Source organism: Lentibacillus halophilus, from assembly GCF_039522485.1.
GTDB classification, from domain to species: domain Bacteria; phylum Bacillota; class Bacilli; order Bacillales; family Amphibacillaceae; genus Lentibacillus; species Lentibacillus halophilus.
Genome location: NZ_BAAADM010000055.1, coordinates 36,369 through 91,257, shown reverse-complemented (window position 1 = coordinate 91,257; position 54,889 = coordinate 36,369). Strand labels below are relative to the sequence as shown.

The following is a 54,889-nucleotide window of genomic DNA, read 5'->3' as shown; positions in this document are numbered from 1 at the left end:
AGAAGTCCGATAATATATAACAAATATTTATTGTCAGCAATTAATGGAATGAGTACTAATCCAGAAGGTCCAACGGTAATAGCACCAACACTGCTGAGCGATAAGAAAGCACCTCCGAAGCCTGAACCGAGACACGCTGTAATAAATGGTCGTCCCAAAGGCAAGCTGACACCATAAATAAGCGGTTCGCCAATACCTAGAATACCAACAGGCAACGCACTGGCTACGGTATTTTTCAAACGTTTATCTTTTGCCTTGAGATAAATGGCGAAAGCAGCTCCTACTTGACCACCGCCAGCCATAGCGAGAATAGGAAGCAATGTTGTTGATCCAAATTGGTCAATCAGTTCCAGGTGCACAGGGATGAGACCTTGATGCATGCCCACGGTAACGAGCGGAAGGAATGTTGCTGACAGGACATAGCCGCCTATTATACCGCCAGCCTCCAACATGACATCTACTAGGAACCATGTAATGCCGTCCATAAGAAGGCCGGCAACGGGTTGGATGATGATAATCGTGACAGCTGAACCGACCAGCACGGTGACGAGTGGTGTCAAGACGAGATCCAAACTGTCAGCTACATGATTGCGAACAAATTTTTCAATCTTTACAAATAGATAGGCTGCAACAATGACGCCGAGCAAACCACCGAGTCCTGAACTGATTTGCAAATTCAGACCAAACAAACCAAGCGACTCAATATCACCTAAAACCGGGGCATAAATTAACAACCCGGCAATGCCGCCAAGGACCATTGTCCCGCCGAATTCTCTGGCTGTGTTGATTCCGACAAATACGCCCAGTGACCCAAATAACAGATTGCCAATGGCTTTCAGTAGTTGGTACCAGTTTGAATCAAGAATCGCCGGATCGAGAAAACCAGCCGTGGCATCCGGATCAGCCAGGTTCATGATCAAGTTAGCGATCCCCAGCAATAGTCCAGAAGCGACCAATCCCGGTACAATCGGTACAAAAATATTGCCGATATGTCGGAATAACTTTTGGAAACGTGATGTCTGTTTGGCTTTATAAGCTGCCTTCGTATCCTCTGCAATATCAAATTCCTCATCGTCTTCTGAGTCATCCACACCAACATCAATGGTCGTATTCTCATGAATTTCGTTGGCAATTTTCGTAACTTTGCCGGGCCCTAATACAATTTGAATGGTTTCGTTGTCAATAACACTTAATACGCCATCTAATTGTTTAATGGGTTCCAGGTCCACATCATTGCGGGATTTAAGATTGATGCGCAGCCGGGTGATACAATTGGTCAAACCGGCAATGTTGTTCTCCCCGCCGAGGTGCTTGACAATCGATTGTGCTATCTCCTGATTAGTCATTTCATTCACCTTCCTTGTTTGTTAATGCAATAGCTTCGCGTACAAAGCCACCCGCTTGATCCAATGTTTGTTTGGCCTCGTCATAATCGCATTGCCGTTTAATCATAACAATCGCTAGTTTCGGGTTGTGGCAGGCTTTTTCCAAATAGGAAGAAGCGGTATGATGATCAACTTGTGCCGCGACGGAAATAATCGTTTTAGCACGTTTCATCAATTTTTGATTGGTCAATTGCACATCAACCATCAGATTTTCAAAAACTTTACCCATACGGATCATCGAACTGGTTGAAATCATATTTAGTACGAGTTTTTGTGCCGTTCCTGCTTTCAAGCGGGTCGATCCGGTCAAAATTTCCGGACCAACGTCGACTTCAATGGACTCATTTGCATGGCGGCTGCTTTCCGCGTTTTTATTACAACTGACCGCCACGGTGCTTGCTCCGATGGCTTGACTGTAATCCAATCCACCAATGACATAGGGGGTGCGTCCGCTGGCTGCGAGTCCAACCACCGTATCGTTTTCATTTAAATGATGAGCTTTCAAATCAGCTTTGGCTCGCTCCGGATCATCTTCTGCTCCTTCAACAGCTTTCATGATAGCGTTGTCTCCTCCGGCAATCAGACCCTGGACATTGTCCTGATCCGTTCCAAAGGTCGGAGGGCATTCAACAGCGTCCAAAATTCCGAGACGACCGCTAGTTCCGGCACCGATATAAATCAATCTCCCTCCTTTTTGAAAAGAGTCGATAACGGTTGTTGCGGCTTGTTCAATATCGTTTATTTCATTGTGAACAGCATCCGGAACGGTCTTATCCTCGTCATTCATAACGTGCAATATCTCACGGGTGCTCATTTCGTCCAAATGCATTGTCTTTTCATTACGCATTTCGGTTGTCAAGGTTTTTGCCACGTTTTGTTTCCTCCCTTTTGCTTTGTTGTACAATCTCATAGGTCTGATTTAAATGGGATAAGGCAGCGTCATAGTTCTCATATGCATAAGCCGTATAAAGCATATCAATCACATTTAATGAAGCAATTCTTGACGACATGGCGGCACTCCGGAATTCATCTTCTTGAGCAGCCACAAATAATACCGTATCTGCTATCGCGCTTAAACGCGTGTCCGCATATTTCGTGATGGCTATAACGTTGGCCCCTCTGGATTGTGCGATTTTGACACAGTCTATGATGTTCTGGGTTTCGCCTGAATAGGAGATAGCTACGGCTGCATCGTTTTTATTCAGATTGATAGCCGAAACCTTTTGCATATGAAAGTCGCTATAAGCCGTACACGTTTTGTTAATCCGCATAAATTTTTGCATACCGTCATAAGCAATCAGAAAACTGGAGCCGACGCCATAAAAATCAATTTTATTTGCCTGTATCAAATACTCATGGGCCGCTGTTAATTGATCCTGTTGAATTAATTGCAATGAACTATACAAGGACTGAATATTCGTATTGGTGATAACAGACATGATTTTGTCAATGGAATCTCCAGGTGATAATAGTTCCTGTTCCAAATCATGCAAATGGATGACTGTCAAATCGCCGGATAATTTTAATTTGAATTCCTTAAATCCGTGATAGCCAAGTGTCTGGCAATATCGCATGACGGCGGAGGAGCTGGCATAACTGGCACGTGCCAGTTGATTGACAGACATTGTGACCGTGTCTTCGGGATGTTTTAGAATATATTCCGCAACAGCCTTTTCTGACGGTTTAACATAGTCGAGCGATTCTCTGACTTTGTAAAGAATGCCTTCCAGTGATAACACCTCCATATGCGTTGGGATAGCGCTTTCAAAACCATCGTATTCTGATTGAAACAAAAAATCAATAGAATGATTAATATTGGTACAAAATTTCAAAATGTGGGATATGGTATAGATGCGTGTATTGTCATGTGACAATGGAATCTCTATACTAGTGGTAACACATTACAAAAAAGAGGTTTCGGACAATGAAGCATTCAATATTCGAAAGCAAAGGGATTGTATGGGGACTGATTCTGCTCATCACGATTATTTGGGGATTCGGATGGGTGTTTATGAAAGCGGTGCTTGACTTCATGGGACCGTTCACGTTTTCGGTATTCCGGTTTGGAACCGGTGCATTGACTCTGCTGCTGCTTATCTGGGTGTTGAAAGCGGGCAAACCGCCGAAACATATGTGGAAACATTTAATTGTCGTCGGTATATTGCAGACAGGCGTTGTTTTTTCGTTTGTTATGTACGGCATGCAATTTGTTGATGCGGGCAAATCATCCGTATTGTTGTACTCGATGCCGCTTTGGAGCAGTATTCTTGCGGTGAAGTTGCTCGGTGAGACCATGACCCGGGGGAAAATCACTGGATTGGTAATGGGAATGATTGGCCTAGTCCTGATTCTTGGCAGGGATATATTTTTTGTGAAAGACCCGGCTATTATTTTTGGTGAACTACTGATTGTGGCAGCAGCATTAGCGTGGGCTGCATCGAATATGTATTACCGGTTGAAGTTGGAAGGTATGACCCAGCTGCAGGTCTCCGCATATCAGATGCTCTTCGGAACGATTGGAATACTGGCGGCGACCGTGTTAATGGAATGGGGGGAACCGGTACGATTAACAGGTTCGAGCATTTTTTACATATTATTTACGGGCGTGCTTGCCTCAGCTTTATGCTTTACCGTCTGGTTTATACTTTTGAGCACCATTGATATGGTTACAGCAACGTTGTCGACGCTGCTCGTACCGGTGTTCGGTCTGTTCTTCAGCTGGTGGATATTAGGCGAAGCATTTACTGGCAGCATTATTGCTGGGTCGGCACTGGTGATTACAGGGATCGCCGTTGCACAGATTTTTGGAAGAGAAACATCAAAAGGAAGAGCTTGATAGGGTTTGGTTGCGTAAGTGACCGGATTATAGTTCAAAATGACCGGAATAGTTCCAAAAGCGACTGAATGAATGACTGAATCGACTGAATGATTCTTGAAAGCGGCCGAAACTCCGTGGAGCCGTCCTCATTTAGTATATTTTAATTCCCGGGACTAAAACCATAGACAAATACACACCACCGGACGTACAATAAAATAAAGTCGATTTTTGCGGGTGATCCCAATGCAGCAACCGTTTAAAAAAGTGCAGGAAGCGGCCTATTTGACAGCAGAGAAAGCGTGGAGCTACCGGGCGATTCTGCGCTATTTTTACGTCCAGCATGAACGGATGAGGGAATTTTTGTTTCCGGAAGAAATTTTCGAGTATTTAAGAGATTTGGAAGGGTTTCAGGATTATACGGAAGAGCAACTGCAACAGGATTTGGATCAGTTGGTGAAGTGGAACAATCTTGTTGCCCGCCAGGAAATGAACCGCGCAAGCACGATTGAAGAGTTTAAGAAAAAGCGTTATCGTTATCAATCGACGCCATACACCATTGAATTCGAGCGCATGCTGCAGGAGATGGAGCGGGGTGGCAACGTCTTTGGTGGTTCCCTCGAACGAAAAGAGTTTGAACGTCTGTATCAGGAATTGCTGAAAGTGGAAGCCATCATCCGCCATGGGGATCTGCCGCCCGCAGATGAGTGCTCCCAGTTGTGGAACGATATTTTCGCCTATTTTCGTTCGATTAACCAAAATACGTCTGACTACATTGCACACATCAATAGTGAGGAAGCGGAAGAACGGATGCAGACAGAAGCGTTTCTTGCCTACAAAGATACGTTCACGACGTATTTGCGTGATTTCATTATCGGTCTCCAGCAAACTGCGCTCAAAATTCAGGAACTTCTTGAGGCCATTTCGCTTGATGCGCTGGAACCGCTCATCAATCAAGTCATCGCTCATCAGCAACAGGTCCCACGTTTTGAGGATGTCGGGCTGAATGCGAATGATTTGTTCACGGATCAGACAGAAAAGTGGCGCAGTTTATGTGACTGGTTTCTCGGCACTATCCACGGCGAAAGCAACCTGGATATGTTGCAGACACGGACGAACGAACAAATTCGCCGCATCACACGGATTGTGCAGCGGCTCGGGGAACGGCACCATTCTTTCCGGAGCCGTAAAAAAGATTACTTACACTTGGCCGGTTGGTTCGCTTCATTGGAGGACATCAATGACGCTCATCAATTATCCTCGGTTATTTTCGGGGTTTTTCACACAAAACATCTATTCAGCAATCATGTACCAACCGATGATATCTATACGGATATTTGGGAAGAGGCACCGGTGGAACACGAAGTAAAGCCGCGCATCCGGACGTACCGGGAAAAAAGCAAGCCAGGAGCTATTATCAGCCAACAACAACGAAAAGAGCAAGCGCGCCGTGCCTATTTACAGAATAAACAGTTGGAACAGGAAACATTAGAGTCCTATATGACCGGTAGTGAAATACGTTTGGCCGAACTGCCGGTGGTGGAACCGCATGTTCGAAAAATGCTTCTGAGCTGGATTGGCAAGGCGATGGCCAGGGATGACCAGTCCTTTAAAACGGAGTTCGGACGTCGGATTAACGTAACGATAGCACAAGACGAGCGGGTAACACTGAATGCCGAGGACGGGGCTATCGAGATGCCAAATGTGACATTCCGCTTTCTTGACTGACGGGTCGTGAAAAGTCGCAGCAGCGGAAAGGGACATTGCTGCCGAATACGGAGGGACGATCATGGACAACACCCCATTTGATGATAAGGCGGAAAGAGCTCTGTCGCACTTGCTGGAGCATTTTTGGGTGCTCCGTCGGGAAGAGCCCGAATGGTATCAAACGATCCGTGAACGGGAAAAAATTTTAAAGCGATACGCCGATGACAAGTTGGGATTTGAATTAATCGTTCATCAGCATTTCATTAAGCTGGAAAAAATTCCAGTGGAACCAAAAACCTGGATGGGTCTGCGGAATTTTCAGGAACCGAGAGACTATGCGATGTTTTGTTGTGCGCTTGCGTTTACGGAAAGCCGTTCGATCGATGAACAGTTTCTGCTGTCAGATATTTGTGAGGAAATCAAGGACTTGTTTCCGGGTCCATTTCCGCTTGATTGGACGAACTACAATCATCGCCGTTCTCTTGTCCGGGTGATTAAAGAACTTGAAACATTATCCATCCTAAAATCTGTTGAAGGTGAAATCGATCGGTTCGCGATGGACAGTGAACAGGAAGTCCTGTACGAAACGACTGTCTATGCTCGTTACTTTATGCGCTCCTATCCAAGGGATCTGTTGGACTATGAAACGGCCGAATCAATTTTAGCAAGTGAGTGGGAGCGGCATGAAGCGGATGAGCGGCGCAAGCGGGTATACCGGAAATTGTTTCTCTCGCCGGTTGTACACCGGGAATCAGAGAACGATCCGGATTTTGCCTATATCCGAAATTTCCGCAATCGGCTGCGCGACGATATCGAGAAACACACACCATTTCGACTGGAAATATTTAAAAATGCTGCATTGCTGGTGGCGGAGGAACAAAAACAAGGGTGGACGTTATTCCCCGATCAAAAAGCCATCATGGATGTGGCGCTGCATATGGCCACCTACATGAGGTATTACGATACGTATACACCGGACGAATTCGGTACGATCCGTTTGTCACGCATGGCACTGGAAACCATTATGACAAATGTCCGGGACATCTATGGCAAAGGTTGGAGCAAACATTACCGAGAAGCAGGTATTGCAAGTATTACGAATGATGTCATCGAACTTTTGCAGAATTGGGAAATGCTTGATATTGAACCAGTGACCAACGCCTACATCATTAAACCACTGTTCGGACGGGCAACGGGACACTTTCCGAAAGACTTTTTAACAGGTGGAGATGAAGAACATGAGCAAAAATCATAAATGGAAAATGAACCGCGCCGGCCTTTTGAATTTTTGGTACTATGATGATGAAATATTTGATTTCGCGGATGGAAAGTTGTTGTTGCGGGGATCGAACGGATCGGGGAAATCGGTCACAATGCAAAGCATTCTTCCGGTGTTGCTGGATGGGAAAAAGTCACCCGACCGGCTCGATCCATTCGGGTCACGCGCACGTAAAATGGAAGACTATCTTTTAGGCGAAAAAGATATCGTGGACCGGGATGAACGGACCGGCTATCTGTTTCTGGAGTATAAGCGTGAAGATACGGATCAATACATCACCACCGGCATCGGACTCCAAGCCCGGCGGCATAAGACGATGAATTTCTGGGGATTTATTGTAACGGATAACCGTCGCATTGGCCATGACTTCGCCCTGTATGAATGGGAAAACAACGGTGGTGACAAACAGCGGATTCCTCTGTCACGCGTTCAGTTGGAAAATCGCATCGCAACGGGCGGACAAGTCGTACAGACCCAGAGTGAGTATAAGAAACTGGTCAACAAGTACATTTTCGGATTTGATGATCTGGAAGCGTATGATGATTTAATCAAGCTGCTCATTCAGCTGCGCAGTCCGAAATTATCCAAAGAATTCCGTCCGACGGCTATTTACGATATTTTGGAAGCCTCTCTGCCCCCGCTCACTGATGATGATTTGCGTCATTTGTCCGATACCATTGAACACATGGATCAAACGAAACAGCAGATCGAACAACTGGAACGAGAACAGACAGCCCTGGAAAATGTTTTGAAGCGGTATGATACCTATAATCAATACAAACTGGCGGATAAGGCCGATCAGTACGTCCGCGCGAGAAAACGTTACGATGACGAAGCCGGGGATGTCCGGGCCAAACAGGAACAAAAGCAAACCCTTGATACGGAAATCAACGATCTGGAAAAGCGAAAAGGTGAGCTCATCCGTACTCATGATGTTCTTGAACAGAAACGGACCCGGCTGCAGAGCCATAAAGTATGGCATTTGGAAAAAGAACGACAGGACGAGCGCACAGCATTAAATGATATTCAAAACGACTATACCAAAAAAGACCATGCGCTCACCGAGAAAAAACGGCAGGAACTTGCTGCAAAAGAAAAACTAACCACGCTTGAGGACGAACGGGATAACCAGGCGGAGACATTAGCGGATATCCTTACCGATTTGGATGCTGATGCTGCGGATGCATCGTTTCATCAGCATACGATCAATAAACACGACTTCCAGCGCCATCAGATATCTGATTATGATTTCACCATTTGGAAAAAAGAAACAGAGCAGCATTACCAGACGCTTGATTCCATTACTGAACAGATGCGGGAATGGGAGCAAAAGAAGGAAAAAATAACAGAACTCGATGCAGAGATGGCATCCGCAAAAATGGAACGGGATAGATTGCAACAGGAAGAGCAGGACTGGCTCGCTATTTTTGAAAACGATAAGCAGGATAAATTGACGGAGATTCATACGTGGAACGATAACCACGATTTTCTGCCGGTCAGTGACGACCTTTTACAGCAAACGTCTAGAGACATTCTCCGCTTGTATGAGCCGGTCGATTACGAAACCATTCGCGCTGGTTTTGTCGAATCGGGCAATGATTATCAAATGCAAATAAATGAATCCATAGCCACAAAAAATAGTCGGATTTCCCAATTGGAAACAGATATTGAAGAAAAACAGGACGAACTGAATGAATTGAAATCGAAACGTGATCCCGAGCCGCCGAATCGTCAGCAGACCACCCGTGACGCCCGGAAAAGACTGGAACAAGTCGGTCATCAGTTTATGCCGTTTTATGAAGCGGTCGAGTTCCAGGAGCATGTGCCGGAAACGGTGCGGACGCATCTGGAAGCGGCGCTGATCGATGCGGGTCTTTTGGATGCGTTGGTAGCCGATGAATCGGTTGCCATGAAACATGATCGCATATTGAAAGCCAAACCGATCATGATGGCCCATACACTGGCTGATTATTTGCAGACGGACTTGGATAATGATGAGGCGGTGAGTGCAAAAACGGTTGATGACGTACTGCGCAGCATTCTTGTTGATGCTGATGATACGGCAGACAACTCAGCGATCAACGCTGACGGGACGTATCACATTGGTCTTGTCAATGGACACGCAGCTCCCGTTGAACGGGTTCGGTTTATCGGCCGGAATGCCCGGCGGCGTTACCGCCAGGAACAGATTGATCAACTCTCGACAGAATTGGAACAGCTGCAGACGGAAAAACAAACAGCCGAACAAGATATTGAACAATTGCGAGCTGCTATTCAAGCGGCTAAAGATGCATTGGCGGCTTTTCCCACTGATGACGATTTGGCTGAGAGCTTTTCACATATAAAAGAAAAGCGTTTTGACATCAATCAGTATGATAAGCGATTGCAGGACTTGGATCGGCAGCTGACCGAACTTTATGACGTCTATCGAACGATCAAGAGCAAACTGGACACAGTGACGCGCGACTTGGATCTCACATTCAGCCATCATGCCTATCAGGAAGCCAAGAAGGCTATGCGCCAGTATGAAAAACGTCTGCATAACCTGATCAACGAACATACAGCCTATCGCTATACACTGCAGCAATTGGAGCAGTTGACCGAGCGGCTGGAGGAATTGGCCGGGGAAGTGGATGACCTACAGGGTGAATGCAACGTGCTCGCTGACCGCCAATCCCGCAAAGAACAAAATATTGCAGAAATTGAAAAGCAGCTTGAATCAGCCGGTGTCGAGGATATCCGTCAACAAATCAAGAATGTGCAAGCGGATATAACGGCAACGACGACCGAACTTGATCAGATTAAAACCGATTTACCGAAAAAAGAAGCGGATCAAGGAACACTCCATACTGACATTGAAACGAGCAAACAGAAATTGGCTTTTTGGGAAAATATGATCGGAGCTTGGAAGGACGCACTGGAAGCAGAAGTGAACCTTGGCTTTGTCAACCTACCCGAACAGGGAATGGAAATTGGGGAATTGGCTGCTGCCATCGTCAAACAGTACCGCACCTTTTTGAAGGAAAAGGATCCGTCTGCTATTGAAAGCCAGCTTACACATGTGTATTTTGAACAACAATCCAATTTAATGGAATACCGCATGACCGATGCCGACATGCCGGCTGTGGTATATGAATGGATGAACGATGAATGGACTGATGAACAGCGAATGCACGTTAATAACTGGAAACAGAAAACAGCCCGCCGTTTGATTCAGCTCGATTTTCAAGGAAAACGGGTCAGTCCATACTATATGAAGGATAAAGTGGAAAGCGACCGCATGCAACAACAGTCTATGCTCGATGACCAGGACCGTCAACTGTATGAAGAAATTTTGTTTGATTCCGTCGGTAAGAAACTCCGGAGCCGGATCGCCCGGGCACAGGATTGGACGGAAAAAATGAATCGGCTTATGGAGAACAGCCATTCATCATCAGGGTTGTCATTTTCTATTAAGTGGAAACCGCGCACAGCTGAAACCGAAGACGAAATGGACACGAAAGTGCTGGTCGATTTGTTGCAACGAGATGCCAGGTTACTCAAAGAAGACGACATTAACCAGGTCATGACACACTTCCGCTCCAAAATCGAACGGGCCAAAGAACTGGTGGACCTACAAGGCGAAGGAAACACGCTGTTGCAAGTGCTGAAAGATGTGCTTGACTACCGGAATTGGTTTTCATTTGTACTGTCTTACCAACGTGCCGGTGAACCGAAACGGGAATTGACGAATCATGCTTTTTATAAATTTAGCGGTGGTGAGAAGGCGATGGCGATGTATATTCCGTTGTTCACAGCCTGCTACTCCCGCTATATGGAAGCGGCCGACACAGCACCATACATCATATCTCTTGATGAAGCATTTGCCGGTGTGGATGAAAATAACATCCGGGAAATGTTTGAAATTGTTGAAGAGCTCGGATTCGATTACATTATGAATTCGCAAGTGCTCTGGGGCGATTATGACACGGTCACCTCACTGAGTATTTGTGAGCTCATCCGGCCGAAAAATGACGACTTTGTCAGCGTGATCCGTTATCAATGGGACGGAAACAAACGGCATCTCGTTATGGACAGGGATGACGAAGCAGTAGCCACTGATACGTAAAAGGGTGTTGGTTATGGATCAGGAATTACAGCAAGCTGTCACATTTTTTAAAAGAGAACCAGCGTATAAGAAGCTGTTCGAGCAGTTTAAAAAGAAATACGAATCGTTGGGCCGCATAGGCGGGACAATCCCCGTTCGTTTGTTTTCCGAGGCTGAGCTTGAGGTCATCGGCGCCTTTTTTGGGATAACGGGTCCGAAACTGCATGCCAAAGGATCGATCTCGATGGCGACGTTTGAGAAACAGCTTGCCGGCACTCGGTTCGCGGACGTCGGACTGAAACCATTGCTGGATACCTTTTTCGGTGAGACGATCGTGTCCAACAAACAGCACAAAGAGGAAAAGGACGCGGCTTTACGCCGATATGTCGTCCAACTGCAGAAGGCGCATACCGGTTTGATGTTCTGGTTTGACCACCTGCTGGCCAACCCAGCAGATAGTCGTTGGATATGGACGCTCATGGATAAGGACCCGGATTATTTCGCCCGCATGACTCCCAAACTGCACGATGCGTATCGACACCTGCCGGAACTGCCTGAGCGTCTGCCAATGTTCAGCCAGCGTGTGACCGGTGACCCGCACGCGTTCGACTTGCATACCGATTTAGGGAAATTGTGGCTGCACGTTTTGGCGGTCGGGTCGCACCAAACTGTTCCGTCAAGCACCGAGGCGATCAATGAATTGCTGCAACACTATCATATTTACCGGGACGACTTGCTGAACTACGTTACGTGCGCTGGGCTTCTTGCTGAAACCGATACCGGCGTCCACCCGGTATGGGAGGCAGCAGCCAATGCGAATACTGTCCAAATTGTCCCGATCCGTGAACTGATTCGTTTAACAGCTGTTTATACGGCATACGGGTCAGACGTATGGATCGTCGAAAATTCAGGCGTATGCGCCACCCTGCTTGATCACAAGCCGGACGCTCCGATTGTTTGCACGAACGGCCAATTTACATTGGCGGCGCTCGTGCTTTTGGACAAGCTGGCCGAATCAGGTGCTACGATGTATTATGCTGGTGATTTGGACCCGGAAGGCCTCGGAATGGCCCAGCGTCTGGTGGATAGGTATCCGGAAGGACGTGTCATGTTGTGGCACATGGACACAGAATCCTATATTGCCAGTAATCCGGTAAAAAAGCTTCCGGACGAGCGGTTGGACAAGCTGGCCCGGATCAACCATCCGGAGTTGGTAGATGTTGCCGCGGCCATGCGTCTAAAAGGCAAGGCAGGGTACCAGGAAGCGTTAGTGGATCGGATGGTGGAGGATATGACATTTGGAAAATAAACTGAAATCCAGGATGTGAAATGGTATTTTATCTCTGGTAGAGAACGGAATTTTAAGGGCGTCGACATGTTGAAACGTCATATTATGTTTGGTTGCTGGATATGGTTCCTGGTGCTATGATGTATATGTCAATCTGGGAGGTGAAACTGGTGAGCGACATAACCAATCAAGATCTGCTAGTGGCGACCCAAGAGTTATCAACAGGTTTTAGGGAGCTTAAGAAAGAAGTAGAAGACGTCAAGGGAAGTGTCAGTCGTTTAGAAGATAGAGTTGGTAATATAGAAAACAGAATGAAAAATATGGAAACAGAGATGGTCGACATTCGCGGCCACATGCGCCGAATCGATCACAAGCTAAATAATTACAATAATGAGCTTGGAGAGATGCCAAAGCCCATATTTCCATCTTGCAAAAAGAAACAGGTATAGATTTATAAAAGCTTGCTGCACGCAGGCTTATTTTTTTGTCTTTTTACACGCTTACTCAATTTCAAAAACTACTCAGAATTAAAAAATTCTCAAACCATGCCATTAAAAGAGAGCGGCGTATTGAGTTTCCTTTGATAAGAGAAAAACCAATGGCTGGCTGAAGCAAATGATTTCAGTATGCGTGTTGGACTGTGTCATGATATTATGTATCATCCTAAGAATGACGAAAGTTATCAAACCGATGAGTTCATGGTTATAACAAATATCTATGATTTTAATACCAAAGTGCGTTCCTATCAATTACTGGCTGAGACGTTTAATCTATACCAATAATCGCGGGCAGAACCAGATTACTTTGGCAGTCATGATCCATTTCCGGCAATGGTTGTTAAACGTTTATTTCCATTTCACAAAATAACGGAAACATCTTGACTCTTCCACACCCTATGATATAATTTCATCATTCATAGCAAATGTATAAAAAATCTGACATTATCATTGGGGGGGAGAACGTGATGAAAAAAGGCTTATTATTGATCGTTGCACTCATTAGCTTCATGATCATGACTGCATGCGGTGGCGGCAATGAAAATAGTGATGCAGACGATTCAGATGATGCAAAGGCGTGAGGTGAGGAGACAACATATTCCATTGGTGCGACACAAATAGTGGAGCATCCGTCGCTTGATGAGGCGTATCAAGGGTTTAAGGATGCGCTTGCCGATGCGGATATGAATGTGACCTATGATCTGCAGAGTGCGCAAGGGGATAAGAACAATGTCACACCCATCGCAGAAAATTTTGTGGCTGATCAGGTGGATTTGATTTTTGCCAATTCGACACCAAGTGCTCTTGGCGCGGTACAGACCACCGAAGACATTCCTATTGTCTTTACATCGGTGACGGATGCGGTGGATGCCGGGTTGGTTGACTCCATGGAACAACCGGGTGGAAACGCTACCGGTGTTGTGGATCTGCATCCGGATGCCATCAAAAATACGGTCACGTTTATTGCTGATCAATTTGATGATGCGAAAGTCGGTTTAATTTACAATGCAGGGGAGCAAAATTCTGTCAGACAAATTGAATCGGTGAAAAGCGCAGCTGAAGGAACCAATTTGTCTTTTGCGGAACGGACTGTTGCTAATTCCGCTGAGGTGCAGCAGGCAGCACAGACGCTTGTAGGCAAAGTGGACGTCTTTTATATCATTACCGATAATACGGTTGTTTCTGCTTTGGACAGTGTGGTAGGTGTGGCGAATGAACAGGATATCCCCATGATTGTAGGGGAACCGGATTCCCTGAAAAATGGCGGATTTGCCACTTATGGAATTGACTACGAAACAATCGGATACCGGACGGGAGAAATGGCTGTAGAAATTCTGAAAGGGAACAAAGAACCAAAGGACATATCCGTTGAATATCCAAAAGAAATGCAACTGATGATTAATAAGAAGGCAGCTGAGAAACAAGGCGTTGAATGGAACGATGATTGGGACGACAATGCAAAAATAATAAACGATGAATAAGGCGTTGATCTTTCATGGTCATGATGCAGGCAGGTTTGGAATCTGCCTGCTTGATTGTACTTAAAATGTTAGCAAATAGATTATGACTATCATACATATAAGGCAAAAAGGCACGGGGGTATGGACATCATGTTTATTTCATTATTTGGGGCAGTGGAATCAGGCATTATTTATGCGATTATGGCTTTAGGCGTATATTTAACCTTCCGTGTGCTGGATTTTCCGGATCTGACCGTTGATGGAAGTTTTGTAACAGGGGCAGCTGTTGCTTCCATATCTATTATGAATGGGGTGCCGCCCATTTTAGCGACATTGTTTGCGGCCATCGGAGGATTTTTGGCCGGGTGTATCACCGGATCCCTGCATGCCAAAGGGAATATTAATTCGTTGTTGTCCGGTATTTTAATGATGATTGCTCTTTATTCTATCAATTTACGTATCATGGGGCAGCCAACATTATCGTTATTACAGGAGTCAACTGTCTTTAAACAGCTGGAGTCGATTTGGGCTGCAACCGGGATAGATGGATTCCTGAATGGCATGTTGACCTCTGTCGGTTTGGAGCAATTGCCGTCAACATGGAGCATTTTGTTCGTTATGATTGTCATCACGATGTTGATCAAGTTGGTGACCGATTATTACTTGAAAACAGAGGTTGGGCTGGCCCTGCGTGCGACAGGTGATAATAAACGTATGATCCGCAGCCTGTCAGCTAATACCGATGCACTCATCATAACAGGGGTGGGTATCTCCAACGCCCTTGTTGCTTTGTCAGGCGGTCTAATTGCACAACATGGCGGTTTTGCCGATGTCGGAATGGGGATCGGTATGATCATTATTGGATTGGCCTCTGTCATTATCGGTGAAGCGTTATTTGGAACCAAAACGATTGTCTGGACAACGTTTGCTGTCATAGGTGGTGCCGTTGTTTACCGGATTGTCGTAACCATGGCCTTACGGGTGGAATTTCTGGAAACGGGCGATATGAAGCTGATCACGGCATTGTTGGTCATTGCCGCTCTGGTGGCACCAAAAGTTATGAAAGCACGCAAAGAGAATAAACGCCGCAGACGCAAACGCGCAGAACTGAAAGAAACAAAGGCAAAAGGGGTTGTGTAAATGCTTCAGCTAAACGACATATCCGTTACATTTCATGAAGGGACCCCGGATGAAAAAGAGGCATTAAAGCACATTAATCTCGTGTTGGAAAAAGGGGATTTTGTCACCGTTATTGGCAGTAATGGAGCAGGGAAATCGACGCTTATGAATGCCGTAGCCGGTCATATTATCCCGGATGTTGGCGATGTAGTGATTAATGAGCGACAAGTAGCCCACTTGCCGGAATACAAGCGGTCCAAATGGATTGGACGTGTGTTTCAGGATCCGATGGCCGGTACAGCACCGTCCATGACCATTGAAGAAAACCTGGCGATGGCGTATGCGCGCAACAAAACACGAAAACTCAAACCCGGTGTCAGCAAAAAAAGGAAAGCGATCTTCCGGGATTATTTGCAGACTCTGCATCTCGGATTGGAAGATCGTCTTAATGCCAAAGTGGGCTTGCTTTCCGGTGGGGAGCGTCAGGCATTATCGTTGCTGATGGCGACGTTTACCGAACCGGATATTTTGATGCTGGATGAACACACAGCCGCGTTGGATCCATCGCGGGCCCGGTTAATTACAGAGATTACGGAAGATATTGTGAAAAAATTTGATTTAACAACATTAATGGTGACCCACAACATGCAGCAGGCACTTGATTTGGGGAATCGATTGATCATGATGGACAAAGGGCAAATCATTTTGGATTTACCTCAACAAGAAAAGGAAAAATTAACCATTGAACAATTGCTGGAAGAATTTCAACGCATCCGCGGCGAGCAATTTGAAAATGACCGGGCGATATTGGGATAATTTCAGATTAAAAGACTCTATCGCAGTGAGACGACAACGGACTCATTTCCTGAAACTATCCAACCTTAATGGCCTGGCTATCCCCGGCCTAGTTTTGCGCGATTTCACACTTGGGCTTCATTGTGCTACATTATGGATATCACCCGTGAATAGGAGGTACATACATGCATTCGTTATTACAAGATAAAACTATTGTCGTGATGGGCGTTGCGAACAATCGGAGCATTGCATGGGGGATTACAAAATCGCTTCATAATGCCGGGGCGAATCTCATCTTTACATATAGGCAGGAGCGTTCCAAACAAAAGCTGGAAAAGTTGCTCGCTAAAGAGGGCATTGATCCAAAAATGGTCGTAGCCTGTGACGTGGAGGATGATGAGAGCATCCAACATGCGTTCCGGGAAATCGGTGATTATGCCGGCACCATTCATGGGCTTGTCCATTCCGTTGCATTTGCCAACACGGACGAGCTTCAGGGTGAGTATGCGGATACATCCCGTGATGGGTACTTAACTGCGCAAAATATTAGCGCGTATTCGCTTGTTGCGGTAACCCGTGAGGCAAGAAAGCTGATGACCGAGGGTGGTGGCATTGTTACGCAGACATACCTTGGTGCAGAGCGAGTTGTTCCGAACTACAATGTGATGGGAGTGGCTAAAGCCGCACTGGAGTCCAGTGTTCGTTATTTGGCGGAAGATGTCGGCAAGGATGGCGTCCGTGTTAACGCCGTATCGGCTGGTCCGATTCGTACCCTTTCCGCTAAAGGGGTTGCTGGCTTTAATGAAAAGGTGTCAGCGATCGAGGAGAAAGCACCACTTCGGCGTCCGGTTGATCAAGATCAGGTCGGGGATGCGACGGCGTTCTTATTAAGCGATTTGGCGCGAGGCGTGACTGGCGAAGTGCTGCACGTCGATTCGGGATTCCATATCATGGCTGGATCCTGATGAAAACATTCCATATACTGGGCGACGAAACCCGCATAAAGCAGACATCTGATAAAAGGTGTCTGCTTTTTTTATGAGCGAATACTGTACAACGGGTAACATGTTCTGATGAAATATTCACAAAAACGACATACTTTCAAATGAACTGTTACAAACACTTATCTTTTTGGATGACGTTCGTTATGCTATAGTGGATAAAGAATTTGGCCGAATTTCAGCAAGAGTGTTAAGCATTTAATTTTGTGTATATACGGTTGGTTTGCTATGAAATTGCGGCGTTGATGGGAAGGATTTTCAAACATGACAAATCATTATTCAACGCGACAACTCTATCAATGGTTACTTGTGGCTGGAATTATTATTGTGGCATTCAATTTGCGGCCTGCGATTACATCGGTTGGTCCGGTGATTGGTATTATCCGTGATGATGTTGGTCTGTCCAACTGGAGTGCCGGAATGCTGACGAGCTTGCCTTTGGTTGCTTTCGCTTTAGTGTCACCAATTGCGCCGAGACTTGGCAATCGTTTTACCAATGAACGCATGTTGATCGCGGGGTGTCTGCTACTAATATTTGGAATAAGTATACGCTCGGTATCCATTATGCTTGTTCTCTTCGCTGGAACATTATTTGTCGGCATGGGAATCGCGGTTCTGAATGTTCTTCTTCCTGGTGTGATTAAAGAAAAATTTCCACGAAAGGTTGGGCTGATGACGAGCGTGTATTCGACGTCAATGGGGACGTTTGCCGCTGCCGCTTCCGGTCTGAGCATTCCATTGGCGGAAGGGCTCGATATCGGCTGGCAATTAGCACTTCTTGTGTGGGGATTACCGGCCGTTTTGGGCATTTTCATCTGGGCCTATTTGTCAAAAAGTGATAATGATACCGATGATGGCGACATAACATACCCTGACGTGCATGACAATCGAATGTGGAAATCGCCGCTTGCCTGGCAGGTTGCCTGTTTTATGGGATTGCAGTCATTCATATTTTATGTCACGATTTCATGGCTCCCGGAAATTTTGCACGATAATGGCATGTCGATCGCCACGGCTGGTTGGATGCTTTCCATTGCCCAATTTGTTGGATTGCCTGCCAGTTTTATCGTTCCAGTTGTTGCCGACAAAATGAAATCACAGCGTATTCTTGTTCTAATATTGGGAGTGTTTGCACTCAGTGGGTACAGTGGCTTATTGCTCGGGCATTCATTTATAGCGATGGTTATCAGCACCATTTTTGTCGGCGTTACGTTGAGTGGAACGTTTGCATTGGCCCTCACCTTTTTGGGAATGCGTGCGAATAACGCAAAGCATGCATCGGAGTTATCCGGGATGGCGCAGTCGGTCGGATATACACTGGCTGCGGTCGGCCCGATGTTTATTGGATTTTTATATGATGTCAATCATACGTGGACGGTACCGCTCATGACATTGATCGGTGTGGTACTAATGGTTATGACGTTCGGTATGGGTGCCGGCCGTGATCGTTACGTATTGGATACGGAAATGGCTCAGACTGAAGAAACACTGACGTGATATGACAATGATTGGGTGCAATAGAGCAAATAAATGCCAACCGGTTTTACCCGGTATGGAAAACTGATTATTATTGGATGTGAAACAAATGCGACAGCAGGATCAATCAACGATATATGTTCCGTTTTGGCGAATCACCATCAGTTTGGCACTGGCATCGTTCTTCGTATTTGCCGGTTTGTATGCCGTACAACCGTTGTTCCCGGTTTTTGTAAAAACATTCGGTGTGTCGGTATCTACGTCGGGATTGTCGCTATCGTTGACGGTTGTCGGTTTGATAATCGGGCTGATTTTACTCGGTTTTTTATCGGATCGCAATGGGCGAACGATGTTTATTAAGTGGTCACTGGCGGGATCTGCCATTCCCTTTCTTGTCATACCATTATTTGATTCGTTCATCGTTTTATTAGCGCTGCGAATGCTGCAGGGGTTGGCGTTAGCCGGACTTCCAGCGGCTGCTTTGGCCTATTTAAATGAAGAAATTGATAAAAAGCGTGTGCATGTGGCCACGGCTCTTTACATATCCAGTAATGCACTCGGAGGTATGGTTGGCCGGGTGTTGACTGGTTACATAACCGATCATTATTCATGGCAAATGGCGTTTTACGTGTTGGCTGCACTCGGTATTGTCATTCTTGCTGCGGTTATCATCATGCTTCCGAAGTCGCGTTTTTTCGAACCGAGCAACGATTCGTTCAAACGTGATTTAACAGCGTTTGCCTACCATTTGAAAAATCCGGCATTGCTTCTGATTTTTGGTCTTGGGATCGTACTGCAATTGTCATTCACCGGAATGTGGACGTATATCCCGTTTTATCTTGAAGCACCGCCATTTTCCCTGCCGTTGGACGTTATTTCATATACGTTTCTCGCGTACGGGTTAGGTGTGATTGGTTCCCCTATTGCTGGCTGGTTGGCTGCGCATTTCGGGTTGCGGCGCGTAAGGCTTGCCGGGGTTGTGGTCATGGCAGCCGGAATGCTGCTGACATTGGTCTCTTCCTTAAGCATGATTGCTATTGGCTTGTGTGTGACCTGTCTCGGCTTCTTCACCGCACACTCCCTGACCGCCTCATCGGTCGGAGAGGAAGTCTCGCACCATAAGGGCAGTGCTTCCAGTCTGTATCTTGTTTCCTATTATATCGGTGTCTCCCTGGGCAGTTCGGTACTCAGCCCGTTGTGGCACCGTTTCGGTTGGACGGGACTGATGGTTATCATCATGTGTATACCGGTTTTGTACGTTTTGTTCATTCGCATGGTGCAATATAAAAAAAGAAAAGCCGCATGATGGCTCTCCTTCAGGAAGGACGTTTGCCATCGCGGCTTTTTTTATTGGTTTTTGAGCATTTCCGGTACATGATTCAAATTAATGTCCCACGCAATCGGGAGCCAGAAATAAACAGCTAAACCAACCAGCAAAATACCGAGGATATTCAGGGCAACCCCGGTTTTGGCCATATCCGGTATCCGTAAATATCCCGAACCGAATACAACAGCATTGGGCGGTGTTGCCACCGGAAGCATGAAGGCGCATGATGCCGCAACTCCCGCTGCAATCATCGCCGCATAGGGATGGATGCCGAGTGCGATCGCCAGGGACGCCATAATCGGATACATCATATTGGCTGTAGCCGTGTTGGACGTAATTTCTGTTAAGAAAATGACCATACCGGCAACGACGAGCAAGACGATAAATAGATTCATATTTTCGAGAACCGTTAGTTGACTGCCAATCCATTCCGATAGTCCCGATTGGCTGAACCCGCTCGCTATAGCAAGTCCGCCACCGAACAAAAGCAAAATTCCCCACGGAAGCTTAACAGCTGTATTCCAGTCCAGTAAGCGATCATTCTTATTGTTTTTCGATGGAATCATAAATAGAATGATAGCGGCCGTCATTGCAATAATGGCATCATTAATATTGTCATTGAGTTTCGCTAAAACGAATGAACGACTGATCCACGACAGGGCAGCCAGACCAAAAACTGTCAATACTAGTTTTTCTTCATATGATGCTCGGCCCAAATCGTCTTTTTCCTTTTGAATGACTTCTTTTCCGCCGGGAAGTTCGTTGAATTTTAAAGGATAAGCTATTTTCACCAGATAGAACCAGACGATAAATATGAATAGCCAAGCAATAGGTACGCCAAACAACATCCATTTGGCAAAGGATAGTTCGATGCCGTATAATTTATCGATCGTTCCTGCGAGAGCCGTGTTTGGTGGTGTCCCAATCAATGTGGCGATACCACCGATCGATGCGGAATAGGCGATAGCGAGCATTAACGCTTTTCCGAAGCCGAAGTTCTCTGGCGATGTGTCAATGGACTCATCGTCTTTCAGCTGATCGGATACTTGATAGATAATAGCCAGCCCAATCGGTACCATCATCATAGCGGTAGCTGTGTTGGAAATCCACATGGACAAAAAGCCGGTGGCCACCATAAATCCGAGAATGATTCGTTCGGTATTGGTTCCAATCAAAGTAATGATGGTCAACGCAATCCGGCGATGAAGATTCCATTTTTCCATGGCCAGTGCTATCATAAAACCGCCCATAAACAGGAAAATGGTATCGTCCCCATAGGAGGATGTTGTCGTATCTACATCCAATCCACCTGTGAGCGGAAACAATATAATCGGAAGAAGCGATGTCACCGGAATGGGAACAGCTTCCGTCATCCACCAGACGGCGATCCAGAGGGTACTGGCAAGGATAGCCCGTGCGTCTGCTCCAAGTCCTTCAGGGTGGAAAAATAGAATGGTAGCTATAAAAAGTATAGGACCTAATAATAAGCCGATGAGCTGTGCTGGTTTGTAAGAACGGTTGTTATTCCCGCCTCCGTTGCCTGTTGTGTCGTTGGGATGGGTGTTTTCCGACCCCATTTTGGCGTCATTAGGTCGCGCAAAAAATCGCAGAAGTTCTTTCGCTTGGTCATGCTTGTCCCACAACCAACTCCATGCTGCTGTCATCATGTGTGATTCCCCCTTCACGTCAATAAAAAAGAATAATACCAAGATGCAATCGTTATCATACGATGCATTTTTATTATAGTGGTAAAAGAAGGGAAAAGCAATGCGCTTTGGATGAAAGACAAAACAGCGTTACGAAAAGGGAGAAATATGGTATGATAGTTATATTGTTATAAATAGTCTGCTAAGTTGGCCTTACAGATACATTTACATGTAACGGTATGGGCAGGGGAATAATAAAACGAAAGGCGTCGGACAAAATGGATGTGAAATTAATTGCATTGGATATGGATGGAACATTATTAACGAAGGATGAAACCATTTCGGAATTAAACCGAAAGCGTATTGCAGAGGCGCTTGCCAACGATGTCCGCGTCGTTCTCTGTACAGGACGATGGTATGAATCCTGCTTGTCGTATGCTCAGTTATTGCAACTGGATTCGTATTTAATCACGTGCAATGGTGGTGAGATTCAGACGGTTGATAACAACTTAATCGAGCGGCACTTACTTCAGCCGGAACGGGTCCGTATGATGTGGGAATTATGCAACTGGCTTGATGTTAATACGTGGATGGTATCGACCGATAATCTATGGCAGGAAGAAGGGGCGACTGACTTTTCAAAACATGATTGGCTTAAGTTTGGTTGCGATTCCCTTGATACGGATAAATTGAACCACATTATTAGTGAACTTTCCCATTATGATGATCTGGAACTGACCAATTCATTGCCGACAAATATTGAAGTGAACCCGAAAGGCGTCAGTAAAGCAAGTGCGCTTGAACGGGTATGTCACGAACTAGGAATCACCATGCAACACGTTTTGGCCATGGGGGATAGTCTAAATGATATGAAGATGATCCAGGCTGCCGGCATAGGCGTGGCTGTGGGCAATGCTCAGAAAGCCATCCGTCAAGCCGCCGATTATGTTACCGACACGAATGAACAGGATGGTGTTGGCAAAGCCATCGAAACCTTTGTCCTGTAAATGAGAGGCAACTTGTGACGAATCGGACAAGCAAAATTTTACTATTCTTCTGCAAAAGCGTATAATGGTTCTAATAACCATGAAAGGAGATGCTGTTCATGTCATTTTCACGAGGCTCCAAGAAGGCAGCGCCGGAAGTGGATACCAATGTATGGGCATGTACCAATGACGAGTGCGCCGGTTGGATGAGAGAATCGTACAGTTTCCATGAAGAACCGGAATGCCCACTATGTCAATCTCCCATGAATAAAGAAATACGCACGCTTCCTGAATTGGCAGATGAATGAAATCAAAGCAACAACAATGAATTGATAAAGGCAAAGGATGCTGGATTGCGGGCATCCTATTCGCATGTATGGGCACTGATTATCCGGTGCCTTTTTTGTTTGGAGTTATATAAGACCCCAACGATTTTACGCAGTCTTTCCTCGGATGACATCCATGTATAAGCAGAAAAATTTCATAATAATCAGTATCGTGTACAATAGCAGGCAGACACTTATATGGGAAAGGATATAGACTATGGAGCTGAGGCAACTTGAATATTTCATGGCGGTGAGTAACGAATTGCATTTTTCACGGGCTGCTGACAAACTGAATATTTCCCAGCCAACACTCAGCCAACAAATTAAAATATTGGAAGGAGAAGTAGGGGTCCCACTGTTTGATCGAATAGGCAAAAAGATCGCCTTGACAGAAGCAGGGGAAATATTGCTGCATTATGGGGAGCGAGTCTTTTATGAAATAGAACAAGCTCAAGCTGCATTAAGAGATTTAAATGGATTACAGACAGGTAAACTCGCGGTTGGATCATTGTTGACGTGTGTCAGTTACTTATTGCCCTCCGCTATTGCCACATTCAAGCAACTGTATCCCAATGTTGAATTATCCGTATATGGATGGAAAGCTCGTGATATTAAAACGGGGCTGTTTGAAAATCATTTGGATCTGGGTATTTCATTCCTGCCGACGGACGAGGACGGGTTGACGTCCATTCCTTTGTACACAGAAGACCTTTCGCTCGCTGTCCCCGTTGATCATATGCTTGCAGCCAATACTGAGGTGGATTTGGAAACACTAAACCACTACCCGATTGTTCTGTTTCCTCCCGATTATTATTTGCGGCAGCTCATTGACAAGTATAGTTCGGAAATCGGCATGACGTTGAAACCAACGCTGGAGGTAACGACGCTCGATTCTCTTGTTCAAATGGTTTCAGAGGGGATCGGTGCCACCATTTTGCCTTCTTCTTATTTGGATCAGTTGACCCATGCCCGGATAACCAATGTTCGGTTGGTCAATCCAACCGTGGAGCAACAAATCGGGTTTTTGTATCGGGAAGATAAATTTATGTGTATGACGACTCGGGCGTTCATACAACAAGTCACGCAGATAAGTGAGACGTTTAAAACAATAAAATGAGAGCGTATCATTTCGATACCTCTCACTTTATATAGCATATGAATCATTAAAGTCATATGTCATTCATCCGTTTTTGACATCCTCAATACTTGCTCCGTAATTAATATGATAGGGCTGACCATCCAAAACGAGGGCCGGGACCGATTTCACTCCAGCAGATTCAGCCTCATTAATCCGTGAGGCGTTTTGGTTAAAGTCAACAACTTCTACATTCACTTTTGATTGATCCAAAAATCCGAGCATGTTCTTTTCTGCATCCTGACAAACCGGACACCCTGCATGATAAAATGTAGCCTTACTCATCTGGACTCCTCCTTGATCAATGATTTATATATATGGTAGAACACAATGAATGTATAATCAATTGGGAATTTTCTATCATTATCATAGGCTGTGACTATAACGAATGGCCATCATTAGGCTGATCATTTTTGTCATGATAATCTAATGGTAGGAGGTGAACATTGTGAAGAAAAAAGTGGCAATGGTTCAAATGGATGTAACATATGGTGACCCGAAAGTAAATTTTCATTTCGTCGGCAAATGGGTGATGGATGCTGTGCAATCGGGAGCAGACATCATTGTTTTGCCGGAGCTTTGGGACACAGGCTACGATTTGAAACGTTTTGATGAACTGGCCGATAAAGATTTGAAGGCGACCATTGAGTTTTTAAGTGACCTGGCCCAGCAGTACCATGTCGCGATCGTAGGTGGATCGGCAGCCGAATTGTCCGGTGAATCCATGAAAAATACGATGATCATCATAGATGAAGACGGAAACCTTGTCCATACGTACAGCAAGCTCCATCTATTCCAGCTGATGGATGAGCATGTGCATTTGACGGGTGGAGAAGATTATCCGGACTTTGAATTGGCAGAGACCGACTCAGCCGGCTTCATCTGCTATGACATCCGTTTTCCGGAATGGATGCGTAAGTCTGCCGTGAATGGGACAAAGGTCATGTATGTCGTCGCACAATGGCCAAAACAGCGCATAGATCATTGGCGCACCTTGCTGCAGGCTCGTGCTATTGAGAACCAGTGCTATGTTGTCGCATGTAACAGAGTGGGATCGGATCCGAAAAACGAATTCGGCGGACAATCCATGGTGATCGATCCGTGGGGTGACATCGTTACAGACGGCGGACCGAATGAAAAAATCGTCCTCGCCGACATCGACACGGCCAACGTTGATAACGTCCGGGACCAAATTCCCATTTTCCAGGACAGGAGAGCGGAATGGTATTGAATGTTGACGTGTGTGCATTGTTTTGATCATATAGATCTAAAAGTACTAGTTTGTTGAGGTTGCTATTCTAGTATTAAGAGCGTTTTGGCACCACCTCAGACGGTATAGAGACTGTTATGATCAATTCACAATCAAGTGATCTGCTAATAACATGATAATAGAGAATAAATAAAAATAAAATTGTACACATTTTGCCTTTTCTTCGCATATACTGTATAGGCGGTATCATTAATTATGGTAAGGATGTGTTCTGTTGTCTCCTTTACATTATTATGTCACTGGTAACACGGCGGGGGGCCTTGTCAATCATCTCGATGAAAACATACACGATATTGACCGTATCATCGCATTGCAGCATCCATCAAAATCGTTAAAAACAGCAGTGATTAAACATTTGTTTCATCATTACGACAATCGTTATTTAGAAGTGCTGCAAAGTTCATTTGCCAATACCTATCTGGATGGCATCATTATACGTGATCAATCATTAGCGTTTATTGACGAATCCATTGCAACAACCTATACGTCTGTGATTGACTTGACCCAAACATTCCCGCTGCCAGTAACAAATCAGCCGGATATAAACGAACTCATGCAGAAAGCGTATGACAGTTTTGCGGAAGGGCTTCATATTCATGATAACTTGGAGGCCATCTATATTAATCAAATGAATTTTTCTCGTGCTGATGCCTATATCGATCGTTTCATCAACGAGTTATTAATGGATGTGCCTGAAAAGCACCGGGAGCCACGGCGATACCACCGACTGTTCGGCACAAACACGGCAGATGGGGTGGTGAATGTCGTTCCGCACCTTATCGAAAACATACCCCATGTTTATTACATTAAAGGCCGTGCGGGAACGGGCAAATCGGTTTTCATGAAGAGAATTGCCAATGCCTGTCTTGATCATGGGTTGGATGTGGAGCTGTATTATTGCAGTTTTGATCCGGAGAGCATTGATATGGTGTTGGTGCGGGCGTTGGATTTTTGCATCTTTGACAGCACGGATCCGCATGAATTTTTTCCGGAACGTCACGGAGAAACGATCATTGACATGTATGAAAAGTTTGTCGCGCCGGGAACAGATGAGGCGTATGCAGATGAAATTCACGATGTATACGCGCAGTATAAATCCTGTATGAAACAAGGTATGCGTTATCTGGAGACGGCGGGAAGACGATGGCAGGCTTGGGAAAAGGCGTATATGCAAACCGTAAACGACAGTCATCTGAAATCGCATATCCAAACGATCGTACACTCCTTGCACAAATAAGTGGGGTCGTTTGTGCTGCTGACTTTGGTCAGTGGCATTTTTTACATATTTTTTTCTGAAAATATCACTTGTTATTTTCAAAATCGTATAGTATAATAAATTTACAGAAAAGTTAGAATTACTGTACGACTTCGGGGAGGGGTGGGGAATGCTAACGGTAAAAATGTTAAAACCTTATTATATTAAAACAGATGAGGCTAATGTCCGTGTGGTTTTGGCTTATCAGTATTTTGCGATTGTTATTAATCAGCAAGTTTACCAGTTTGTGCCCATTGAATCCGAGGAAATCCGAATGAACCGCCGAACCGGAAAGGTAGAAAATGTGGGTGCACGATTCACGTTTCAAAAAGGAAAAGAAATCATCTATTTAAATATGACGGACTTAACGGCGATGCCAGAATTTATGGCTCAGCTCCAATCAATTGTCAAACCGTATATGCTGAATCAACAGCAAGAGCAGAAACAGATAGAAGAACAAAAACAAATATCGTCCAATCAGTCAGCTGTGATTGAACAACTGGAACATGAAAATGTTAAACGGTTGATCGACAAAGCCCTTGATGAACGTGATAAGGAAACGTTTAACAGCTTGGTTAAGTTTCTTTAGCCGAACAAGGTACAGCCTGAAAAGGAGAGATTTCACTTCCGCGTCATGTGAAATCTCTCTTTTTTCTTGGATGGTTTCATGGTAAAATTAAAAGGTAAAAAAATGAGCTTTATTTATCATACAATGATCATTCAGTGAGAGAGCATGAATCTCACTGAATGACGTTTTACTTTATAAGCCAAATAAAAATGAAGGGCTATTCCTTACTATGATGCCATAGTAAGGGATTTCTATTTTCAGGGAATTTATGCTTTATTGTCAATTATTTTAATATTTGTATGAAAATAGGCTTCATTTTCAATAACTACAGGAAGGTGGTCACCATGACAAAACAAAATAAGGAGAAACAACCATTTCAGCCGTACGTTCCGGCATCAAAACATCCATCCGAGTTCACATGGGTGGCGATGATCATTGGTGCGTTATTGGTCCTCGTATTCGGTGCAGCCAATGCGTATTTGGGGCTGATTGTGGGGATGACGGTGTCCGCCTCGATTCCGGCCGCGGTTATTTCGATGGCTGTTCTCCGTATCATTCTGAAGCGGACGTCGATTCTGGAGAATAATATTGTCCAGACGATTACATCGACAGGGGAATCGCTCGCTGCCGGTGTTATTTTCACGTTGCCCGCACTGTTCATTTGGCAGCTGGAGCCCAGTTTGCTTACCATAGCCATTATTGCATTGGCCGGTGGTATATTGGGAGTTGTCCTGATGATTCCGCTCCGGCGTGCGTTGATTGTGCAAGAGCATGAAACGCTCCCGTATCCGGAAGGAACCGCTTGTGCCGAGGTTCTGCATGCCGGAGAAGAAGGCGGGAAAGGTGCAAAATTGGTAATGGGCGGCCTTGGTATCGGTGCGGTATTCAAAATGCTGACAGATGCGGTCAAAGCGTTTCCGTCATCGGTGGAATGGGAAATTTATAAATTTAAAAACGCCGCCATTGGAATGGATACACTTCCCGCCATGCTTGGTGTCGGCTATATTATCGGCCCGCGCATTGCCGGGATCATGTTCGCCGGTGGTGTCTTGGGCTGGCTTGGCATCATTCCATTGATTAGTTTTATTGGTGATGTGGCAACCACGCCGATTTATCCGGGCGAAAAACCTATAGCCGAAATGGGCTTTCACGATATATGGGATAATTATTTACGTTATATCGGTGCCGGGGCGGTTGCGTTTGGCGGTATTATGGGGCTGATTAAAACATTGCCGACGATCGCCTCGTCATTTGCTGGAGCTATTAAAGGGTTTTCCTCTGCTGGTGAAACAGAGGATCTGCGCACGGACCGTGATATTCCGATGACGCTGATTGTCGTTTTGACGGTGGTGTTTATGGGGATTCTATTATTTTACCCAGCGATTAATGTCGGTTTCGTTGGTGCGATTCTTTTGTTTATTTTTGGTTTCTTCTTTGTAACGGTATCGTCACGGATTGTCGGTATTGTCGGAAGTTCGTCCAACCCTGTTTCGGGTATGACGATCGGGGCACTGATTTTTATTTCACTTGTCCTGTCTGCCATTGGTCAAACGGGACAAGCAGGCGCGACGACTGCGATTATCATCGGTTCCGTCGTCTGTATTGCAGCGGCGATTGCCGGGGATACATCCCAGGACTTGAAAACGGGTTTCATCGTTGGTTCGACACCGAAATGGCAGCAAATAGCTCAGTTGTATGGTGTACTGATCACCAGTATCGTTATTGGTTTTATTCTTATTTTGCTTGATAATGTGCATGGATTCGGTTCAGAAGACTTACCCGCACCACAAGCCGTTCTCATGTCAATGATTGTGGACGGCATTATGAGTGGCGATTTGCCGTGGAGCCTGATCTTTATTGGAGCAGCGACGGCAGCGGCTGTTGAGCTTTTCGGCATTGGTTCTCTGCCGTTTGCTGTCGGCCTGTATTTGCCGATTCATACGACCGCACCAATTATGCTCGGCGGGTTTATCCGCGGTATTATTACGCGTCGTACGAAAAATGAGCAGGATCTTAAAGAGAAAACTGAACGCGGTATTTTGCTCGCATCCGGTTATATTGCCGGAGAGGCATTGATGGGTGTCTTTATAGCGCTGGCTATAACGTTCGGGGCGACATTCCCTGAAGAACCATACTTCGGACCGTTTGTTTCACTGGTCGCCATAGCGGCTGTTGCATGGTATCTGTATCGGGCATCCAACAAAAAACCATCAAAATAAGTCGTTGTACCATGAAGCCATCCCATTCTGCGGGGTGGCTTTTTCAATCAACAATAGTCATTATTTCCGGAATTTTTCCTTAGAAACACAACACCGTACCGACCGGATTTGATATGATGGAAAAAGAGATTATGGGAGGGTGTCCGTTGTACTGCAAAAAATGTGGCAAGACATACAATTCCTATCAATTATATTGCCCTCAGGATGGCTATCCGTTGCAAACGACGGGGGATGCGGATAAGGTACAATCCCGGAAATCAAAGCGTTGTCCGGAATGCAGGACGAATTCCGGTCATGAAGCGGCGATGTATTGCACTACGTGTGGCCGTTCGCTCGATACATATGAACGAGCTGGGTCCGCTCCGCAAACATCGTTCAATCCGACGCTTGGCCGGAAAGTATTACCGGGATTGCTAGTATCGACGGGCTTATTGTTCGTTATCAGTCAGTTCATCGTTTTCTATGTTTATCGGGTAACGCAGTCTGTCGGATATTTGCAAGTTCAACTTCCGGTAGACCGGCCGGTACTGGAGTCATTGAATTTTTTGGATGTATCGATGTTTGCCAATCTGACAGGGATCTCTCTTATATTGGAAAATGATGATTTCATGCAGCATATTTCGTATTTTTCCACCGGATTGGGATTTATGGCTGTGATCGCGGTAATCGCTCTCGTAACAGGCGGGTACGTCATAAAACATTGGCATCATGAGGTGACAGCATGGAAAGCGGCGGTGGTTTTCGCAGTCGGGTATGCGGCTTTGCTGGGGGTTATATCCCAGTCCAGTGGCATCTCCCACGTTACGGGTAACAGCCATTACGAGACGTCTCTCACGTTCTATTCAACCAATGCCCTCATTAATGGCGTCATATTAGGGTTTATTTTCAGTTATGCCGGCATGGGTTTGTGGGAGATGCGCCATCGTAAGCCCCGATTGTCTGACGGTGAGCGGGGGATTCGTTATGGTATTTTTACAGCAATGGCTGCGTATGTGCTGATGCTGCTCGTGACGGCATTGCTTCATACGCAATACAATCCGCAGTTGGAAACGGACGGCTCATCGAGTTCGGGCATGGGGTCATCTGTTTACAACAATATGTCGTTTATCGGGAAGATGGCTGGTTTGGCGATCCAACTTGCTACTGGAAATACGATTATTATCAAACGACCCGGACCTGCGCCGAAGACCTATTCCTTTTTGTCCGACGTCTCAGAGGAAGATAAGTCGGCGATTGGATTTGTCATTCCGCCTGATTTTTTTGCGTCTTCACATGTGTTTGTAATGATGGTCCTGGCTGTCTTTTTCATCGCTGCCGGCTTTTGGTTGGCAAAAGGGCACAACGGTTCGCTCCGGTTGGTGCTTGTCTATACGTTTGTCGTGGCAGGTATTATGACCTTTTTTGCCTTTTACACGTCGATGAATCAAGTGTTTCAATCCGGGGAAACCTTTCGTCGTTTTCTCGGGGATGAATCGGTGTTCATGGGGTTCAGATTGCTCCGAACATGTATCATCAGTTTACTCTATGTTGGTGTGACGGCGTCTATTGGTGTGCTTATAAGGAAACTGATTGAGAAAAAAGGTGGGGTACGATGAAGAAACCAACCAATACCAAACAACAAATAAATGACCTGACCTCGACCAAGTCCAAACGGCTGATTGAATTGGGACAGGAAGTGTATCTTGCTTACCGGCGCGGGGAGTCGATTGAGCCGATTGTTGAGGAAAAGGCCAGTGCTGTTCAGGAATTGGATACGAACATTTATGACTTGTTGAAAGAAGCGGGACAGAAAAAAGAGGAACCGGCTGAGTGTACCTGTGGTGCAATGCTTGCCAGGGAGGATGTGTTCTGTCCAGAGTGCGGGAAGGCGGTTAATGGGGAGGAAGAAGACGCGGAGGTGTTGACTGTATGCTGGTCATGCACCCATGAAGTACCGGCGGATGCCGCTTATTGCCCCGTATGCGGCGTCCAAATAGAAATAGGCCGCCCCGATCGTTAATTCGGGACAGCCTGTTGTATCACCGTGCTATGGAAAGGGTCGCATCTCATCGGATGGTTTTCAGAATGTCTGTAACTTTGTTGACGGTATAGCCGCTCGCCCCTTTATCCTGAGTGTCTTTGATCATCATGGCGATTAAGACATTCTGTTTATCAGCTGGGTAGCCAACAAACCATCCGTTTTCTGCGCCGTCTTCCTCACTGGTCCGTTTGAGTTCCGCGGTTCCGGTTTTCCCGGCAATCGGGAAGTCGGCTTTTTGCGCGCCGCCAGCGGTTCCTTTCGGGGAAGCAACGACTTTCCGGAGGGCCTTTTGGATAACGGATGCTTGTTTTTTATTCAGAAGGTTTTCCTTCCATATTTGATTTGTCTCCGTATCGGCGAGCAACGTGGGCTTTATCATATCGCCATTGTTCAAAAAGGGTGTATAGCTCAGCGCCAGATGCAGAGGGCTTATTTGAACTTCCCCTTGGCCGTAAGCCGTATTGGCGAGCAGTATTTCCTCATCAATGGACCCGCTTTGGGAAACAGTTGATTGTTCCATGGCATAGGGGAAAGGGATGTCTTCGCCAAATCCGAATTGTTCAAGCCCGTTAACAAATGTGTCTCCACCCATATCGACGGCTTTCATGGCAAAATAGATGTTGTCGGAGCGGATCAATGCATCCGTTACGTCAACCGGTCCCTGCGATTCAGAGACGCGCCGCACTTTATAATCGCCCCATCCCTCGCCGTTGCTCCACGTAAGTCCGTTAATCTCAATACCTTCTCCGGGAACAATGTTACCGTCAGCGAGGCCGACCGATGCTGTGATCGGCTTCATGGCTGAACCAGGTGAAAATGTTGCTGTAAATCGATTAATCAGCGGGCGTTGCGGGTCGTTCTGCAATTGGTCGTATGTTGATTGGGAGATACCGAATACCCACTTGTTTGGATCGAATGCCGGAGCACTCACGAGCGCCAGGGTTTCGCCGGTTTTTGGATGGATGGCGGCTGCTGTCCCTGCGTTATCGTCATACGATTCGTAGATGGTTTCCTGAATATCGGCGTCGATGGTTGTAACAACGTTTTTCCCGTTTTCCACTGGTTTTTCGGCAATGACGGTTTTGTCGTCGTCAGTGACGGCACGAATGGTCACGCCTTGTTTGCCTTTCAGCCGGTCCTCGTATAATTGTTCCAGACCGCGTTTTCCAATCATGTCATTTTTATCGTAAGCGTTATCGGAATCCATCTCGTCCAGTTCCTCGGCCGTTATTTGACCAATGTAGCCTGTCAGGTGTGCTGCAGCTTTGCCGAGCGGATACGCCCGTGTGGTGGTATCGTGCATTGAAATGGCTTCTATGTTGCGCAACGTGGCCAGCAGGTCCTTCTTCTCATTACGCACTGTCTTTAACGGTACGTGCATGTTCGGACCGACCCAGTCCTGGTTCAGCTTGTTGTTGATCATGTCAGTGGATAGATCGAGAACGTCGGCGATGGTTTGTTTCGTCTCTTCTGGCTGATCCCCAAGCTTTCCAGGGATAATACCGACATCGTTTGCCCTCACATTAAGCGCCAAAGGCAACCGATTGCGGTCCAAAATGTCCCCGCGCTCCGGTTCGGTTATATCGAGGCTGATATCACCGCCGTTTTTGATTTCCGGAAAAATAAACCCCGGATCCCATTTGACATACCAGTTTTCATTGTCATCCTCGCCTTCTTTGATAAGCGTTGCCTGGTAGTCAAAGCTAATCGGTCCGGCAATGGAATTCATTTCAACGGTGAACGGGAATTGCGCGGTTCCTTTGTCCATGGCTTGTTCCGTTTCCTTATCCGACAGGCCATCATAGGTGACATTCAAGTCGGTGATTTGCAAGTCTTTGTATATTTTTTGGTAGCGATCGACAAATGCTTCTGTTGAATACGTATCGGTGGCATTACTGGTCAGCATGTCGTACATCCTGGAAAATGTCTGTTCATTCCAGTGGTCCACGTATGTATCAAAACGTTCCTGCGGTGTTATTTCGTCATCGGAACAAGCAGCGGTAACAACTGTAAATAGAATCATAACGATAAAAGCAGCTGATTTTCTCATAACAATCCCCCACATTAGTGATTGGTTTCTCTTATTATAACATGCGACATACACAAAACCATGGCGGGACAAAAAGATAACAGGAAAAAAGAGATTATTGTAACAAATGGCGGTTTCAATCGTTATATAGGTGAAGGGGGTGGGGGCTGACTTGCAAAAACATACATTCTCGGCGCTGTTTGAACAGCACCAGCTCCCGCTTTATCGCTATTTGCTGCAGATGAGTCGCGACAAAGACGTAGCTGAAGAGCTGTTGCAGGAAACCTTTTATCGGGCGATGGTTTCTTTGAAGGTGAAGAACATGGTCCAGGCCAAAGCGTGGCTGTTTAAAGTCGCCCGAAATCTGTATATTGATCGGACGCGCAAGACAAAGTCCGAGAAGCGGATGGTGGAGCGTGTACAGACAGAACAGATGCACACCAGTAACCTGGGCAATCCCGATGAACACCTGGAACAAATGACGAAGCGGGACCGTATTGAGGAAGTCTTTCATCGCCTGCCGGAACGGATGCGCACGATTTTATATTTGCGGGAAATACAGGAATTCACATATAAAGAAGTGGCAAAGGCGATGAATTTGACAGATGGCCAAGTGAAGACAACATTGCACCGTGCCCGGAAGACATTTCGGTATTATGATCGGTTGCTGAAAGGTGGGGATTCTGATGAGTGATGATAATGGAAACGTGCTCAATGATTTAAAGGGGAATGATCAAAGCAAACTCGACAAAAAGCAAGCACGAAAAATGGTCTGGCGCACACGACTGTCGATTGGGTTCACGGTTATTAGGACATTGCTTCTTCTGTTTCTGCTTTATATTTTGTATATGATTCCGGTCAATATCTATTACGATATGTCCGGCAAGCAGGCGGGGTTTGAGCGGTCCGTGACAACGCTAGTGGAAACGCGATACCCAGGGGTGGAAGTAAGTCAGGAGGGGGGAATCGGTGCAGAAATCAATCCCTTGTTGACACAATCAGCTTCACTGAAGTTATACCGGAATGTCGGTGAGTGGGACGTCGTTCTCGGTGAAGTGGAGGCTAAAAAGCGATTGTTTGGTGACGTCCATGTTACAATGGACATCGACAGCAAGTATTTGAATGGCAATGATTTCAAAGATTTTGCTATTCCACCAAAACTGCTGGGACGCGATTATACGAACATCGAAACCGGCAACAAAGACATGTTAAAGAAACAACTCCAAAAAATTGATGACGGGCATGTCGCCCAAGTGCAGTTTTCTGTGAAAGAAGCGATGAAACCCAAAGCCTTATTGGAAAAACTACAAACCTATGATGTACGCACGTTCCGGATGCCGATTTACGGCGGCGAATTAACAGAATTTGACATTAATTACCACCGAGGTGGCCAAATAACGTTTGCCCAGTCATTGCTGTTGAAGCCGCAAACGGTTTATGATTCGAATAATCGGGTATCTTCATCGCGTAGTGCGCTTCACGAGGATACACTGAAAAAAACAGTGGACCGTTTTTACAAAAATATTGAATGGCTAATGGAGAACAGCAATTACAACGGTCGGGACATCGATCAAAAGCGGATCGATTATATTCGGGAGAATGGCATGCACGTATACGGGGCGGTTGTAACGGGTCCTATTCGTGAGATAGAAAAATTGATGAAGGAAGATGCATTCTATCAATTCCGGCTAGGTGGAATTGAGGTATGGAACTGGTATGAACGTTAGGGGAGTCTGAATGCGAAAATATGCTTACTGGCTGCTGCCGATGGTATGGATGGGTGTCATCTATTACGCATCGGCAACACCCTATAAAGATCAAGATGTGAAGCCGTTGATGGAACGGACAATGGATTTATCGTTTCTGACGCCGTTTATAGATTGGATATCGTTCACGTATCATCGTTCCGAAGTGAGTGTTGCGGCGTTGGGCGTCAATGGCTTTATCGAATTCTTTATGCGGAAGGGGGCCCATCTTGGTGTCTTCTTTATTTTGATGTGTCTCTTTTTTGTTGCGCTGCGCCGGACGAGCCATCTATCCTTCCGTGCTGTGCTCGTTGTATCGTTTTTTCTGACAACTGCATATGCTGGACTAGATGAATTTCACCAAAGCTTCACGAGCAACCGTACACCATATATCGGTGATGTGGTAATGGATATGACCGGTGCTTTTATAGCAGGGCTATGTCTACTTTTTTTTATACGAAAACGGAACAAAATATGATGGTCGTTACGAATGCTGTCGATAGATATAAAAAAATAGAGGATTAGCACGATGTTTTAACAGCATATAAGATTGTGTTGTGCTATAATTTTTTAAGGATAGGAAAAGGTGGTATCACAATGCCAGAACAGGAAAAATATAAACGTTTAATGGAGAAGGTCATACAAGAAACAGATAATGCAACGATTCAATCGGCGGAGGAAATGATTCAAACGCTAGTCTATGAATTGAGCAACGGAACTAATTCAGCAGTGGATCATTCCTGATCGCAAGTGCGCCTGATCCACAGATGGCGTTGGTCAAGGCGAGCAAACTGTTGGTTCCGGTGCAAACTGAGCCACCGATGTGCTACGTGATGGAAACGACTACAAAGGATTGATCCAATTGAACCGTATTTATATTAAAAACGCCGTTATTCATACTGAAACAGACGGCATGATTCAAGGATCGCTGTTGGTAGAAAATCAGGTGATCAAAGCGATATATGAAGAGGAAATGACGCCGCCACAAGAGGCAACGGTGATAGATGGAGGCGGTCGTCATCTGATTCCGGGTTTTATCGATGGACACATCCACGGAGCCGCTGGTTCTGACGTGATGGATGCAACGGAAGAAGCGTTGGATACGATGGCAATGGCTCTACCGAAAGAAGGAACGACAAGCTTCCTTGCAACGACCATTACACAAGCTCCGGAAAACACTGATAACGCATTGGCAAATGCAGCGGCGTATGAATCGAAACGAGGCCAAGCGGAAATGATCGGGGTTCATCTGGAAGGCCCTTTCATCGAAACGAGTAAGAAAGGCGCTCAACCGCTGGAACATATTATGGAACCGAACACAGAACAATTTGACGAATGGCAGCGACTGTCAGGGAATAACATAAAAACCGTCACCATGGCTCCGGAGCTTGACAAAACAGGGGAATTTATCCGCCATGCAGCTGCATCCGGTGTGAATGTTTCGGCCGGGCATACCGATGCTGGTTTTGAATCGATCAAACAGGCGATTCCATATGGGTTAAGGCAAGTCACCCATCTGTGCAATGCCATGAATGGGATTCACCATCGTGATATTGGTGCAGTTGGTGCGGCTTTTCAATTAAACGAGTTGCGGGCCGAACTGATAGCAGACGGGATTCATGTCAGTCCGGAGATGCTCGAGCTGATTTTTTTCAATATGGGGAGTGAACGGCTGATTCTTATAACCGATGCGATGCGGGCTAAATGTCTCCAGCCGGGCTATTACGACCTTGGCGGCCAATCGGTCCGCGTGACGGATGACCGGGCAACCCTTCATAACGGTTCATTGGCCGGTAGTATTTTGAAAATGCGAGACGGCGCCCGGCAAATGCTGCGCTTGGAGAATGCCACTATTGGAAGCGTCGTACAAATGGCGTCGGAAAACCCTGCGAAGCAATTGAATATGTACCATCGAAAAGGGAGTATCAAAGCAGGCAAGGATGCCGATTTATTGCTGGTGGATGATGACCTGACCGTAACACATACCATTTGCCGTGGTGTTCTTGCAAATCAGGAGGATAAATAATGGAAATCATTCGTGCCAATCATTATGACGATATGAGCAAAAAGGCTTGTGAGCAAGTCGTTGATCAAGTGAGGCATTCGGATAAGCCTGTGCTGGGACTTGCCACTGGGTCCACGCCGGAAGGGCTGTACGGTCAGCTGATTGATCAATACCATGAAGGAAATGTGTCATTTCAGCATGTGACAACATGCAATTTGGATGAATATGTCGGATTGACGGCCGATGATCCAAACAGCTATCGGTATTACATGAATGACAAATTGTTCAACCATATTGATTTGCCCCGGGAGAACGCGTTTTTGCCTCGGGGTGATGCGGCTGACCCGGAACAAGAATGCCGTGATTACGAAACGCTCATTCAACAAGCCGGTCAGGTCGATCTGCAGATTCTCGGTTTGGGATTGAACGGGCATATTGGTTTTAATGAGCCCGGCACGTCCTTTGACAGTCGAACGCATGTGGTAGCGTTGGATGAATCAACACGTGAGGCGAATGCACGTTTTTTCCCAACATTGGATGATGTTCCGAAGCGGGCGATCACGATGGGGATTGATACGATTATGGAAAGCAAAAAAATGGTATTGCTCGTTTCCGGTGAAAAAAAAGCCCACGCGGTCAACCAGCTCGTGAATGGGGAGGTTACCGAAGCATTCCCGGCGTCGGTTTTAAAGAGGCATCCCAACGTGGTTTTGATTGCAGACGAAGGGGCGCGATCGCACCTTTAGATATCGCAGCCCCTTTCGAAATGGTCATTCAGTGTGCTGGCACCACTTAACAACATATTCCACGGACTGTGGTGCCTCAGTCATACATCGATCTCCACGTAAGCTGTTCCTCTGTCTTTTAATGTCACTTGGTTACTGGACAAGTTAACGATCCAATTACGACATATCTGCTCGTCTCCGTCGGGGACATAGACGACGAATTCCACGTGTTCTGTATAGTTCACGGCGTCCACTATATAATCCGAATGGCGCAAAGCGTTTTCCAGCTTGCCATGCAGCGTATAGTCCACGGTAATTGATATCCCCTGCATCAGACGGCGCTCCACGATTCCGGCTTTCGCCAAAGCTTGTGATGTTGTGCTGCTGTATGCCCGGATCAAACCACCGGCGCCAAGTTTTATACCTCCGAAGTATCGTGTCACGACGACAGCTGTATCTTTCAAATCTTTTTTCTTTAAGACGTCGAGCATCGGCATTCCTGCTGTTCCACTCGGCTCGCCGTCATCATTGGCTTTCTGGATTTGATTATGTTCCCCAACCATGTAAGCCGAGCAATTATGAGTGGCGTCGTGATGTTTTTTCTTAATCGCTTGAACAAAATCCTGTGCCTCTGTTTCCGTCTCCACGCGTTTAACATAGCCAATGAAACGAGACTTTTGAATAACGACTTGGTCAAAATCCTGTTGTTTTACGGTATAATAGGATGATAACATACTGATTTTTACCTCCCGGGTTTTCTATACTTGATTCTGTTTATGACATGTCTGATTAGATCAATCCGCCTTCAGTAGGGGATCCCGCTGATAAATGTTTGACGTTATGGTTGCACCGATGACAACCCCCTTGGGAAAGGAATGTTTGTCGAATTATTATAACATAAGCTGGTGACAAGGGAGGACACATAAGCTGGAAGAGTCGGAACCGCATAATCTATCATAAAATTCTCTTTTTTAACGTAGATAAGGTATACTATAACCAATTGATACTTTAGTAGATGAATGAAACAATAGAATGATCCTTTGGGAGGAACCTGACTGATGACTACGAAACAGACCAATATTGTACTGATTGATGATCATAAACTATTCCGGGAAGGCGTGAAGCGTATTCTCGAATTTGAACCATCCTTTGCCGTGGTTGCCGAGGGGGATGATGGTTATAGTGCTGCCGATCTTGTCGAGGAGCACGCACCCGATATCGTTTTAATGGATATTAATATGCCACAAATGAATGGCCTCGAGGCAACAACGGATCTTGTTAAACGGTTTCCGGACGTTCGTGTTATTATTTTGTCCATTCATGACGATGATCGTTTTGTGACGCATGCGTTGAAATCTGGTGCGCAAGGCTATTTATTGAAAGAAATGGATTCCGATTCGTTAATAGAAGCGATTAAAGCGGTCCGTGAAGGGGGGTCTTACCTTCATCCGAAAGTAACGCATAATTTGGTCAGGGAATACAGACGCCTGGCCGAGGAAACAGATTTCGGTGCCAGTGTGGCTGAGCCATCCATCAGCTTCCATAAACCGGTGCATCTTCTGACAAGCCGGGAGTGTGAGGTCTTACAGCTTCTTGCGGACGGAAAAAGCAATCGAGCGGTTTCCGAAACACTGTACATTAGCGAAAAAACTGTTAAAAATCATGTCAGCAGCATTTTACAGAAGATGGATGTCAATGATCGTACTCAAGCGGTTGTCTTGGCTATTCGCAAGGGGTGGGTGGATGTACAGATATAGCTAGTTGCCCCTTTTTTTGCAGCTTTTGGAAATGAATGCATGTCTTTGCTTTTTCATATAAAATAAGAGAAAACAGACATGTCTCATAAGGAGAAGGTATTGATGAAAATTGCTGTATTGACGGATAGCACGTCTTATATGCCCGAAGAATTGATGGATCGCTACAACATTCATACTGTGCCGTTAAGTGTCACATTTGGTGATGAATCCTACCGCGAGGGAATCGACATAACAACAGAAACGTTTTACCGGAAAGTAAAGGAATCCAAAAATCTGCCGACAACGTCTCAGCCTTCCATCGGGATGGTCGTTGAAAAGTTGGAAGCATTGGCATCGGACTATGATGCCGTTATGTCGATTCATTTATCCAGTGGTATAAGCGGGACGTATCAAGCGGTCGTCACTGCTGGTGAAATGGCAGAAGGAATCGCTGTGTATCCATATGATTCGGAGTTGAGCTGCATGGCACAGGGTTTTTATGTGGAAGAGGCCGCTAAACTCGCTGAAACAAGTGAATCTCCGGAGCGGATCATTCAGCGCCTTGATGATATGAAAAACAGCATGCGGGCTTATTTCATGGTAGATGACTTGAGTCATTTGCAGCGCGGTGGACGTCTCAATGGCGCCCAAGCGATTGTCGGCAGTTTGCTGCAAGTGAAGCCGATCTTACATTTTGTTGACAAACAAATTGTTCCATTTGAAAAAGTTCGTACCAGAAAAAAAGCGTTGAACCGTATAACGGGCATGCTGGAAGAGGATGCGGCAGACGGAGACAAGCTGAGGGTAGCGTTTATTCATGCGAATGATGAACCAGCTGCCGTCAGACTGAAGGAACAATTTGACGCGGTCTACCCCGAGATGGATACCGTTGTCAGCTATTTCGGTCCTGTTATCGGTACGCATCTCGGGGAAGGCGCTATTGGTGCTTGCTGGTACAAAACGTAATTCCGGGGTTCCTTTTATTGCGCGGTGTGCTGGGACAAAAGGCCTGAAGAAAGCACACTGTTTTTCCAAGCGATGACGACGTCTTAAATATATCGTTCGTATCTAGAAGGTATTTATTTTTGTCCCAGCCTCGATCTTATTTTTGGAAGGAGCGTGACGCGATGAAGCAGAATGAATCGCAGGAATGGTCTCGTCATTATCAAGGAAAATTATTGCTCAGACATGAAATCCATTTGGATGATTCCATCTTTCAACAGCTTCTAGATGCCTCGTATGTCACCCCAATGCCCGCCATTCAGCGAAAATATTTTCAACATGAGTGTCAGCGGTGCGGCAACAGGAAACGATCATTGTTTGGCCGCATTCCTTGCCAGATTTGTCATAAGACTCATATGTACTGCCGCAAATGCATCGATATGGGACGGGTGATGGCATGCACCCCTTTATATCAATGGACAGGCCCTGATGTGACGTGGCCGTGTCATTTGGATGCCTGCACATGGACCGGGACCTTAACGATGGCCCAAAAACAGGGAGCTGATCGAATTGGTCGGGCCATTCAGCACCATGACAAAGAGTTGTTGGTATGGGCTGTTTGCGGTGCTGGCAAAACGGAAATGATGATATCCGGCTTAACAGAAGCGTTCAGGCAAGGGCAACGGGTGTGTCTGGCCACGCCCCGGACAGATGTGGTTCAGGAATTGCTTCCCAGGCTGCAGCAGGCTTTTTCAGGAATCGATATTCAAGCATTGTATGGTGGAAGTAGTAACAAAGAAGGAACGGCGCAGTTCATCATTGCAACGACACATCAGTTAATGCGCTTCCGACATGCGTTTGATACGGTGGTTATTGATGAGGTAGATGCATTCCCGTATACCAATGATCCGTCATTGCCGTTTGCCGTTAGGCGCGCGGTCAAACCGTCAGGCACCACGATCTATCTCACAGCCACACCACGGCAAAAGCACCAAATGCTAATCGCCGCAAAAAAACTTCCCCATGTGTTCGTCCCAGTCCGTTTTCACGGCCATCCATTGCCTGTTCCGATGTTGCGCAAGAGCCGCTCGTTGAAGAAAGATCTCGATCGTTTCCGTCCTCCCGATAGGTTTCTCGAATGGTACAATCGGCGCAAACATCCGGAAAGGCAGATATTGGTGTTTGTTCCATCCATCCATCTCGCTGAAACGCTCGCCGACCATATGGCGAGCGTGCTGGATGATTGTTCTGTTCGGGCCGTACATGCTTCCCACAACGACCGGGAGCACATCATCCAGCAGTTTCGCAACCGGTCATTTCATATGTTAATAACGACAACGATTCTGGAGCGTGGTGTCACGTTTCCCGCTGTGGATGTCGCGGTTTTGGCTGCGGATCATCACGTATTTGATGAAGCCGCGCTAATTCAGATAGCTGGACGGGCTGGCCGGAGCCCACATGACCCGACCGGCGACGTCGTATTTTTTCATAGCGGCAAAACTGAGGCAATGGTGACAGCCATTCGATCGATTAAACAAATGAATCAACGAGGAGGCCTTAGCAATGAATTGTCTATGGTGTGATGAACATATCGTTCCGTCCATAACGTGGAAAACGGTCCTGACGTTGACGGAACCGATGTCTCTTTGCGCTTCCTGTGAACATACATTGGTTGCTTTGACGGGAGAGCGGTGTGTCAAATGCAGCCGAATGAGCGAGGAAACCGTGTGCAAGGATTGCCGACGTTGGGAAAATGATTGGCAGAATGGGGCGGATCCGCTTGCGTGGAATGTATCTGTATTTCAATACAATGAAGCTATGCGGGAGATGATTGCCAGATGGAAATATCGGGGTGATTATTGTTTGGGAGACGTATTTCAACATCCTTACCAGCAGGCGTTCCGGAAGCATTTTTCGTTTTTGTCGAGGAATGCTGTCATTGTGCCGATTCCACTTAGTGACGACCGCCTGAAAGACCGCGGTTTCAACCAGGCTGCACGGCTTGCGGACAGTCTGCCGCGCAAAACCCGGTCGGTATTGATGCGAACACATGGCGAAAAACAGTCCAAAAAAACGAAGTGGGAACGAATCAGCGGACGAAATCCATTTAAGGTGACCGAATCTATTACTAATCCGGTCGTTCTTACGGATGATATTTATACAACCGGAACAACATTAAGGCATGCCGCGTTTGTACTGAAGCAGAATGGCTCTCCTTCAGTCTATGCCATGACACTGATCAGAGGATGAAGCGGCCGTTTGAAAGAGTGAACGCCATGAGTTCATTGGCAAATGCCACCGGATCTCTATTAATCTTTGTTTTTTCATATATAAAATTGTTTGCAAAGGAGGAAATATAGATAAAAATATAGTATAATACCCATATAAGGTGAAAGGAGGATACGTTATGAAATATAATATTCGTGGTGAAAACATCCAAGTAACGAAAGCCATAGAAGAATACGTGGAAAAGAAAATCAGTAAGCTCGAACGGTATTTTGATACACCGCCTTCATCTGATGTACATGTCAACCTGAGTGTTTACAATGACGAACAACGAATTGAAGTAACCATTCCCATGACAGATTTGCTGCTCCGTGCAGAAGTGCAGCATGTGGACCTCTATGCGGCTATTGATCTTGCTGTGGACAAATTGGAACGGCAAATTCGCAAATACAAAACAAAAGTGAATCGCAAATTCAGACAAAAAGGTGCACCGAAACATATTTTTGCTGAAATGGAAAACGAAGCACAAAATAACAATCAACAGGACGAATCGGACGATATTGAGATCGTTCGTACAAAAAACTTTGATCTGAAGCCAATGGATTCCGAAGAAGCGGTCTTGCAAATGGATATGCTGGGTCACGCGTTTTATGTATTCAACGATGCGGATTCCGGCAACACCAATGTCGTTTATCGCCGCAAAGACGGACGATATGGTCTGATTGAACCCAACAGTTGAATAAAGCGTTCGAATACCCGGGCGGTTCCTGTATGCATACACATGGGACCGCCTTTTAATATTCCGCACGTTTTAAAAAAACAGGTCCCGATTGCAAAGGGTTGTCGAAAAATGTTATTCAACGTGCCAAATTTCACTTTTAGTTTGTAACATAGCCGTCATTTTTACGAACCATGCTGCAAATAGGGTCTGAAATAATGAATGTATTGTAAAAATGTGTCGAATGGCAAACAAAAATTCAAAAATGGCTATTAGCGCCGGTTCTCCGTTGTATGCTATAACTAAAATACACCATTTGAAAGGAGCTTTTGATGTGAGTGGATGCAAATATGATGAACTCGCTAGAAAGGTCGAACAACATGAACAGACCATAGCCCAATTATTGGAAATTATTGCATCGACCAATGCCAGGCTTGCCGAATTGGACAGGAAGCAAAAAGAGCAGTCATACAGTCATTCACTTACATAAGCTTCCCTTTGATCACCTTCACGCAGCCTCTAGTATCCCCGCCAGGAAGAACCGTTCACCCCCGGACGGTTCTTCCTTTTTAATGGTTCTCCAAGCATTCTGACAGCTTCTTGGCGACGTAACGGCCAGTGTGGCATGAGTTGTAACAAACCAAGGGATGCGTTATGATATAAAATGGATTATAATAGGTTACGTCGCTTATGTTGAAATCCTATAAGGAGCGTTTTATATGGCTGGATTATTGTCGAAAATTTTCGGGGATGGAAATAAAAAACAACTTACCCGTTTACAGAAAAAAGTTGATCAAATAGAGTCGATGGAATCGGATATAGAGAACTTATCGGATGATGATCTAAAAGGGAAAACGGAAGAATTTAAAGAACGCCATACCAACGGAGAGTCTCTGGATGATCTGCTCGTTGAAGCATTTGCAGTGGTACGGGAAGGAGCCAAACGGGTGCTCGGCATGCGTGCATTTCCTGTACAGCTGATGGGTGCATTGGCATTGCACGAAGGTAATATAGCAGAAATGAAAACAGGGGAAGGAAAAACGCTGGCGTCAACTATGCCGGCTTATTTGAATGCCTTATCCGGAAATGGCGTCCATATTATTACGGTCAACGATTATCTGGCTGATCGTGACGCCAAAGATATGGGCCGATTGTACAACTTTCTGGGCCTGACCGTTGGATTAAACGGTAATGGTATGTCGAAAGAAGAAAAGCGGGAAGCCTATAACAGTGACATTACTTATGGTACCAACAACGAATTTGGTTTTGATTTTCTACGTGACAACATGGTGTTGTATAAAGAACAAATGGTGCAGCGGCCACTTAATTTTGCTATTATTGACGAGGTGGATTCGATACTGATTGATGAAGCCCGTACACCACTCATCATTTCCGGATCAGCACAGAAGTCGGCCACCATGTATCAGCAGGCAAACGGATTTGTCCGGACACTAAAACGCGATACGGATTATACGTATGATGAAAAGACAAAAGGCGTTCAATTGATGGAAGAAGGTATCAATAAAGCGGAACGTTATTTCAATATTGAGAATTTGTTTGATTTGGATCATGTTTCGCTTACGCATCACATTAACCAGGCATTGAAAGCTCATGTATCAATGCAACGTGATACCGATTATGTCGTTGAAGATGATGAGGTTGTCATTGTCGACCAATTTACCGGCCGTCTGATGAAAGGGCGCCGCTATAGCGATGGTCTGCACCAGGCCATTGAAGCAAAAGAAGGGCTGCAGATTCAAAATGAAAGCATGACGCTTGCGTCCATTACGTTTCAAAATTTCTTTCGGATGTATCAGAAAATTTCCGGTATGACCGGTACAGCTAAAACGGAAGAAGAGGAATTCCGCAACATTTACAATATGGATGTTATTGCTATTCCAACGAACGAACCGATTATCCGTGAGGACAAAGCGGATATGATTTATAAATCCATCGAAGGGAAATTCCGCGCTGTCGTTGCGGATATTAAAGAACGATATGAACAAGGCCAGCCTGTTCTGGTTGGTACCGTGGCCGTTGAAACGTCGGAATTGATTTCGAAAATGTTGAAAAAAGAAGGCGTCCCGCATAACGTTTTGAACGCTAAAAACCATTACCGGGAAGCCGATATTATCGAAAATGCCGGGCAAAAAGGCGTCGTTACCATTGCCACGAATATGGCCGGACGCGGTACCGACATTAAACTTGGTGAAGGTGTTCCGGATGTGGGCGGACTGGCCGTCATTGGCACGGAGCGTCATGAATCACGCCGGATTGACAATCAATTGCGCGGACGTTCCGGACGTCAAGGCGACCCGGGTGTATCCCAGTTTTATCTATCCATGGAAGATGATTTGATGCGCCGGTTCGGTTCGGAAAACATGCGTTCCATGATGGAGCGTATCGGTATGGACGACTCTCAGCCCATTGAAAGCAAAATGGTCTCCAGGGCTGTGGAATCGGCTCAAAAACGGGTGGAAGGCAATAACTTCGATGCCCGTAAAACAGTGCTGTCCTACGATGATGTCCTCCGGCAACAACGGGAAATTATTTACAAGCAACGGTTTGATGTCATTGAAGCGACAGAAAACCTTCGTGAAATCGTTGAAGGTATGATCCGGTCATCTTTGGCACGTGTTGTGCGTGCGAATACCCAGGATGAACTTGACGAAAACTGGGAACTGGAGTCGATTATTGAGTATGTTCATGGCAACCTGTTGGACCCCGAGGACATTTCAGTCGCCGACATTAAAGGAAAAGATCCGGATGAAATGATTGACTTCATTATGGGTATTGTGACTCATCGCTATAATGAAAAAGAACAGGAACTTTCCCCTGAGCAGATGCGTGAATTTGAAAAAGTCATTGTGCTGCGGACGGTGGACACGAAATGGATGGACCATATTGATCAAATGGACCAGTTGCGCCAGGGCATCCATTTGCGTGCGTATGGCCAGAATGACCCTCTTCAGGAGTATCAATCGGAAGGCTTTCAAATGTTTGAACAGATGGTTGTTGATATTGAAGACGAAGTGGCCAGATATGTGATGAAGGCTCAAATAAGAGACAATCTCCAACGTGAAGAAGTTGCCCAGAATACACAGGCTGTATCCGGTGGACAGGAAGAAACGAAAAAATCACGTAAACCATATGTGAAAACGGAGACGACTGGCCGGAACGAACCATGCCCGTGCGGCAGCGGAAAGAAATATAAGCATTGCCACGGGAAATAAATAGGACAGGCGCCGAATGCTGGAAATTGTACGAAACGAATAAGAGGTGAGAGAGATGGACTTTGCAGACATTGGAAACGAGATAGGTCGACTAACGACCCGAATTAATGCATTCAGGGGGTCTCTTTGACTTAGATGCCAAACGGGAACGAATAAAAGAGCTGGAGATGCGGATGACAGAGCCGGAATTCTGGAACCATCAGGAAGAAGCCCAAAAAGTGATCGACGAATCAAACCAACTAAAAAGTTACGTGGAAGGCTTTGATGAACTGGAAAAGCAGCGGGAAAACATTGAAGTCTCCTATGAGTTGGTGAACGAAGAAAACGATCCGGAGTTGTTTACCGACTTGGAACAGAGTGTGATTAACCTGCGCCGTGACGTTAATCAATTTGAACTGAACATGTTGTTGAGTGAGCCGTACGACCAGAACAATGCGATTCTGGAACTGCATCCCGGCGCCGGTGGAACGGAATCCCAGGACTGGGCCAGCATCTTATTGCGAATGTATCAGCGCTGGGCTGAACGTAAAGGATTCACCGTCGAAACACTTGATTATCTCCCGGGCGATGATGCCGGTGTAAAAAGTGTGACACTGTGGATTAAAGGGCATAATGCATACGGCTATCTGAAAGCGGAAAAAGGTGTTCATCGGCTTGTCCGAATATCACCGTTTGATTCCTCGGGTAGACGGCATACATCGTTTGCATCATGTGAGGTTACGCCTGAAATGGATGATGACGTCGATATCGAAATCAACGATGAAGATATTAATATGGATACGTATCGGGCGAGTGGTTCCGGGGGACAACACGTTAATACAACCGACTCGGCTGTTCGTCTTACCCACTTGCCAACAAAGATCGTTGTGACTTGTCAGTCCGAACGGTCGCAAATACAAAACCGGGAACGTGCGATGAAAATGCTCCGATCCAAACTGTATCAGCGGGAATTGGAGCGGCAGCAGCAGGAGCTTGATGCCATTCGCGGTGAACAAAAAGAAATTGGCTGGGGCAGTCAAATACGCTCTTATGTCTTTCATCCGTACACGATGGTGAAGGACCACCGTACCAATGTCGAAGTTGGGAATGCCCAGGGCGTCATCGATGGAAATATCGATTCGTTTATCGATTCCTACTTGCGTTCCTTGATTAATTAGAAAATATAGTCACAAAAAAGTCATTAAATGGTTAAATCCCCTGAACGTCTGCTATGTCGGGCGTGTAACGTATACAGTTATACAATTGATAGGATAAACGGTTGGTTTAAAATGATGGAAATGGGTTATAATAATCCGTGATCACCTTTCCAAAATATTACGTAAGGGGGAATGAACCATGAAAAAAGCGTTATTATCTGTTCTCTTCGGCATGGCACTTGTGCTCGGCGCATGTGGCGGCGGAGATGACGGTGGTACCGATGATGGAGGCAATGGCGACAACGGTACGGGTACAGAGGAATCCACCGGTGAAAACGGTGGAACCACCACCGCTGGAGCAGAAGAAATCTTCCAAAACAACTGTGCATCATGTCATGGCAGTGATCTTTCCGGTCAGGTGGGTCCTGACTTGACATCTGTCGGCTCCAAGTATTCGGCCGATGAAATCGCTGATATCATTAAGAATGGTAAAGGGCAAATGCAGGCTCAAGACGTTTCCAAAGAAAACAGAGAGACCGTTGCGTCATGGCTTGCAGAGAAAAAATAATAACCGTACACACACTGATTTGGCTCGTTTTAACAAAAAACGGGCCAAACTTTTTTATGAATATGGAATTTATTTCCAACCAACCCTCCTATTTTCCAATAATAATCGACTTAAACAGACAAATATTACAAAAGTAACAAAAAACGAGGAAATTGAAATGAAAATGTAATATAATTATGTCTAAAATTTCTGCTGAAAAATGTTATAATGGCAATTAATAATAGATTTTGTCGTCATGTATTAAGCAAAAGGACAAGTTGAAGCGTTGCTTACTCTGTTAGTTAGAATCGACATCCAAGTTTAACAACACTACGGGACAAAGGTGAATCATATATGATAGAGATGAACGATGTACATAAAACGTATACCAATGGTGTGACGGCACTCAATGGTATAACGATAACGATTGAGCAAGGTGAATTTGTCTACATTGTCGGACCAAGTGGTGCCGGCAAATCCACATTCATTCGGTTAATATATCGGGAGGCCCAATCATCGCAGGGGACCATTACCATTAATGATATGAATGTGAACAATCTGAAGGAAAAACATGTTCCATGGCTGCGCAGAAGCGTCGGTGTCATTTTTCAGGATTTTAAACTTCTTCCAAAACTGACAGTCTATGAAAATATTGCATTTGCGTTGGAAGTTATCGAAGAATCACCACAAAACATACGCAAACGCGTCATGGACGTGCTTGAATTGGTGGGATTGAAAAATAAGGCACGTTTTATTCCGGACGAGCTTTCCGGGGGTGAACAGCAGCGTGTTTCCATTGCCCGTGCCATTGTTAACCGTCCGAAGATTGTCATAGCTGATGAGCCGACTGGCAATCTGGATCCAGAAACATCATGGGAGATTATGCAAGTCTTTGAAGAAATTAATGCACGGGGAACGACGGTTTTAATGGCTACCCACAGCAGAGAAATTGTCAACGCGAAAAAAAAGCGTGTGATAGCTATTGAAGATGGATTGATCGTGCGTGACGAACATCGAGGTGAATACGGCTATGAAATTTAGAACGATGAAACGTCATCTGCGCGAAGGCATTAAAAATATTTTCCGCAACGGTTGGATGACGGTATCTTCTGTCGGCGCCGTAACAACAACACTTCTACTTGTTGGTGCTTTTCTCGCCTTGATGCTTAACCTCAATCATATGGCGAACGGTCTGGAAAAAGAAGTGCAAATTGATGCATTCATCGACCGTACAGCCTCTGAAGATGACATACAGAAACTCCAGAAGGACATTAAATCCATTGATGATGTAGGATCCGTTGCTTTTTCCTCCAAGGATGAGCAACTTGATCAGCTGATTGAAGGTATGGGCGAAGAAGGTAGCTCATGGAAGATGTTTAAACAGGATAACCCGCTCAACCATGCTTATGTCGTGAAGGCGAAAAATCCAGCTGACACAAAATCGCTAGCCAAGGAGATTAAAGGCTTGAATAACATCCAGGATGTCAACTACGGAAAGGACACGGTTCATCAGCTGTTTTCTTTTAATGAATATGCCCGGAACATTGGCCTCGTTCTGATTGTCGGTCTCGTTTTCACAGCCATATTCCTTATTTCAAACACGATTAAACTTACTATCATGGCCCGGAGCAGAGAGATCGGTATTATGAAGCTTGTTGGGGCAACCAACGGGTTCATTCGCTGGCCATTTTTTGTTGAAGGCATGTTGTTGGGCGTGCTTGGAGCTATTCTGCCGATAGCGGCTGTTCTCGGCGGCTATTATTACTTAGACAACAATATCAGTGATCAAATTCCATATGACTTCGTGGACATACTGCCATTCAGTCCATTCGCGTGGCAACTGTCTTTGATCATTTTGGTTATCGGAGCATTCATCGGTGTATGGGGAAGCGTGATGAGTGTCCGTAAATTCTTGAAGATTTAATAAACAATTCACGAGGAGAGGGGATATGATAATGAAAAAAATGATGGCCTATTCGTTTGCTGCCTTGGTTATTTTCGGAATCGGTCTAACCGACTTACATAACGTATCAGCCGAGTCAACCAGTGACGTGAAGCAGGAAATCAACGAACTGAAAAACAAGCAGGAAAACTTGAACAATAAAAAATCCAATTTGCAAAATAAAAAAGAGAGTACTGAACAAAAAATAAAAGCGAACAAGGAAAATCAAGCCTCTGTTAATAGCGATATTGACCATATTAACAAGGAACTAAATAAAACAAGGCAATCCATTCAGGCAAAAGAAAATAAAATAGCTGAAACGACACAGAAGCTTGAAAAATTGAAAAATCGGATAGACGAGTTGAATGACAAAATTGATAACCTAAAAGAAGACATTGAAAAATTGAAAAAACGGATTAAAAAACGGGAAAAAATATTGAAAGATAGATTGCGTGCTATTCAGTCGAATGGCGGAAATATGAAATACATAGAAGTTATCATGGGGTCGAACAGTTTCGGTGACTTTATCAGACGTTCCTCCGCTGTTAACACCATCATGGAGCAAGACCAGAACATTATGGAAACACAGGTGAAAGAAAAGAAACAGCTGAAAGCGAAACAAACAGAAGTAGAAAACAAGAAAAAAGAAATAGAAAGCAAGAAAACAACGGTCGAAAATAAAAAAGCGTCACTTGAAGATCAGCAGCAGGAACTTGAATCATTGCGGACGCAATTAGAAGAGCAAATGAATGAAAAAGAGGACAAGCTTGGTGAATTGAAAGCGGAGCAGGATCGACTGGAAGAATACAAAATGAGTGTTACTGAAAAACAACAAGCATTGAAAGATCAGGCTGCTGTTATTGCACAGGCAAAGAAAGATGCAAAAAGCAAACTGAATCAATTGACAAGTAATAATCACGGATCGGGCGGAAATGGAATGTTCATTTGGCCGGCGAATGGCAGCTTTTCCTCCGGTTATGGGCCAAGGCCGGCACCATATGGCGATCATTTGGGAATTGACATTGCCGCTTCAACCGGTACAAATATCAAAGCAGCTGCATCTGGTGTGGTAACGAGATCAGCTTATTCCCCGTCCTACGGAAATGTGGTGTATGTGTATCATCCGCAGCATAATAAATCAACCGTATACGCTCACATGTCTGCACGGTCGGTAAGTCTCGGTCAGTCCGTATCCACCGGGGACAGCTTGGGTGCTGTCGGTAATACAGGAGATTCATATGGTTCCCATCTTCATTTTGAAGTCCATAATGGAAAATGGAGTTATCACGGTGGTATTAATCCAATGCCATTCCTTCAATAAACATGAATGCTATTGCATACAGCCTGCATAAGCTATATTATGAAAGGCATCGCACATTTACGGTGTGATGCCTTTTTAGCTTTTTATCATCTATCAGCCATCCGGGAAATTTATCAATTGGGGTGAGAACATGAAACTGCAGAAGCAACATATTGTTATATTATTGTTCGCTGCATTGATTTTGGCATTTGCCGGTGGATTTACCGGTGTGAAACTGGCACAATCCGGTCCGGAACCAGCGGAGGATGAAGCAGACGGACAAACGAATCAGGACAACGGTAAGTCACCGAAGCAAATGGAAAAAGTGTCACGGGCGTATGACATCATTCAAGAAAACTACTTGCAAGATGTGAAAGACAAGCAACTCATCGACGGTGCGATTAAAGGTATGCTTTCTTCGTTGGACGATCCGTACAGTTCGTATCTTGATGAAGAAATGATGAAGAAGTTTAATCAACAAATTGAATCGTCATTTGAAGGGATTGGTGCGGAGGTAAGCATGGTCGATGGCAAAGTTACGATTGTATCGCCAATCAAGGATTCCCCTGCAGAAGAAGCAGGGCTTCGTCCCAATGATCAAATATTAAGTGTTAATGGTGAAAGTGTATCCGGACTTAATTTACAGGAAGCTGTGCAGAAAATTCGCGGCAAGAAAGGAACGGAAGTCGTGATTGAAGTGCAGCGTGATGGTGTTTCTGAACCTTTCGACGTCACCATGGAACGTGATGATATCCCGGTGGAAACCGTCTACTCGAACGTGAAAACCATTGATGGAAAGAAAACGGGTATTATGGAAATAACATCGTTCTCGGATAAAACGTCAGATCACTTTTCCAAGCAGCTGAAAAAACTGGAAAACAAAGGGATAGATGGTTTGGTTATCGACGTCCGGGGAAATCCAGGCGGAATATTAACCGAAGTTGAAGACATCTTAAAAAACTTTATACCTAAGGACACTCCATACGTTCAAATTGAAAATTCAAATGGGAAGATATCCAAATCGTATTCCAATCTGGATGAGAAAAAGCCATATCCAATCAGTGTACTGATTAATCAAGGCAGTGCTTCTGCATCGGAAATATTGGCCGTGGCCATGAAGGAAACCGGCTATGATGTCGTTGGAACAAAAAGTTTTGGCAAAGGAACCGTCCAGCGGGCCCTTTCACTTGGTGATGGAAGCAGAGTAAAACTGACGCTCGCTAAATGGTTGTCTCCAAACGGCACATGGATTCATGAAAAGGGCGTTAAGCCAACCGTGAAAGTGAAGCAACCCCCTTACTATTTCACCAACCCGGTGGAACTGAAAGAGCCGCTGACATTCAACGATACGGGTGATGATGTGAAAACGATTCAGACAATGCTCAACGGATTGGGCTATGAACCCGGACGCACAGACGGCTATTTCAATCATGATACGGAGGCGGCTGTTAAAGCTTTCCAAATGGACCAGGATATGGAGGTTACTGGAAAAGTGACGGATAAAACAGCGGGACTCCTGGAAACCAAATTGGTCAAACACATTCGCAGTGGTGATGATGATAAACAAATGGACAAAGCACTGAACGTGTTGTATTAATAAATAGATGCGGCAGCGTATGAAACCGCTCCGTATGAATGGCTTCCGCGGGTTTTGACGATACTCGCGGTTTCTTTCTTATTTATGCAGGAAAATACCCATCTCATCCCGAATAAAACAAATAAGATTTTAGTATCACAGTAGACAGTTGCGGAAGGTGATTATCATGGCAGAGACGTGGCTAATGGAATTATGGAATGGAATAGTCAGGTTTTTCCTGAATCCGCTCGTTTATTGGACAGTCATCGTGATCGCTTTATCTGGGGTGATGCGGATTCGACAAGAACGGAAGAACTTTGGTCGAAAGCTGTTCCCCCTGTTTATGGAATCACAGCATACGTGGTCTATTGCCATCGGTTTTGGATTATTGTTATCCATTGTGGCAGTGGGGGCCGGTGTTGTTTTTAACAAGCAGATGATGGACGCCGTGGCACTCGTGACGATGGCGCTCAGTCTGACGCTTCGTTTCACATTTCTTTCACCGGTATACACAATAGGGATCAGCTATTTGCTGCTGTTATTTCTTCCGGTTGCGCTTCCCGACCGGATGTTTCCTTCTTCCATTTTCCCGTCCGCAGTCAATTTCACTGGTCTTGGTTTGTTGCTTGCTATACTTTTGATAGCAGAAGCGCTGTTATTGCAAAAAAGTGGCCGGGATACGTCTTTTCCGGCATTGCAACATGGCCGCCGCGGGCATTGGATTGGTGTTCATCATTTTAAAAAAGTAAGTCTTATACCGTTTTTTATATTAATTCCGGAAGGCCCGATCACAGCGTTTGCATCATTTTGGCCGTTGATCTCGATCAACGGAGAATCGTATGGACTGGCATTGATTCCGTTTGTTATCGGTTTTAATCACGCGGTGCAAGGATCATTTCCGAAAAAAGCTGCCGACGCGATGGTACGACCATTGGTGATTCTTGCTATGACCGTATTATTACTGGCCGTTGGAAGTCTTTACGTGGGCTGGCTTTCATTAGCTGCCATCATAACCGGAATCATTGGCAGAGAGTATATCAATTACAGACATCGTCAGAACGATCGGATGAAAGAATCATTTTTTCATAAAAATGAGCGTGGTATCAAAGTGCTGGCGGTTATCCCGGATACACCCGCTTATCGTTTGGGCATTACAGCCGGCGAAACCGTAACAAAAGTTAATGGAACAAAAATCAATAACATGACAGAATTTTATGCAGCCCTGCAACGAAACGGCGCTTTTTTCAAGGTGGAAATAATTGGAGACAATGGGGAAGCTCGATTGCTTCAAAGTGCATTTTACGAGAAAGACCATCACGAGTTGGGGATTATTTCGGCAAATGCGCGTTCCGGGGAGAAAGCATTCCC

The 54,889-nt window shown here is 45.5% G+C and carries 48 protein-coding genes; 41 read left to right on the top strand and 7 right to left on the bottom strand.

The window, feature by feature from the left end; genetic code table 11:
• From ABDZ72_RS13215 to ABDZ72_RS13205, 3 genes are all read right to left on the bottom strand, one after another.
• The coding region (locus tag ABDZ72_RS13215; RefSeq protein WP_343753921.1) for a PTS transporter subunit EIIC at positions 1-1,346 on the bottom strand (1,346 nt) is incomplete at its 3' end.
• A 1-nt stretch (position 1,347) separates the two neighbouring features.
• Positions 1,348-2,256 carry an N-acetylmuramic acid 6-phosphate etherase gene (gene murQ, locus ABDZ72_RS13210; RefSeq protein ID WP_343753919.1) on the bottom strand — a complete coding sequence of 303 codons (909 nt, stop codon included), beginning with the start codon at positions 2,254-2,256 and terminating at the stop codon, positions 1,348-1,350.
• Positions 2,225-3,259: a MurR/RpiR family transcriptional regulator gene (locus tag ABDZ72_RS13205; RefSeq protein WP_343753917.1), complete on the bottom strand. Its 1,035-nt coding sequence runs from the start codon at positions 3,257-3,259 to the stop codon at positions 2,225-2,227. Before ABDZ72_RS13205 ends, murQ begins: the two co-directional genes overlap by 32 nt.
• 50 nt (positions 3,260-3,309) lie before the next feature.
• Between ABDZ72_RS13205 and ABDZ72_RS13200 the strand changes: the two genes are divergently transcribed.
• The 12 genes from ABDZ72_RS13200 to ABDZ72_RS13145 all read left to right on the top strand — a co-directional run bounded on the left by ABDZ72_RS13200 (position 3,310) and on the right by ABDZ72_RS13145 (position 20,215).
• A complete protein-coding gene (locus ABDZ72_RS13200; RefSeq protein WP_343753915.1) occupies positions 3,310-4,221 on the top strand; it encodes a DMT family transporter in 912 nt (303 codons plus the stop codon).
• Between the two features lie 225 nt (positions 4,222-4,446).
• Complete coding sequence (locus tag ABDZ72_RS13195; protein ID WP_343753913.1) at positions 4,447-5,928, top strand: TIGR02677 family protein; 1,482 nt, start codon at positions 4,447-4,449, stop codon at positions 5,926-5,928.
• A gap of 61 nt (positions 5,929-5,989) precedes the next feature.
• A complete protein-coding gene (locus ABDZ72_RS13190; protein ID WP_343753911.1) occupies positions 5,990-7,162 on the top strand; it encodes a TIGR02678 family protein in 1,173 nt (390 codons plus the stop codon).
• Entirely contained in the window at positions 7,146-11,294 is a 4,149-nt protein-coding gene (locus ABDZ72_RS13185; RefSeq protein WP_343753909.1) for a TIGR02680 family protein, read from the top strand. The genes ABDZ72_RS13190 and ABDZ72_RS13185 overlap by 17 nt, the downstream gene beginning before the upstream one ends.
• A 13-nt stretch (positions 11,295-11,307) precedes the next feature.
• Positions 11,308-12,582, top strand: a complete 1,275-nt coding sequence (locus tag ABDZ72_RS13180) for a TIGR02679 family protein (protein WP_343753907.1) — start codon at positions 11,308-11,310, stop codon at positions 12,580-12,582.
• Positions 12,583-12,731: 149 nt separating this feature from the next.
• Positions 12,732-13,010: a hypothetical protein gene (locus ABDZ72_RS13175; RefSeq protein WP_343753905.1), complete on the top strand. Its 279-nt coding sequence runs from the start codon at positions 12,732-12,734 to the stop codon at positions 13,008-13,010.
• A gap of 650 nt (positions 13,011-13,660) precedes the next feature.
• Positions 13,661-14,539: an ABC transporter substrate-binding protein gene (locus ABDZ72_RS13170; protein ID WP_343754214.1), complete on the top strand. Its 879-nt coding sequence runs from the start codon at positions 13,661-13,663 to the stop codon at positions 14,537-14,539.
• Positions 14,540-14,668: 129 nt separating this feature from the next.
• Positions 14,669-15,658, top strand: a complete 990-nt coding sequence (locus ABDZ72_RS13165; protein ID WP_343753903.1) for an ABC transporter permease — start codon at positions 14,669-14,671, stop codon at positions 15,656-15,658.
• A complete protein-coding gene (locus ABDZ72_RS13160) occupies positions 15,659-16,453 on the top strand; it encodes an ABC transporter ATP-binding protein (RefSeq protein WP_343753901.1) in 795 nt (264 codons plus the stop codon).
• 164 nt (positions 16,454-16,617) lie between these two features.
• Positions 16,618-17,397: an enoyl-ACP reductase FabI gene (gene fabI, locus ABDZ72_RS13155; protein WP_343753899.1), complete on the top strand. Its 780-nt coding sequence runs from the start codon at positions 16,618-16,620 to the stop codon at positions 17,395-17,397.
• Between the two features lie 300 nt (positions 17,398-17,697).
• A complete protein-coding gene (locus tag ABDZ72_RS13150; protein ID WP_343753897.1) occupies positions 17,698-18,930 on the top strand; it encodes a CynX/NimT family MFS transporter in 1,233 nt (410 codons plus the stop codon).
• A gap of 88 nt (positions 18,931-19,018) precedes the next feature.
• On the top strand, positions 19,019-20,215 hold the full coding sequence (locus ABDZ72_RS13145) for an MFS transporter (RefSeq protein ID WP_343753895.1): 1,197 nt from the start codon (positions 19,019-19,021) through the stop codon (positions 20,213-20,215).
• A gap of 41 nt (positions 20,216-20,256) precedes the next feature.
• On the opposite strand, the gene ABDZ72_RS13140 is transcribed toward ABDZ72_RS13145, so the two are convergent.
• Positions 20,257-21,903: an SLC13 family permease gene (locus tag ABDZ72_RS13140; protein ID WP_343753893.1), complete on the bottom strand. Its 1,647-nt coding sequence runs from the start codon at positions 21,901-21,903 to the stop codon at positions 20,257-20,259.
• Between the two features lie 257 nt (positions 21,904-22,160).
• Here ABDZ72_RS13140 and ABDZ72_RS13135 point away from each other — a divergent pair, with 257 nt between their 5' ends.
• From ABDZ72_RS13135 to ABDZ72_RS13125, 3 genes are all read left to right on the top strand, one after another.
• Positions 22,161-22,889: a Cof-type HAD-IIB family hydrolase gene (locus tag ABDZ72_RS13135; protein WP_343753891.1), complete on the top strand. Its 729-nt coding sequence runs from the start codon at positions 22,161-22,163 to the stop codon at positions 22,887-22,889.
• A gap of 98 nt (positions 22,890-22,987) precedes the next feature.
• On the top strand, positions 22,988-23,176 hold the full coding sequence (locus tag ABDZ72_RS13130) for a cold-shock protein (RefSeq protein WP_343753889.1): 189 nt from the start codon (positions 22,988-22,990) through the stop codon (positions 23,174-23,176).
• A 235-nt stretch (positions 23,177-23,411) separates the two neighbouring features.
• Positions 23,412-24,311: a LysR family transcriptional regulator gene (locus ABDZ72_RS13125; protein WP_343753887.1), complete on the top strand. Its 900-nt coding sequence runs from the start codon at positions 23,412-23,414 to the stop codon at positions 24,309-24,311.
• 63 nt (positions 24,312-24,374) lie between these two features.
• Here ABDZ72_RS13125 and ABDZ72_RS13120 read toward each other — a convergent pair whose 3' ends face one another.
• Positions 24,375-24,614, bottom strand: a complete 240-nt coding sequence (locus ABDZ72_RS13120) for a glutaredoxin family protein (protein ID WP_343753885.1) — start codon at positions 24,612-24,614, stop codon at positions 24,375-24,377.
• 163 nt (positions 24,615-24,777) lie between these two features.
• Here ABDZ72_RS13120 and ABDZ72_RS13115 point away from each other — a divergent pair, with 163 nt between their 5' ends.
• The 6 genes from ABDZ72_RS13115 (at position 24,778) to ABDZ72_RS13090 (ending at position 31,640) form a co-directional block, all read left to right on the top strand.
• Positions 24,778-25,560: a carbon-nitrogen family hydrolase gene (locus tag ABDZ72_RS13115; protein WP_343753883.1), complete on the top strand. Its 783-nt coding sequence runs from the start codon at positions 24,778-24,780 to the stop codon at positions 25,558-25,560.
• 253 nt (positions 25,561-25,813) lie between these two features.
• Positions 25,814-26,836 (top strand): hypothetical protein, encoded by a 1,023-nt coding sequence (locus tag ABDZ72_RS13110; RefSeq protein WP_343753881.1) that lies wholly within the window; start codon positions 25,814-25,816, stop codon positions 26,834-26,836.
• Positions 26,837-26,984: 148 nt separating this feature from the next.
• On the top strand, positions 26,985-27,443 hold the full coding sequence (locus ABDZ72_RS13105) for an IDEAL domain-containing protein (protein ID WP_343753879.1): 459 nt from the start codon (positions 26,985-26,987) through the stop codon (positions 27,441-27,443).
• 323 nt (positions 27,444-27,766) lie between these two features.
• Entirely contained in the window at positions 27,767-29,641 is a 1,875-nt protein-coding gene (locus ABDZ72_RS13100) for an OPT family oligopeptide transporter (RefSeq protein WP_343753877.1), read from the top strand.
• Between the two features lie 146 nt (positions 29,642-29,787).
• The gene (locus tag ABDZ72_RS13095) at positions 29,788-31,236 is read left to right on the top strand and encodes a hypothetical protein (protein WP_343753875.1); all 1,449 of its coding nucleotides are present in this window, start codon (positions 29,788-29,790) and stop codon (positions 31,234-31,236) included.
• Entirely contained in the window at positions 31,233-31,640 is a 408-nt protein-coding gene (locus ABDZ72_RS13090; protein WP_343753872.1) for a zinc ribbon domain-containing protein, read from the top strand. Before ABDZ72_RS13095 ends, ABDZ72_RS13090 begins: the two co-directional genes overlap by 4 nt.
• A 46-nt stretch (positions 31,641-31,686) precedes the next feature.
• Here ABDZ72_RS13090 and ABDZ72_RS13085 read toward each other — a convergent pair whose 3' ends face one another.
• Positions 31,687-33,711: a penicillin-binding transpeptidase domain-containing protein gene (locus ABDZ72_RS13085; protein ID WP_343753870.1), complete on the bottom strand. Its 2,025-nt coding sequence runs from the start codon at positions 33,709-33,711 to the stop codon at positions 31,687-31,689.
• Between the two features lie 151 nt (positions 33,712-33,862).
• Between ABDZ72_RS13085 and ABDZ72_RS13080 the strand changes: the two genes are divergently transcribed.
• The 6 genes from ABDZ72_RS13080 to nagB all read left to right on the top strand — a co-directional run bounded on the left by ABDZ72_RS13080 (position 33,863) and on the right by nagB (position 38,186).
• A complete protein-coding gene (locus ABDZ72_RS13080; protein ID WP_343753868.1) occupies positions 33,863-34,384 on the top strand; it encodes an RNA polymerase sigma factor in 522 nt (173 codons plus the stop codon).
• Positions 34,377-35,417 carry an anti sigma factor C-terminal domain-containing protein gene (locus tag ABDZ72_RS13075; protein WP_343753866.1) on the top strand — a complete coding sequence of 347 codons (1,041 nt, stop codon included), beginning with the start codon at positions 34,377-34,379 and terminating at the stop codon, positions 35,415-35,417. Before ABDZ72_RS13080 ends, ABDZ72_RS13075 begins: the two co-directional genes overlap by 8 nt.
• Positions 35,418-35,427: 10 nt before the next feature.
• Positions 35,428-35,913, top strand: a complete 486-nt coding sequence (locus tag ABDZ72_RS13070; RefSeq protein ID WP_343753864.1) for a VanZ family protein — start codon at positions 35,428-35,430, stop codon at positions 35,911-35,913.
• A gap of 119 nt (positions 35,914-36,032) precedes the next feature.
• The gene (locus ABDZ72_RS13065) at positions 36,033-36,179 is read left to right on the top strand and encodes a hypothetical protein (protein ID WP_343753862.1); all 147 of its coding nucleotides are present in this window, start codon (positions 36,033-36,035) and stop codon (positions 36,177-36,179) included.
• Between the two features lie 118 nt (positions 36,180-36,297).
• Positions 36,298-37,461, top strand: a complete 1,164-nt coding sequence (nagA, locus tag ABDZ72_RS13060) for an N-acetylglucosamine-6-phosphate deacetylase (RefSeq protein WP_343753860.1) — start codon at positions 36,298-36,300, stop codon at positions 37,459-37,461.
• Complete coding sequence (gene nagB / locus ABDZ72_RS13055; RefSeq protein ID WP_343753858.1) at positions 37,461-38,186, top strand: glucosamine-6-phosphate deaminase; 726 nt, start codon at positions 37,461-37,463, stop codon at positions 38,184-38,186. The genes nagA and nagB overlap by 1 nt, the downstream gene beginning before the upstream one ends.
• An 80-nt stretch (positions 38,187-38,266) precedes the next feature.
• On the opposite strand, the gene ABDZ72_RS13050 is transcribed toward nagB, so the two are convergent.
• The gene (locus ABDZ72_RS13050; protein WP_343753856.1) at positions 38,267-38,899 is read right to left on the bottom strand and encodes a YigZ family protein; all 633 of its coding nucleotides are present in this window, start codon (positions 38,897-38,899) and stop codon (positions 38,267-38,269) included.
• Positions 38,900-39,223: 324 nt separating this feature from the next.
• On the opposite strand from ABDZ72_RS13050, the gene ABDZ72_RS13045 reads away from it, so the two are divergent.
• From ABDZ72_RS13045 to ABDZ72_RS12980, 14 genes are all read left to right on the top strand, one after another.
• A complete protein-coding gene (locus ABDZ72_RS13045; RefSeq protein ID WP_343753854.1) occupies positions 39,224-39,922 on the top strand; it encodes a response regulator in 699 nt (232 codons plus the stop codon).
• A 102-nt stretch (positions 39,923-40,024) separates the two neighbouring features.
• Positions 40,025-40,867, top strand: coding sequence for a DegV family protein (locus ABDZ72_RS13040; RefSeq protein WP_343753852.1), 843 nt, complete (start codon positions 40,025-40,027; stop codon positions 40,865-40,867).
• A gap of 161 nt (positions 40,868-41,028) precedes the next feature.
• A complete protein-coding gene (locus ABDZ72_RS13035; RefSeq protein ID WP_343753850.1) occupies positions 41,029-42,426 on the top strand; it encodes an ATP-dependent helicase ComFA in 1,398 nt (465 codons plus the stop codon).
• The gene (locus ABDZ72_RS13030) at positions 42,407-43,093 is read left to right on the top strand and encodes a ComF family protein (protein ID WP_343753848.1); all 687 of its coding nucleotides are present in this window, start codon (positions 42,407-42,409) and stop codon (positions 43,091-43,093) included. The genes ABDZ72_RS13035 and ABDZ72_RS13030 overlap by 20 nt, the downstream gene beginning before the upstream one ends.
• 157 nt (positions 43,094-43,250) lie before the next feature.
• Positions 43,251-43,808 carry a ribosome hibernation-promoting factor, HPF/YfiA family gene (hpf, locus tag ABDZ72_RS13025; protein ID WP_343753847.1) on the top strand — a complete coding sequence of 186 codons (558 nt, stop codon included), beginning with the start codon at positions 43,251-43,253 and terminating at the stop codon, positions 43,806-43,808.
• Between the two features lie 313 nt (positions 43,809-44,121).
• Positions 44,122-44,277, top strand: a complete 156-nt coding sequence (locus ABDZ72_RS13020; RefSeq protein WP_343753845.1) for a hypothetical protein — start codon at positions 44,122-44,124, stop codon at positions 44,275-44,277.
• Positions 44,278-44,506: 229 nt separating this feature from the next.
• On the top strand, positions 44,507-47,020 hold the full coding sequence (gene secA, locus ABDZ72_RS13015) for a preprotein translocase subunit SecA (protein WP_343753844.1): 2,514 nt from the start codon (positions 44,507-44,509) through the stop codon (positions 47,018-47,020).
• 55 nt (positions 47,021-47,075) lie between these two features.
• Positions 47,076-48,177 (top strand): peptide chain release factor 2 gene (gene prfB, locus ABDZ72_RS13010; protein WP_425542387.1). Its coding sequence is split into 2 segments (ribosomal slippage): positions 47,076-47,138 and positions 47,140-48,177, totalling 1,101 coding nucleotides; the frame shifts between segments, so codons are not numbered across the junction.
• A 178-nt stretch (positions 48,178-48,355) separates the two neighbouring features.
• The gene (cccB, locus tag ABDZ72_RS13005; RefSeq protein ID WP_343753842.1) at positions 48,356-48,724 is read left to right on the top strand and encodes a cytochrome c551; all 369 of its coding nucleotides are present in this window, start codon (positions 48,356-48,358) and stop codon (positions 48,722-48,724) included.
• Positions 48,725-49,057: 333 nt separating this feature from the next.
• Positions 49,058-49,744 (top strand): cell division ATP-binding protein FtsE, encoded by a 687-nt coding sequence (ftsE, locus tag ABDZ72_RS13000; protein WP_343753840.1) that lies wholly within the window; start codon positions 49,058-49,060, stop codon positions 49,742-49,744.
• Entirely contained in the window at positions 49,734-50,627 is an 894-nt protein-coding gene (gene ftsX, locus ABDZ72_RS12995) for a permease-like cell division protein FtsX (protein WP_343753838.1), read from the top strand. The genes ftsE and ftsX overlap by 11 nt, the downstream gene beginning before the upstream one ends.
• Before the next feature lie 31 nt (positions 50,628-50,658).
• A complete protein-coding gene (locus tag ABDZ72_RS12990) occupies positions 50,659-51,966 on the top strand; it encodes a murein hydrolase activator EnvC family protein (protein WP_343753836.1) in 1,308 nt (435 codons plus the stop codon).
• Positions 51,967-52,096: 130 nt separating this feature from the next.
• Entirely contained in the window at positions 52,097-53,542 is a 1,446-nt protein-coding gene (locus ABDZ72_RS12985) for a S41 family peptidase (protein ID WP_343753835.1), read from the top strand.
• A gap of 166 nt (positions 53,543-53,708) precedes the next feature.
• A partial coding sequence (locus tag ABDZ72_RS12980) for a PDZ domain-containing protein (RefSeq protein WP_343753834.1) occupies positions 53,709-54,889 on the top strand: 1,181 nt, incomplete at its 3' end.

Coding starts and splice junctions, on each gene's coding strand:
- ABDZ72_RS13030 (WP_343753848.1), top strand. CDS start 42,407: ATGAATTGTCTATGGTGTGATGAACATATCGTTCCGTCCATAACGTGG.
- ABDZ72_RS13185 (WP_343753909.1), top strand. CDS start 7,146: ATGAGCAAAAATCATAAATGGAAAATGAACCGCGCCGGCCTTTTGAAT.
- ABDZ72_RS13200 (WP_343753915.1), top strand. CDS start 3,310: ATGAAGCATTCAATATTCGAAAGCAAAGGGATTGTATGGGGACTGATT.
- ABDZ72_RS13085 (WP_343753870.1), bottom strand. CDS start 33,711: ATGAGAAAATCAGCTGCTTTTATCGTTATGATTCTATTTACAGTTGTT.
- ftsE (WP_343753840.1), top strand. CDS start 49,058: ATGATAGAGATGAACGATGTACATAAAACGTATACCAATGGTGTGACG.
- fabI (WP_343753899.1), top strand. CDS start 16,618: ATGCATTCGTTATTACAAGATAAAACTATTGTCGTGATGGGCGTTGCG.
- ABDZ72_RS12990 (WP_343753836.1), top strand. CDS start 50,659: ATGAAAAAAATGATGGCCTATTCGTTTGCTGCCTTGGTTATTTTCGGA.
- ABDZ72_RS13050 (WP_343753856.1), bottom strand. CDS start 38,899: ATGTTATCATCCTATTATACCGTAAAACAACAGGATTTTGACCAAGTC.
- ABDZ72_RS13130 (WP_343753889.1), top strand. CDS start 22,988: ATGTCATTTTCACGAGGCTCCAAGAAGGCAGCGCCGGAAGTGGATACC.
- ABDZ72_RS13090 (WP_343753872.1), top strand. CDS start 31,233: ATGAAGAAACCAACCAATACCAAACAACAAATAAATGACCTGACCTCG.
- ABDZ72_RS13140 (WP_343753893.1), bottom strand. CDS start 21,903: ATGATGACAGCAGCATGGAGTTGGTTGTGGGACAAGCATGACCAAGCG.
- cccB (WP_343753842.1), top strand. CDS start 48,356: ATGAAAAAAGCGTTATTATCTGTTCTCTTCGGCATGGCACTTGTGCTC.
- ABDZ72_RS12985 (WP_343753835.1), top strand. CDS start 52,097: ATGAAACTGCAGAAGCAACATATTGTTATATTATTGTTCGCTGCATTG.
- ftsX (WP_343753838.1), top strand. CDS start 49,734: ATGAAATTTAGAACGATGAAACGTCATCTGCGCGAAGGCATTAAAAAT.
- ABDZ72_RS13190 (WP_343753911.1), top strand. CDS start 5,990: ATGGACAACACCCCATTTGATGATAAGGCGGAAAGAGCTCTGTCGCAC.
- ABDZ72_RS13065 (WP_343753862.1), top strand. CDS start 36,033: ATGCCAGAACAGGAAAAATATAAACGTTTAATGGAGAAGGTCATACAA.
- ABDZ72_RS13075 (WP_343753866.1), top strand. CDS start 34,377: ATGAGTGATGATAATGGAAACGTGCTCAATGATTTAAAGGGGAATGAT.
- ABDZ72_RS13070 (WP_343753864.1), top strand. CDS start 35,428: ATGCGAAAATATGCTTACTGGCTGCTGCCGATGGTATGGATGGGTGTC.
- secA (WP_343753844.1), top strand. CDS start 44,507: ATGGCTGGATTATTGTCGAAAATTTTCGGGGATGGAAATAAAAAACAA.
- hpf (WP_343753847.1), top strand. CDS start 43,251: ATGAAATATAATATTCGTGGTGAAAACATCCAAGTAACGAAAGCCATA.
- ABDZ72_RS13120 (WP_343753885.1), bottom strand. CDS start 24,614: ATGAGTAAGGCTACATTTTATCATGCAGGGTGTCCGGTTTGTCAGGAT.
- ABDZ72_RS13105 (WP_343753879.1), top strand. CDS start 26,985: ATGCTAACGGTAAAAATGTTAAAACCTTATTATATTAAAACAGATGAG.
- ABDZ72_RS13035 (WP_343753850.1), top strand. CDS start 41,029: ATGAAGCAGAATGAATCGCAGGAATGGTCTCGTCATTATCAAGGAAAA.
- ABDZ72_RS13045 (WP_343753854.1), top strand. CDS start 39,224: ATGACTACGAAACAGACCAATATTGTACTGATTGATGATCATAAACTA.
- ABDZ72_RS13160 (WP_343753901.1), top strand. CDS start 15,659: ATGCTTCAGCTAAACGACATATCCGTTACATTTCATGAAGGGACCCCG.
- ABDZ72_RS13150 (WP_343753897.1), top strand. CDS start 17,698: ATGACAAATCATTATTCAACGCGACAACTCTATCAATGGTTACTTGTG.
- ABDZ72_RS13145 (WP_343753895.1), top strand. CDS start 19,019: ATGCGACAGCAGGATCAATCAACGATATATGTTCCGTTTTGGCGAATC.
- ABDZ72_RS13195 (WP_343753913.1), top strand. CDS start 4,447: ATGCAGCAACCGTTTAAAAAAGTGCAGGAAGCGGCCTATTTGACAGCA.
- nagB (WP_343753858.1), top strand. CDS start 37,461: ATGGAAATCATTCGTGCCAATCATTATGACGATATGAGCAAAAAGGCT.
- ABDZ72_RS13100 (WP_343753877.1), top strand. CDS start 27,767: ATGACAAAACAAAATAAGGAGAAACAACCATTTCAGCCGTACGTTCCG.
- ABDZ72_RS13165 (WP_343753903.1), top strand. CDS start 14,669: ATGTTTATTTCATTATTTGGGGCAGTGGAATCAGGCATTATTTATGCG.
- ABDZ72_RS13125 (WP_343753887.1), top strand. CDS start 23,412: ATGGAGCTGAGGCAACTTGAATATTTCATGGCGGTGAGTAACGAATTG.
- ABDZ72_RS13180 (WP_343753907.1), top strand. CDS start 11,308: ATGGATCAGGAATTACAGCAAGCTGTCACATTTTTTAAAAGAGAACCA.
- ABDZ72_RS13135 (WP_343753891.1), top strand. CDS start 22,161: ATGGATGTGAAATTAATTGCATTGGATATGGATGGAACATTATTAACG.
- ABDZ72_RS13040 (WP_343753852.1), top strand. CDS start 40,025: ATGAAAATTGCTGTATTGACGGATAGCACGTCTTATATGCCCGAAGAA.